At 37.3% G+C, this 40,810-nt stretch carries 34 protein-coding genes and 2 pseudogenes; 16 read left to right on the top strand and 20 right to left on the bottom strand.

What is annotated here, in order from left to right:
• Positions 1-97: 97 nt before the first annotated feature.
• Complete coding sequence (locus tag H5201_RS17445) at positions 98-376, bottom strand: hypothetical protein (protein WP_182785130.1); 279 nt, start codon at positions 374-376, stop codon at positions 98-100.
• A gap of 106 nt (positions 377-482) precedes the next feature.
• Positions 483-1,175, bottom strand: coding sequence for a hypothetical protein (locus H5201_RS17440; protein WP_182768336.1), 693 nt, complete (start codon positions 1,173-1,175; stop codon positions 483-485).
• A gap of 243 nt (positions 1,176-1,418) precedes the next feature.
• On the opposite strand from H5201_RS17440, the gene H5201_RS17435 reads away from it, so the two are divergent.
• The gene (locus H5201_RS17435; RefSeq protein ID WP_138585062.1) at positions 1,419-1,817 is read left to right on the top strand and encodes a hypothetical protein; all 399 of its coding nucleotides are present in this window, start codon (positions 1,419-1,421) and stop codon (positions 1,815-1,817) included.
• 130 nt (positions 1,818-1,947) lie between these two features.
• Positions 1,948-2,937, top strand: coding sequence for a DNA-processing protein DprA (locus H5201_RS17430; protein ID WP_220496094.1), 990 nt, complete (start codon positions 1,948-1,950; stop codon positions 2,935-2,937).
• 73 nt (positions 2,938-3,010) lie between these two features.
• On the opposite strand, the gene H5201_RS17425 is transcribed toward H5201_RS17430, so the two are convergent.
• Positions 3,011-4,021, bottom strand: a complete 1,011-nt coding sequence (locus tag H5201_RS17425; RefSeq protein WP_182785128.1) for an SMI1/KNR4 family protein — start codon at positions 4,019-4,021, stop codon at positions 3,011-3,013.
• A gap of 413 nt (positions 4,022-4,434) precedes the next feature.
• On the opposite strand from H5201_RS17425, the gene H5201_RS17420 reads away from it, so the two are divergent.
• The 3 genes from H5201_RS17420 to H5201_RS17410 are packed head-to-tail and all read left to right on the top strand — an operon-like array spanning position 4,435 to position 8,978.
• Positions 4,435-6,096, top strand: coding sequence for an Hsp70 family protein (locus H5201_RS17420; protein ID WP_182785127.1), 1,662 nt, complete (start codon positions 4,435-4,437; stop codon positions 6,094-6,096).
• Between the two features lie 43 nt (positions 6,097-6,139).
• Positions 6,140-8,242: a tetratricopeptide repeat protein gene (locus H5201_RS17415; RefSeq protein WP_182761920.1), complete on the top strand. Its 2,103-nt coding sequence runs from the start codon at positions 6,140-6,142 to the stop codon at positions 8,240-8,242.
• Entirely contained in the window at positions 8,232-8,978 is a 747-nt protein-coding gene (locus tag H5201_RS17410) for a DUF1266 domain-containing protein (protein ID WP_182719022.1), read from the top strand. Before H5201_RS17415 ends, H5201_RS17410 begins: the two co-directional genes overlap by 11 nt.
• Positions 8,979-9,369: 391 nt before the next feature.
• On the opposite strand, the gene H5201_RS17405 is transcribed toward H5201_RS17410, so the two are convergent.
• On the bottom strand, positions 9,370-10,431 hold the full coding sequence (locus H5201_RS17405) for an SMI1/KNR4 family protein (protein WP_182785126.1): 1,062 nt from the start codon (positions 10,429-10,431) through the stop codon (positions 9,370-9,372).
• A gap of 130 nt (positions 10,432-10,561) precedes the next feature.
• On the opposite strand from H5201_RS17405, the pseudogene H5201_RS17400 reads away from it, so the two are divergent.
• Positions 10,562-10,898 (top strand): annotated as a pseudogene (locus tag H5201_RS17400) (hypothetical protein); the annotation flags it as partial.
• A 91-nt stretch (positions 10,899-10,989) separates the two neighbouring features.
• On the opposite strand, the gene H5201_RS17395 reads toward H5201_RS17400, so the two are convergent.
• The 7 genes from H5201_RS17395 to H5201_RS17365 form a co-directional block, all read right to left on the bottom strand.
• The gene (locus H5201_RS17395; RefSeq protein WP_182740557.1) at positions 10,990-11,493 is read right to left on the bottom strand and encodes an endonuclease V; all 504 of its coding nucleotides are present in this window, start codon (positions 11,491-11,493) and stop codon (positions 10,990-10,992) included.
• Between the two features lie 69 nt (positions 11,494-11,562).
• A complete protein-coding gene (locus H5201_RS17390) occupies positions 11,563-12,126 on the bottom strand; it encodes a hypothetical protein (RefSeq protein WP_182740556.1) in 564 nt (187 codons plus the stop codon).
• A 32-nt stretch (positions 12,127-12,158) separates the two neighbouring features.
• Positions 12,159-12,509 carry a hypothetical protein gene (locus tag H5201_RS17385; RefSeq protein ID WP_182740555.1) on the bottom strand — a complete coding sequence of 117 codons (351 nt, stop codon included), beginning with the start codon at positions 12,507-12,509 and terminating at the stop codon, positions 12,159-12,161.
• 66 nt (positions 12,510-12,575) lie between these two features.
• On the bottom strand, positions 12,576-13,868 hold the full coding sequence (locus H5201_RS17380) for an ankyrin repeat domain-containing protein (protein ID WP_182740554.1): 1,293 nt from the start codon (positions 13,866-13,868) through the stop codon (positions 12,576-12,578).
• 14 nt (positions 13,869-13,882) lie between these two features.
• Complete coding sequence (locus H5201_RS17375) at positions 13,883-14,395, bottom strand: hypothetical protein (protein ID WP_182740553.1); 513 nt, start codon at positions 14,393-14,395, stop codon at positions 13,883-13,885.
• The gene (locus H5201_RS17370; RefSeq protein ID WP_182740552.1) at positions 14,388-15,566 is read right to left on the bottom strand and encodes an ankyrin repeat domain-containing protein; all 1,179 of its coding nucleotides are present in this window, start codon (positions 15,564-15,566) and stop codon (positions 14,388-14,390) included. Before H5201_RS17370 ends, H5201_RS17375 begins: the two co-directional genes overlap by 8 nt.
• A 453-nt stretch (positions 15,567-16,019) precedes the next feature.
• Positions 16,020-16,376: an ankyrin repeat domain-containing protein gene (locus H5201_RS17365; protein ID WP_182719031.1), complete on the bottom strand. Its 357-nt coding sequence runs from the start codon at positions 16,374-16,376 to the stop codon at positions 16,020-16,022.
• A 240-nt stretch (positions 16,377-16,616) separates the two neighbouring features.
• On the opposite strand from H5201_RS17365, the gene H5201_RS17360 reads away from it, so the two are divergent.
• Positions 16,617-18,725: a TonB-dependent siderophore receptor gene (locus H5201_RS17360; RefSeq protein ID WP_182740551.1), complete on the top strand. Its 2,109-nt coding sequence runs from the start codon at positions 16,617-16,619 to the stop codon at positions 18,723-18,725.
• A 387-nt stretch (positions 18,726-19,112) separates the two neighbouring features.
• Here the strand turns inward: H5201_RS17360 and H5201_RS17355 are convergent, their stop codons facing one another.
• The 4 genes from H5201_RS17355 to H5201_RS17340 all read right to left on the bottom strand — a co-directional run bounded on the left by H5201_RS17355 (position 19,113) and on the right by H5201_RS17340 (position 24,497).
• A complete protein-coding gene (locus tag H5201_RS17355) occupies positions 19,113-20,240 on the bottom strand; it encodes a hypothetical protein (protein ID WP_182740550.1) in 1,128 nt (375 codons plus the stop codon).
• 21 nt (positions 20,241-20,261) lie between these two features.
• Positions 20,262-21,836 (bottom strand): DUF6892 domain-containing protein, encoded by a 1,575-nt coding sequence (locus H5201_RS17350; protein WP_182785125.1) that lies wholly within the window; start codon positions 21,834-21,836, stop codon positions 20,262-20,264.
• A 172-nt stretch (positions 21,837-22,008) separates the two neighbouring features.
• Positions 22,009-22,389 carry a hypothetical protein gene (locus H5201_RS17345; protein WP_182761937.1) on the bottom strand — a complete coding sequence of 127 codons (381 nt, stop codon included), beginning with the start codon at positions 22,387-22,389 and terminating at the stop codon, positions 22,009-22,011.
• Between the two features lie 386 nt (positions 22,390-22,775).
• The gene (locus H5201_RS17340) at positions 22,776-24,497 is read right to left on the bottom strand and encodes a DUF885 family protein (protein WP_182761939.1); all 1,722 of its coding nucleotides are present in this window, start codon (positions 24,495-24,497) and stop codon (positions 22,776-22,778) included.
• A gap of 473 nt (positions 24,498-24,970) precedes the next feature.
• On the opposite strand from H5201_RS17340, the gene H5201_RS17335 reads away from it, so the two are divergent.
• Positions 24,971-26,335: a cellulase family glycosylhydrolase gene (locus tag H5201_RS17335; RefSeq protein ID WP_182719039.1), complete on the top strand. Its 1,365-nt coding sequence runs from the start codon at positions 24,971-24,973 to the stop codon at positions 26,333-26,335.
• Between the two features lie 307 nt (positions 26,336-26,642).
• Positions 26,643-27,674 carry a metal-dependent hydrolase gene (locus H5201_RS17330; RefSeq protein WP_182761941.1) on the top strand — a complete coding sequence of 344 codons (1,032 nt, stop codon included), beginning with the start codon at positions 26,643-26,645 and terminating at the stop codon, positions 27,672-27,674.
• 49 nt (positions 27,675-27,723) lie between these two features.
• On the opposite strand, the gene H5201_RS17325 is transcribed toward H5201_RS17330, so the two are convergent.
• Positions 27,724-28,533, bottom strand: a complete 810-nt coding sequence (locus tag H5201_RS17325; protein ID WP_182719041.1) for a DUF2306 domain-containing protein — start codon at positions 28,531-28,533, stop codon at positions 27,724-27,726.
• A 225-nt stretch (positions 28,534-28,758) separates the two neighbouring features.
• On the opposite strand from H5201_RS17325, the gene H5201_RS17320 reads away from it, so the two are divergent.
• A complete protein-coding gene (locus tag H5201_RS17320) occupies positions 28,759-29,898 on the top strand; it encodes an AraC family transcriptional regulator (protein ID WP_259399714.1) in 1,140 nt (379 codons plus the stop codon).
• A 123-nt stretch (positions 29,899-30,021) separates the two neighbouring features.
• On the opposite strand, the gene H5201_RS17315 is transcribed toward H5201_RS17320, so the two are convergent.
• Positions 30,022-31,632, bottom strand: coding sequence for a phosphoethanolamine transferase (locus tag H5201_RS17315; protein ID WP_149982750.1), 1,611 nt, complete (start codon positions 31,630-31,632; stop codon positions 30,022-30,024).
• A 361-nt stretch (positions 31,633-31,993) separates the two neighbouring features.
• Between H5201_RS17315 and H5201_RS17310 the strand changes: the two are divergent.
• Positions 31,994-32,086: pseudogene (locus H5201_RS17310) on the top strand (winged helix-turn-helix transcriptional regulator); the annotation flags it as partial.
• Between the two features lie 39 nt (positions 32,087-32,125).
• A complete protein-coding gene (locus tag H5201_RS17305; protein WP_182719044.1) occupies positions 32,126-32,728 on the top strand; it encodes an ACP phosphodiesterase in 603 nt (200 codons plus the stop codon).
• 133 nt (positions 32,729-32,861) lie between these two features.
• Here H5201_RS17305 and H5201_RS17300 read toward each other — a convergent pair whose 3' ends face one another.
• Together H5201_RS17300 and H5201_RS17295 are read right to left on the bottom strand one after the other, a co-directional pair.
• A complete protein-coding gene (locus H5201_RS17300; protein ID WP_149982748.1) occupies positions 32,862-33,170 on the bottom strand; it encodes a hypothetical protein in 309 nt (102 codons plus the stop codon).
• A gap of 147 nt (positions 33,171-33,317) precedes the next feature.
• Positions 33,318-34,727, bottom strand: a complete 1,410-nt coding sequence (locus H5201_RS17295) for a PLP-dependent aminotransferase family protein (RefSeq protein ID WP_182768152.1) — start codon at positions 34,725-34,727, stop codon at positions 33,318-33,320.
• Positions 34,728-34,859: 132 nt separating this feature from the next.
• On the opposite strand from H5201_RS17295, the gene H5201_RS17290 reads away from it, so the two are divergent.
• The 3 genes from H5201_RS17290 to H5201_RS17280 are packed head-to-tail and all read left to right on the top strand — an operon-like array spanning position 34,860 to position 37,446.
• Positions 34,860-36,260, top strand: coding sequence for a cytochrome ubiquinol oxidase subunit I (locus H5201_RS17290; RefSeq protein WP_182719046.1), 1,401 nt, complete (start codon positions 34,860-34,862; stop codon positions 36,258-36,260).
• A gap of 11 nt (positions 36,261-36,271) precedes the next feature.
• The gene (gene cydB, locus H5201_RS17285; protein WP_182719049.1) at positions 36,272-37,279 is read left to right on the top strand and encodes a cytochrome d ubiquinol oxidase subunit II; all 1,008 of its coding nucleotides are present in this window, start codon (positions 36,272-36,274) and stop codon (positions 37,277-37,279) included.
• A 47-nt stretch (positions 37,280-37,326) separates the two neighbouring features.
• Positions 37,327-37,446: a DUF2474 domain-containing protein gene (locus H5201_RS17280; protein ID WP_149982745.1), complete on the top strand. Its 120-nt coding sequence runs from the start codon at positions 37,327-37,329 to the stop codon at positions 37,444-37,446.
• Positions 37,447-37,518: 72 nt separating this feature from the next.
• On the opposite strand, the gene H5201_RS17275 is transcribed toward H5201_RS17280, so the two are convergent.
• Positions 37,519-39,696 carry a response regulator gene (locus H5201_RS17275; protein WP_182740542.1) on the bottom strand — a complete coding sequence of 726 codons (2,178 nt, stop codon included), beginning with the start codon at positions 39,694-39,696 and terminating at the stop codon, positions 37,519-37,521.
• Positions 39,697-40,003: 307 nt separating this feature from the next.
• Here H5201_RS17275 and H5201_RS17270 point away from each other — a divergent pair, with 307 nt between their 5' ends.
• Positions 40,004-40,591: a hypothetical protein gene (locus H5201_RS17270; protein ID WP_149982743.1), complete on the top strand. Its 588-nt coding sequence runs from the start codon at positions 40,004-40,006 to the stop codon at positions 40,589-40,591.
• The last annotated feature ends 219 nt before the right edge of the window (positions 40,592-40,810 follow it).

Below are 40,810 nucleotides of genomic sequence, written 5' to 3'. Positions count from 1 at the left end.
CGGGGCTGAGACACATCGCATTTAATCAGCTAAAAGCAGAAACAAGCTTTAATAAAGGCATGCCCGCAAAACAGAAAAAAGCTATGCGCAGTACAGATTACCTTGAAAAGGTATTGAAATCATAGGCTTTTTTCATGCTCTTGCCCTGGCGGTAATCCCTTTTACCAAATAATTTTTCGTCAACCACTATGCCGCGTATATCCGCAAATGCAATTGAATCTGCTTTAATAACGTAAATGCTTTTGGCGCGTATAATTATGTTTTTTGTTTCTTTATCAATTTTAATTTTGTAATTAGCAAATGTACAACAAAAGCCAAGTGTGGAAATAGCAGCCCAAGGTACCAAGGGAAATTCGCCATCTATTACACTAAACATACATAAACAACTTATAAATAAAATAAATGCGCCCATAAAGTTAACAGCACTTGTGGCAAATGGCTTGATTTGCGCTTGTTGATTTGTCAGTTTTGTAAATTTCATTTTATAAAGTAGTCACTATTAGTCCGATGATAATAAAACATATGAAGGGGAGGAGAATCATTTTTATCAATGATTTGGTATCCCAGAAAGTTATATCTTTGCCGCTTTTTAGAGCTGGATCATCTGCTGTACTTGCAGGTCTATTATCGAGTGCATTTTGGTCTAAATCGGGTGTGTTACTGCTGACGTTTGTTTTTTCTGTAAACTCATTTACCTTTTCTGTGTGTATACAGCCAAAATGATTAGCTAAAAACGCGGCTGCTGCTTGAGTATCTTGGTAGGTGCCAATTGTGTAGCGTTCATGGCACAGCGCTATTTGATACTTATCTGCAAGGCCTGGAATTTGTTGCACTAAAACTTCAACATCGTTTAAATTTTTTAAAATCTTTTTTGATGTGGCTTTAGCTAGAAATAATTTTTCTTTGTACGCTTTACCAGTTTCAACATCAAGGACTAAATAATGGCTTCTTGAGTAAGCAAAAACGAGTGATAAAAATAAAGGAGCAAAGCAAATACCATAAAATATTGACTCAGTAAAATAGCCAACCACACCACAAAATGGAACGATGAAAGTTAGTATGGCCCTAACTGCAATAATATTGAGGTGGCCTTGAGTCCTTAATTTTACCTTATTTGGCAAATAGGTATTTTTAATGTGAAACTTTACATTCTTAGGTAGATTTGAGTGTTGCAAAAATACATCATCCTTGATTTAGAGTTTTCTAATTTAGCATGATATTTTTTAATAAACCACAATGGGCAGCTATTCGAAAACCTCTAGCAAACAGGCTGCTTTTTGCTTGGTTCTATTTATCATTTAATACCATGTTCTAAGGTTGAGCTTATTTTTGATTGTGTAAGTCGTGAATTAAACCCAAAAATTTGATAATTTAAAGAATAAGATAAGTCGATCATGGCAGTTAAGGTAAATAAATAAATGAATCAACAATTAGTTTTTAAAAATGGTCAAGTTAGTGATAATTACGCCAGTATTTTATTAGGCCATCAAGATGAGTCATACGTTACGCCAATAATGGAATATAAGGAGTATGAACTGATTGTAGAATCGGTTGTTATCATTTTACTTGATGACGACACAGAGCTAATGGGAACAGAGGTGTTAACGTTGGTTGATAGTGGGCACTGTACGTTAGCGCAGTTAATTAACTTTTTAGCCGGTGAAGAGGTGGAGGAAATGCAAGAGTTTGAGTTTATTTCATCTGCTTGGTTTGCATGGCAAAGTAAACACGGCGATTGGTCAAGTGAGCCATTTGATACTGTTTATGAATCGCAAGATAAAAACATAACAACGCTTAATGAGTTATTAAACGAGTAAGTTTGCGTTTTTAACAAGCGCTTTGGCATTTTAGGTGTGCCAACCGAGGCAGTTGGTTTACCTTGCCTTTGATTGATAATACTGTAAAAATCAGCGCGTTTTAAATTAAACAGTTGTATGGAATTTGGCGTTGAGTAAAGAACAGCAAAAAGGCTATTGGCGCAATGAAACTGTGGCTTTTCTCGCGTTGACTTCATTAAGCGGCGTTGGGTATTGGGTATTACACAAAATAGCAGAGTCAGGCTTAGGCTTTAAAAATTTACTTAAAGCGAGTAATGCTGATGAAATTTCTAAACACCTGAATGTGTCATTACCTGATGATATTGAATGGCAAGCATATCAACAACAACTTTGGTCAATTGGCTTAGCGCGCGCACGTTCTCTTCATGCTGATAATGTAAGACTTTTGTTCCGAGAGCAGGAGCTTTTTCCTCAAGAGTTGAAGAAAATTGATGATGCACCTCATTGGATTTTTGTTCAGGGTCCAATTGAAAACTTACATAAAAAATCCGTATCAGTGATAGGTACTCGTAAGCCATCAACAGATGGTGTAATTTTAGCGAAAATAGTCATCGCAGCATTGGCAAATAAAGGGCTTGTTACAGTCAGTGGCTTAGCTTTGGGTATCGATCAAATAGCACATACAGAATCGATAAAATATAACATTCCCACCGTTGCGGTTCTTGGTAATGGTATATACGTTGAGTTTCCTAAAGGCTCTAACACACTTAAAGCGCAAATATTAAATCGTGGTGGCACAGTAGTAACAGAATACCTGCCTGAACAATTATACAGTGCCGAAAACTTTGTTAGACGAAATCGAATACAGGCTGCGCTTTGTAATACGCTGCTACCTATCGAGTGGGAAATTAAAAGTGGCAGTGCTCACACTGTCGCATTTGCACATAAGTACAATAAAAAAATTGCTAATGTGTTCTTACCTGGAACAGCCAATTTAAGGCCTGAATTAAAGTTCTCTGAAATGGAGCGCGGTGCCAGCGCGTGGGAAATGCCAATCTGCGTGAATGGACTGTTAAAGTATATTCAAGACGACATGCAAGCAAACGGTAAAGTCGTTCAACAAAGCTTAAGCTTTCAAGACGATTTTATTTCAACGTAAAAGGTTTTAGTTTATAAAAAAGCCCATCATTACAACTAAACGATGGGCCAAGATACGTCGTTAAAAGTTGCTGTTAATCTTCGTTATGCATAAAACCAGCAATGAGTTCTGCTAAGCTATGCGCTTGCAGATAGCCGCTTTCTTGGTCTGCGCCAAAACTAATTACCTGCCCAGGTTTTCCTTTACTGTTTGGTGCAAGATCTATGGCATAAAAATTACCACAACCTTGGTCGAAAAAGGGGATCCAATAGGGGGTGCAATATAAAGGCAGTACTGTGCCATCGTTACTGCTGTAAGTATCGAGCAAGTCCTCTTGCGTCCATTTTTGATATGGTGTTTGCCAGTCACTCCATTCTTTTAGTATGGTCTGTGCATTCATAAAACCTGTTTTTTCAATGCCATTATGCAGTGTTAAAAAGTCTTTTAAAATAGTGGGAAACTCAAAACCAGCTTGCGTTTTAAATTGTTGATAAATCGCTCTATTATCAATGGGCTCTATTATTTTTAATCCCTCAGACTCAACTAATTGAGTTAAATTTTGTTTTACTAAAGACAAGTCTTCATGGGAATCAAAGTTAATAAATGGGGTGATGTAATCTATTTTTTGTTGCGCTAATTCTTCTGCTTTAAATGCATTAGGAATATTTTCATCAATAAACTCACCAGTATGGGTGAATATTTGCTCAGCAAATGCTCTTGATATTGGGCGACTAGATAGACTATTACTGGCAAGATCATACAGCTTAGATTTAGGTTCTACGCCTTTTCTTCTTTCTCTATCAATTGTTGTTAACCATTGTGAAAATAGTGGGGTGTTGAGCACTTCGGCGGTAAAAATAGTCTTATCTTGTAAGTAGGCAACCATATAAAAATGATTACTCAATTGAGTATCAGGTGTTATTAAGAAAAGCTTGAGAACATCTTGGTCTGTTCGATCTTTTACTGCTTGATGAAGTAAGTCACTAAAGATGTAGCTTTCATCTTGTGAAAAAGACGGCAAATTGGTGATTTCTATTGCTGGAAAATGAAGGTCATGCCATTTTTTGGTTTTTAAAGTATCGTTATACGCACAGATATTTTGCATGAGAATCTTATTAATAAAGTAAAAAATAAACTTAGTATATCACGGTAAGATTAACTCAGTATTAATTTAAAATAGCTTAAAACTTACAATTGATTAATGTTAATATTTGAATATGTTTAAGCTCGTTTTAATTAGTTAATGGAGCTCTTGTTATCTTTAATTTCTTAGATTAATCATTTTATCTGTTATATTTTTGTTCTTATCTCCTTGATTAATAGTGGGTTAATTTGTCATGGCGAACATCTTTTTGGCCTGAATTACACGCAGTGAAAAAATAGGCTTTTTTATTGCACTTTCTTATTTTGATGGGTTTTACATATAACAATCAATGTTAGTATAATAAGTGATTTTTAAATAGTGGTTTTAATATATATAAAACGATTTAAGAATGTTCCGATGAACGGGGGAGTAATATGAAGATAGGGATTGATCTGGGAACGACACACTGTGTTGTTGCTGTATGGCAAGATAGTGGTGTTAAACTTATCGCTGACTCTGAGGGCAATGTTCTAGTGCCTTCTATTGTGAGTTTTTCAGATGACTATGTATTGGTAGGTCAAGCTGCGCGGGATCGTTTAGCGACTCATCCTGAGTTGACGGTGTCTGAATTTAAACGTTTTATGGGCACAGATAAAGTTTATCAATTAGAAGAACAATCTTATACCCCAATAGAGCTGTCGGCTATTTTACTTAAGCACCTTAAAGAGCAAGCTGAAGTATATTTACAACAACCCATTACTGAAGCTGTTATTTCAGTACCAGCCTACTTTAATAATAAACAACGGCAAGCTACACAGCAGGCGGCTTCACTTGCTGGTTTAACGGTTGAGCGCTTAATTAACGAGCCAACCGCCGCAGCCCTTGCATATGGATTAGATAATAAAGATTCAGATAACACTTATTTAGTGCTTGATCTCGGTGGTGGAACATTTGATGTGTCAGTTATTGAAGTGTTTAATGACATTTTTGAGATTCACGCCTCTGGAGGCGATAATTACCTCGGTGGTAATGACTTTACCCAAGCTATTGTCGACGATGTATTTGGCAAAAATGATATCCAACCGTACCGTCTAGCCAAAAGTGAGCGAAGAAATATATGGTCTTTATGTGATCAATTAAAATGTCAGCTAACCATAGACGACTCTGCCAGTTTTGATTTTGAATACAAAGGCGATGTTTTAACTTATACCCTAAGTGAAGACGATTTCGGCCATATTTGTCATGATTTAATTGAGCGTATTAAGTTTCCTATTCATAGAGCGATGTCTGATGCAAAATTATCGATGGATGATATTGCAGGTCTTATCTTTGTCGGCGGTGCGACCCGCATGCCTATTTTTCGTCAACAAATTAATCATGTATTTTCGCGTATTACACAAATCCAATACAACCCAGATCATGCTATTGCTATTGGGGCTGCCATTCAAGCAAGTATGAACGAGCGTAATATTCAGCTCAAAGATGTAATCATGACTGATGTTTGCCCATTTACACTGGGCGTTGAGATATCTAACGAGCATAACCAACCTGAGTTTTTACCCATTATTGAGCGTAACTCTACGATCCCGGTCAGTGAAACGCGCTCTTTATTTTCTAGACATCCAAGTCAAGAAAGTGTTTTGATTAACATTTATCAAGGTGAAAATTACCTACCTAAAGATAATGTATTAATGGGTACATTAGACATTACACTTGAACCTTTGAACAAAATTCAGTCTTTTTATATAACTTACACTTATGATCTCAATGGTGTGATTGAAGTGGAAGTTAAAAACAAGGATTCTGAAAAAACCTATCGTACTTATGTTGGTGAGAACGTGAAAGAGCTTGACCAAAATCAATTGCAAGAGCAATTTTCAAGACTGCAAGCTTTAAAAATACTCCCAAAAAATAAACTTGCCAATACCGCTTTTAAAGCAAAGCTCGATCGCATGTTTCAAGAGAGCTTAGGTGATAAACGTAGAAAGGTTGGTGAAAGCATTGGGCTTTTTGATCGCGCGTTAGAAACCCATGATAATCATAAAATTGACGCTGCCAAAGAGCGTATAAAAATGTTTTTGAATATTTCTTATTAACATGCATTCTATTATTTGTGCCCACAACATAAGAGTAAACTAAATGTACCATTGGATACTATTAGGTATTGAACCAACTAAAGATAAGCGGGCTATAAAATTAGCTTATACGCAGTTACTAAAACAAACTCCGCCAACAGAATTCCCTGAAGAGTTTAAAGCGTTACGTAAAGCGTATGATCAAGCACTAGAAGAAATCTCAAAAAGTGATGATGATGCAAATGATAATTCAGCTAGTTGGCACGATGCATCACTTAAAGCATTTCAGCCGCAACTAGATACTGATATTGAAGACACACAGGATGAAGTTTTTTCGGAGCCACCACCTAGCTCCAATCACGATATTGATGATGACAAACCCGTTGAATTTTCAACTATTAAAACAATATCCCAACTCAACCTTGCCTTAACACAGCTTTATAGTGATATTTCAGTTAGGCACAGTTTAGAACAATGGAAAATGTTGTTCGCGGCGCCGATATTTTGGGATGTTAATCAAAGTAATGCATTGACTGTCAACTTACTCGACTTTTTTTCTAAACACTATTTTTTACCTGAAAATATCTGGACATTTTTAGATACCAGTTTAAGTATTTCTGGCAGCTTATCTATCAGTGGCGATGATACTACGCGTCAAATTGCGGTTGCATTGTCGGGTTATATAAAAACGTTACCAAAGAGAATACATGACGGTTTAGTGGTCGGTATTTCAGAACATGTTGATTTTAAAAATCTTCAACGCCATCTTGAAATACGTAACTATATTGAAGATAAATGTTTATACGACACATTGACTACAGAAGATTTAGAAAATGTTGCTGAACAAATTGGACCTGAGTTTAAAAATGACTTTCCCCTTTATAATTATATAGTTAAGTATTTATGGACGCTTAATAGCTATAGCGCCATTAAACGTATACTTGAACCTCTGACAATTCCACAAACAGAGGAAGATCTGTTAAATTACCAAGCACATGCTGAGTATAAATTAAAAAATTATGAGGCTGCACTCGCACTTTATTTAAAGCAAGAACATAATTACCGCGTACTGTGTACTAAGGTAATGTTCAAATATATTGGTTTATGTTATTTAAAGCTTAATAATTATGAAAAGGCATATCTTTATTTAGATGCAAAACTAGCTGCTATTGGTGATATGGAGCTTGAAGTTGCATTAATTACAGCAAGACGCGGATATATTCGAGAGTTGAGAGCTGATGAAGCTAAAAACGCGATAAAAATTGCGACCTTACTGTATGAAAATGGACGATATCAGGATGCGTTGTCAATCACCGAGCAATACAAACCGATATTTGTAGAACAAGCGAATTATTTACAAGCGCTTTGCTTATGTAAATTACACCGTTTTGAAGAAGCCTACTCTGAGTTTTTAGTGTTTATTGATTTATACAATCAACGCCAGCTGTGGGGATGGCCATTAGTTGTTGATTTATTAAGATATTGCTACGATTTAATCACATATGAAGTTTTAGTTGATACATTACAAGAGCATATTGCTAGTTTTCAGGATTTCTATAAAACGGATTTTTTCCCTGGTTCAACAAAACCACGTTGTTACTCAGAGCAAGAAATGGACATACTTGAGCTAACCCGAGAAGACGATTCAGTGAGGCGCCCAGTAGAATCTCTTGGGCATACTGAATCACTGCAAATTTTTGCACTGGCTATATTATATATTCGTGACACCGAATTAGTTGCTTATGCGGATACAAGTGTTGTTGATGATTTTCAACGTAATGTACTTAATTATATAAAAGAAATTAAACAACTCATGCTTTACAACCCGCGTGATTGTTTAAAGTTTTTGGAGGCCGCGTTTGACCAGCAAGACTTTGACACCTGCATCATGTTAGCTGATATAGCGATTAAAGGTTTACGTGCAGCACCACAAGCATATTATTTTAAAGGGTGCGCACTTTTAGAGTTAAACCAATATGACACGGCTTTAGCTGCATTTCAACAAGCTGCCCACGAATATAATACTCATCCATATGCCGTTCATTCTTTAAATTCAGCTATTAAATGCTGTGAAGCGCTTATCGAACAAGGGTTACCTTATGCACAGCAGTGCAAAGCTTTATGCCAGCAATTGCAAGATACAAAGGAGAGAGTTGATGGACAATAATCAAGAAGACTTAATGTTGCAAAGTCAATCGTTAACCGATGAACAAAAGCAATGGTTAATCAGCTTATCAGGCTACTTATCGATGCAAAATGGCTACTCACTGGATTGCTTATTACATAAGAGTGAAACGTACCCACTACAAGCGATTATTAATGGCAATGTAAAAGTATTAAAAAATAGTTATGGTATACATACTAAAGCTGATTTAGTTGAAACATTAAATATTTTTTTAGATACAGCTCGTAGCAGCGAGTTTATGAGCCGTTTGATTGAAAGTGTGCGTTATGATTTATTTATTGAACACTTTTACTTGAATCGAAACAACGATAAAAACAGTAATGAATATATGGTTAGTGGATGGGCTCAAAAGCATAATGTTTCATTATCTGACTGTGGGATTAAAGGTTTTGATGTGGGTCGTTCTGCATTTCTATGCCGGTGTGCGTATACTACGGGTTTAATTACAGAGCAAGAAACTTGGTATTATTTGCTAGTGCTAGGTAAAATTGCGCAACAATTATTTACTGATTGGCAAGAGTTAGCCATGAGTCACATAGTAGGGCGCTTAACTTGGGTGGGTGTAAAACTCGATAAACCTATGGATGGTCCACCAGAACGCTACCCTGATGCTTTCGAAGTAAAACAAGAGATTAAGCTAGATATCGAAGAATTGACATCAATTTTAGCTGACGATAACCACCCTTGGTGTCAACTCAACTGGCAAATAGACCTGTAGCGCTAACATTGTAATAAAAGCCACTTAACGTGGCTTTTATTACAACATGTAAACCCGTACTAGTAACAAAACCAAAGAGATAAAATCTTGACTTTATACGTTAAAGCCCTAGATCTTATAGTCAATTACTTATTGAGTTAATTAATGCTGAGCAATGTAGAGAGCGCTAAAGTAGCGCGAATTGCATTAAATTTGCTTGTTCTAGATTAACTCAAAAGGTAAATTCCATAATATAAACTGTACCAAACCACACACCGCGAGCTGATAGTGTCTAAGCCTAAAAAGCTTGAGCAGTTAAGAATATATTTAAAAAATGATCATGCTGTATTTAAAAAGCTAGTTATACAAAAAAGTGTTAGAGTCTTTTAAAGTAATAACACTTTTCATGAGGTTAATCTTCATCATATTGTAGTTCACTAATGAACTGCTCAAAAGTTGTAGCAAGTATGGTTATTTTAAAGTCATTTTCTTGATCGACATGTACCACTGTAGGCTCACCTGTAGGCCCGCACTCAGTGTAATCTAAAGCAACCAAGTGGTGCCCTGCCGAAGGGCAATTACAAATATATAGCCCGATATCAGGATAACCCCATTCGTTTCTCATATATTCACTTTCTGCAGCGATAGAATCTAGCCTAATAAACTCGCTGATACTATAGTTAGATGGTTTTTCTTCATTGAGTTGAATGAGCGTGTTTTGTGGATAGCCACCATTTTGTATTTTCATTAACTGTATATAGAGTATGGGTAGCGTATATCCCAAATTATTCACAGTATTTTGAATTTCCTCATCGGTTAATGGCTTATCTATATCCGCGTGGTTTTCTTCGCTTTGTTTTTGCCAAAAGTTAGAGTATTTATTAGCATTAGGGGCCTTAACTTCAACGGTGGATTCTTCAGCTGAAGGACGCGGGGTAAGTTTATCTTGGGTTTGTCGTGCTTTTCGACGCTGTTTATACATCGTTTGCAGTTCACTTTTCTCAATGCCTTTGACATTTGGATCTGCAAGAGAATTATTGTCTGGTAACGGCTCTTTAGGATGAGACAGTAAAGACAGCTCCTCCAGCTTTAGCGTTAGTAATTGTTCTTCATTACAGGTAGAGCGAGCAGTGTCTAACATATCAAAGTTAAGTAGGTCACGCGCGGAAATACTTGGATCAGCTCTTTGCATTAGTTCAATAAATGTTGATAGGGTTGTTTCCTCATTAAGTTCATCGTCGCTAACCAAATCATAGTCAATATCGAACTGCAGCATAACTTCAAATATAAGAGCTGTAGGCCAAATTTCAATTCCATGTTTACGGCTGGATCTACGAAGATCACGAGGTGTCTGCCGTAAAACTTTTTTGCAAGCTGTACAGGCTGCTTTTTCAGCCTTAAGCGGGGTTAACGGATAATAAGCTAAGTGTTGACAAAACTCGCATTTGACTGGAAAAGGGTCTATAAATTGCATCTATATTATCCTCCTTGTAAAGATGCTTGATAGTCTATCTAAAAAAATGATTCGTATATAGCTTTGTATCAAGTCTAAATATGCATCAAAGAAGTTAGGTCGCTTAGAATCAATTGTTGTGTGCAGTTTTTTTAAATCAAAACGTAAACAAAGAAAGAAGAATAACCTTCGAGGAAAAGCTATTCGCAGCAGCGTAAGCTTGAAATATACTAAAGGTGCTTCGCAGTCATGGCTATTATTTACCTCATTGTCGTTGCTATGAAAAAGGCCACTTGAATGTCACGTTATTGATCGCGTTAAAAAATAGAAAAGTGCTGTCTGGCTTTAGTCTGGGGGCGCAATACTTTGAAAAATTTGGCTATAATATAAAACTGAGAATCTTTTCAAAAGCACTTCAGCAATTAAATAAGGTTTGCCGTGAGTGCTTGTCGCTTAGATCAAAACTGTATGGCTCTCTCAGGATCTGATCCTTACTATAATAGAATTTAAGGAGCAATTAGTTCCCTATATCTAACGGGGATTTACACAGTTTTTACATCCACACCTTTGCTATTCGTTTTAGGTAACAATGCCTCTAGCTAGCTGGTCAACGTATTTTAATAAGGTTGGGTGGCGGTTTTTACCATGCATTTGCTGTATATGCGCTTTTGCTTGCTCAAGATCAATGCCTGCACTACTTATATAAAGTGGGTTTTCGCTTTTTCCACGTAAAACTCCAGCCTCTTCTGGCGTATCTACAAATGAACGCTTAGCCACACCAATGACGGGGATTTTTCGGTCAAGGGCTTCGTAAAGATGCATACCTAGACCTGGTTTTTGTTCACGACTTAAAGTGACATACCCATCAACAATGATGATATCAGGTTGAGTCTCTAAAGATTTTAATACCGATAAAATACAAGGAAGCTCTCGTTTGTAAAACTGCCCAGGTTCATAGGGGGCAATATTTTCAATGGTGTTAACTTGCTTTGCTGTTATTTCTTCGTCGTGCCAGTTTTCAAATAAGATACCGGCAGCAATAGCTGTGTCGTCGTAATATTGGCAATCAATGGCAAAAATCAATGTGTACTCCTGTTAAATTATATGTGTCGTAGTGCTTTATTAATAATCACGGCTTTAATTTAAGGCGGCTTAACAGCCGCTTATATCAAGCTTAGATAATGCAGCGACTCGCTTATCTGTTATAGCTGCTATGGTGTTAATGGTTGCGGTGTAGGTGCGGCTGTCGCATTCTACCGATACGCTAAAATCATTAAATGTGACTTCTACGGGTTGCTTTATAAGTCTTTCTGTACCATGGCTTAAACGTTGCCAGTTTTCTTTACCTGCAAATAGTTCGTCTAATTGGGGAGCTGATAAACGTATAAAAATAGCCTCAATCGCCGATGTATAACGGCCATTAATAACTGCGGGCAACTTATTGCGTGCTAATCGGGTTGGAATGATACGTATGTCGATAATATCGCCGCTTGCTTGAGCTGGGCTTGCCATATCAAGCTGAATTACGAGTAGTCCACGTATTGTAATTGGCCCGTTGAAACGATACCGATATAGCTCAGGATTTTGATCAACTAAGGTTAACGCTTTGCTGTATTTTGAAAAAATAGCAGGCTCAGAGGCATGGCTTTGAAAAGCAAATATATTAAATAGCACAATTAAGTACAGACTCAGGTGTTTTAAATTGGTCAATCTCATTCGTTATCTCTAAATTAGTGGCTAGGGTTAATTTACTTGTCTGTTTCTTGTTGTGCACTTAAGCGTTGATAGTGCTGTTTAGTTTGACCATCACTAAACACTGCTTTATTGGCTGTTAATGCAATTAAGGTGAGCTTGATTGGGTGTGTTAAGTGCTCACTGCGTATTACCAATATACAATTTTTATCAAGTTGCCACTTTGCCGTTATTGCAGGCCTTTGGTGTAACCACGAATGAAATATACCTTCTCTCTCTAGTGCAAAGGTATCAAAATAGGAGTGCCCCAAACTTCGGTAGCTTCCTATTAAGTCATCAGGTTGCCATTGACAAGCAATTAAAGGTAAGGGGCATAAAACAAGTAAGCTTAGAAAACGCTTTATCATCTTTTTATCCTTAATGATCAGCTTCGGATACGAATATTACTATTATTTAGTTATAGATCTCGTATTTCACTTTGCTTGGTGTTCTTTTGCTAATAAAAATGCCAGTATATCGGCCTTTTTATCATCATCACTGGCACAAGCTGCAGGTGTTTGTTCCTTGTTGTTTAGTGTGTTGACATCAGCCCCATACGCTATAAGTATTTTTATTCGTTCTAAATTAACAACCGCTCGGGCTGCTTCATGTACATAATTAGATGCAGCAAGGTGTAAAGGTGTGTTACCTTCCTCATCGGTTTGGTTGATGTCTGGTCGAAGCATAGCTAACGCCAGTTTTAATGCGTCTGGGTGTGCTTCTGTTACTAAATTTTCCATTGGGGTAGAGTAATGCTTTTCACATCTACTGTCGTGATTAATCTGATAAAGATCAGGCTGTCCCTGTAGTAATAAAGAAAATAGCGTTAATTGATCTTTTCTAACCCCATGGTCTGTAAAGCGAAATAATACACTATGGCCTTCTCTATCTTGTTTTTCATAATCAAAAGCGAGTCCATGCTTAAGTAAAGCACTCACAAAATCGGGAGTGTAACTTGTAACTGCTATTTCTAATAAATCAAAGCCATCAATATCCGTTTTTTGAATATGTATATCAGCGCCTAACTCGATCATAACGTCTATACGCTGTGTTGCTTCACCTGATTTAATTAAAGCAATGATAGGGGTTTCGTCTATTACATCACGGTGATTAATATCTAATCCTTGGTCTATAAAATAGGTTAGATATTTTTTAAACGTATCTATGTCTACTTGTTTACGCCATTTCACTATATTAAAAAGAAAGTTTTGTTGAGCGTTATTCTCGTACATAGGGTCACACCCCTTTTCAATTAAGGCATCGAGAATCGACAGTGGTGTGTTAGGTGAAAGCGCTTGTGTTAATAATTTTCCCCCTTTGGCATTTAAATTTCTACAAGCGTTTATAAATTTAACTAATATGGCACATTCTTCTTCGCTTTTATGTTCAAAGTACCTTAATTCATTTTCTAATATTAGCAGTGGAAATGATTTTTTTTGATCGACTTTCAGTTTTGGTTTTTCGGTTGTTGAATTGATGAGACTTTCAATATCAATGTTATTAAAATCGACTTCCTCCTCGTCCCCCATATTTTTTAGCAAATCGAGCGACACGATATTTTTTTCATCTAATAGCAGCCAAAAATCCAAGGCAAGCCAATAGGCATGTAGATTTTGTAAAACAAACGTCTCATTCAATACTTGTATAATTTCGCTATCGCTGAGGATTTTTGCTATTTGTGTGGCGAGATTAAAATCCTTCGACTCGAGTGCTTGCTGCAATGTCATTAATCATCCTTGCTTTAAATTATATCAGGCGCGAGTTTTAATAGGGCACCCATTATATATTCAGTCACTACGGCTTCAGCACTGGAATCGGTGCTAAATTCATCGGTTTGTTGAGGATAAATACGTTGATACAAATCACTTAAATCTGCGGTTATAGTAACGCTGCTTTTTTGTGATGCAAAGTTTGTCGCTAGTAGCATCATAATAATATCGCGAAAGTGGCTACTGTCTTTGTCTTGGTCGGTTGCAGGCATTAGCCGATCACGTTTGTTATTAAGCAGTGTTTCAAACTCTTTAAGGAAATCTTTACTGCTACGCTCTTTTATCACGAGTGCTTGAAGGGCTTTAAGTTGCTCTGCGCGAGATTGTTGCAGAGCAATCGCAGCAACCGCTTTACGAACATGGTCACTGGGTTCTACTTGAGGAAATAGCATGGGTGCGTAGCGTGCAGCATCGGCGGCTTTCCAATAACCTTTTTTCATATCGCGTGCGATTATTTCAAGTAATGGGCGTTCTTTTCTATCCATTTTGTTGCGCCTGTTTTGCTATTAATAACATTTCGGTGATTTCGTTAAACCCTTTTTGATTACTATAATCAATAGCTTGTTGTTCAGCTTTGTTATAAATCAATGTATCGCAACCGTGTTTTATTAATTCTTTCACTATATCTTTTTTACCGCCTACCGCAGCATAATGTAATGCGCTACTACCTGCGGCATCAAGTGCATCAATATCAGCCTCTTTCTCAAGTAATAGCTTAATCATACTTAAGTGACCTTGTTTAGCTGCAACATGTATTAGGCTTTCGCCTTCACAGCTAATTGCATGATAGTTATCATTACTATAATTTAGTTGTTCGATAACTAAGTCTAAATATGAATTGAGTACAAACTCTTTATTGGTATTTTTACTGTAATTTACATCGACGCCTGCATTTAAAAATGCCGAGACGATATCTTTTTGGTTATTAGCACACGCAAGCCAAATAGACGATACGCCTTCATTAGATTCGATAAGCGGATCAGCACCTTGCTCTAGCAGGTATTTAACAAGCATATTGTTGTGTTTAGTGCAGGCAATGAATAACGGTGTATAGCCATCGTCATTAGCGATATTTATATCGCTACCATGTTCTAGTAGCAAAGTGACTAAGGGTTTATTGATTAATGCTGTTGCTATCAATAACGCGTTATTACCATTTTTGTCACTGTGGTCAATATCGGCGCCTTGATCTAATAAATTGCTTACAACATCACGTTTTCGATTACTAACCGCCAGTAATAATGGACTGTCTGAATTTGTATTGGTTAAATTGATATCTAATCCGGCATCAATTAAAGGGCTTAATAACGCATTTTGGCCTGTTATGGCGATTAGGTGAAGTAGACTATTACCTTGGTAATCACTAATGTCAGGACGGGCTCCGAGTTCAAGTAGCAATTCTGCTGCCGGCTTTTGTCGAGCCTTTATAGCCATAAATAAAGCGGTCCTACCTTGATGATCTTCATAGTCAATTTTTGCTCCACTTTCCAATAGCTCGGACATTATATCAACGTATCCGTTAGCCGATGCATAGTGCAATGCTGTACAGCCGTGCGAATTAGTATAATTAGGATCAAGGTCTTTTTCTTGTGATAAGAGCAACTGAGCAATACGGCGATTACCGTCAGCGCATGCTTTAATAAATGATTCTGACATATCTTTCCTTGTCGATTATGAGTGTAGCGTATAACGTGTTATTAATATTTTTATACTAGCAAGAAATAGCATGATGAGAAAGCGAGTAAGCCGCGCAGGAGCTGAAGTTGCCATCTCCATGAATTTATATATTACAAATATTTTCAATTGGTTACACTACATTTTTGTGTGCAATTCAATACTACACAAGCAGTTTATGAACTTAATCTTATTATGAGTTAAGAATGAACGGTTCGTGGTGTTGTCAATTATTTTGGTGTGCTGTTCAGCCTGCTTTGGTATTTTATTTCGCGGTTTATTTTTATTGGGATTATAAAAACGTCTTGGTTTAAGATGTTGTGGGGAAGTGAAAATTAAGTAAAACTACTGCGTTTTTTACAACCCCTTACCTATACTCATTTAAGTAACAAAGAGTTAGTCGCCCAAGGCATTTTGATAACGCGTGTCTGAAATTTATTCGAAAAACTCGATCCTCATTCTTTCAGAACAAAGTAACTTATATATTTTATCGTTTCCATTTACTTGAGCAAACTCCTCTGGGGTCAATCCTTGGTTATCTTTTGATTCTAATAGTTGCCCACGTTTACAAAAAATACCGGTTCCGGGTAGAAGTGATAATAAAAACCAAATGATATCTTCATCTCCTCGCAGAGCAGCATAATATATAGCGGAGCGCCCGGTACTGTCTTTTTTAAACATTTCATCATCTATAGCAAGACTTTTATATTCGGAGTATATGAACTGCTTAATTTTGTCTAGGTTTAAATTCTCAATACTTAACATTAATTCTGTTTTGCCTGAAATATTCATATAATTTATTTTATTCCATAATTTGGCTGAAGTTAGTATTTTCGTTTTTCTTTAAATTGTATTTTAATAACTTTGTAATATTTATTTCAAGTAGGGTAGCGTTTTTTGCCTTGTTTGTATAGAATTCTAAATGATAACTATTATTGCCTACATCTTCAGCTAATTGCCTAGTAGGTTACATTTAAAATTTTTTTGAGTGTAAACTTAATTGATTAAGCTGTGTTATATCTAAGAGATAGAATGAATACAATTAAACGAATCCAAATATCAGCGCTTTCAATTGCGATAAGTGCAATTTTATCACCTTCAGTATACGCAACTACGGCGTCATCAAGCATTGAGAAAATAGCTGTTTCGGGTGTTAGGCAAGCTTTTCGCGGCGATGTGCCTTTAAGTGAACAACCACAAAGTATTGAATTTATATCTGCAGAAAACCTTGATGATGCAGGGGTGACCACACTCACAGATATATTTGATTTAACGCCGAGTATTTCTGAACAAAATGATTTTGGTGGATTGTGGGAAAGCTTTGCAATACGTGGTTTAGTAGGTGATGAGAATATTCCTTCAGGCTTTTTAATTAATGGCTTTTCATCTGGTCGAAGTTTTAGCGGCACCCGTGATACCAGTAATATTGATTATGTAGAAGTGATGAAAGGCCCAGGCTCTGCACTTTATGGCCGCTCTGAGCCTGGTGGTACTATTAACATTATTACTAAAAAGCCACAATTTGAAGAACAAGGCTCTGTAAAAATAAGCGCAGGTAGTTGGCAAAGTTATCGCGGTGAAGGCGACTACACTAATGCAATTACCGAACAACTCGCCTTTAGAGTAAACGGCGCGATTGAAGAAAGTGAAAGCTTTAGAGACTACCACGAAAATAAAAAAACGGTGATAACGCCTTCAATATTATGGTTAATTTCCGACACAACAAAGTTAAATTATGAACTAGAATATGTCGACCAAAGTGTGACGTTTGACCGTGGTATTGTTGCCGTAGACGGAAAGGTAGATGCATTACCCATTGATACTTTTTTAGGTGAACCAAGTGATAAACCAACAGAGGTTGATGCGATTTCTCATCAACTTACCTTTGAGCACCAAATAGGGCAATGGTCGCTTTTAAATGGGTTTAGCTATAGCGACTCTAAATTTATAAGCGAATCGAGCGATGCAGAACTGGCACCAGGGCGGCAGGTTTATTTTACTGATGGCGAAACCTTAAGTAGACAACATAACGAGCGTGACTTTCAAACTAAAAATATTTCTGCGCGTACCGAGCTTAGTGGCAGTGTAACAGCGGCTGGGTTTACCCACCATTTATTAATAGGTGCCGACGCCAGCAAGTTTGATTTTGATAAACTCTGGTACAGATACCGCCCTACGCTTGAAGATACGCGCTATGCAATCAATATGTATAACCCTGTGTATGGGCAAACAGCACCCGAAGGCTCACTTTTATATAACAGCACTGAAGTACAGCACAGTTACGGGGTTTATATTCAAGATCAAATCGACATCACTGAGCAATGGAAAGTGCAAGTGGGTGGCCGTTATGATTGGTTTGATCAGCAAATAGATAACCATATCAATCAAAGTCAGTCTAAGAGTGACCAAAGTACATTTAGTCCACGGGTTGGTTTAGTGTACGCCTACTCAGACGATATACAATATTACACCAGCTACTCTGAAGGTTTTAGGCCAAACAGCGGTTACGACATAAACGGTGATGCATTTAAGCCGGAATCCACAACCTCTATTGAGGCGGGTATTAAATTTAGCACCGATACCCTAAATGGTAGCTTTACCGTATTTAGCGCCGAAAAAAGCAATATGCTAACTACAGATCTGCAAGCGGGTGTGTCGACAGCATTAGGAGAGGTAACTAGCGAAGGGGCTGAGTTTGATTTGCACGGTTATATTACAGAGCGCACCTCATTTGATTTTGCCTATACTTACATCGATGCAAAAACAGCAAACGATACGGTTAATACAGATTGGTGGGTAAAACTGCCAAAAGGCAGCCCATTACTGAATATCCCTAAACATAGTGCAAATGTGCGCCTTAAAAGAGATTTAAATGACTTAATCGATTTAAATGCGACTATTGGTATAGCTGTTCAGTATGAAGGTGAACGTTTAGGTGAAACGATTGATCCTACATATTATTTACCTTCGTATACGCTAGTGAACCTGTTTGCAACTTATAACGTTAATGATGATGTGAGTTTACAGTTAAACGTGAATAACGTTCTGGATAAAGAATATTACTCAAACTCTTACTCTGCAATTTGGACTCAACCCGGTGAGCCGGTAAATTATAAGCTGAGCTTAGAATATAGCTTTTAATTTATAGTAAAAAACCATTTAGCCGCAGTACTACTGCGGCTAAATGGTCTCGTGTGTATTGTCAGTTGGGCTTTACTAACTTGTAGCTAACTGCGTGACTTATATTACAAAACCGCATAAAACAATACTTTGTGTAACACGGCAGCAATAAATTCATTGAATAAGGGTTCTAAACATCAAGTTGACTGGGAAAAGCCAATTTTATCATCACTTTAAGCTTAATTTAGACAATACAGGTTACTACAGGTTTCCAAGTGACAGAGTTATTTTTAATTTAAAACTATTTAAAAATAAATAGTCCAACAGATTAAAGGCAGGTTTTGTTTATGTGTAACAATTAAATTATTACACATAAACACCGTATCGGAAGCAGACCATTACATCAGATTAGTTATTTTGTAAAACACTGGCTCTATCTAAACAAGAAAGTGTTGCTTGGCCTTGCTGCTTATAAAGTTCTGCTATTTCCTCTCTGCCTTGTGCTGCTTTATCTAAACAATACAATAACTCGTCTGGGCGCATTAATTTTATATTTATAGGTAAAAAGTTAAGATGATCATGATTTATATGCGCATTATCTAAACCAATAAACATACCTATATTACCGTCAGGGTGATCTACTGACCATTCTTCAGGTGCGCCATCCATGTCTAATTGTAATGTAAGAAAACGGTGTTTTTTGAGGCGCTCTTTAAAGTTATCGATATTGGGTATTATACCGCCAATGGTTTGAATTAGGTTCATCTGCCAAGAGCTGTTGAATCTTTGAATGGGTTCATTGGTCTCTAGATATACCTCAAATGCTGCTTCAGGACTTGATAAGCCACTTGTAGCAACGATTTGATTTTCCCATTCTGGTGGTGTAACCAAAACAATATCTCGCGTGCTGCCATGCCAGTGAGGGTAATCTGCTAAATAAGGATTTAAAAAGCTCAGCTCTAATGTTTCGTTTATTTCACCGGCTTGTTGCCAATAAGATGATAATATTGCTTGCTCTGATTCAGTTTGTTGCTGATCATCTGAATTGCCTTGCAAAAATATGCTCTTATCATAACTGCCCCTTTTCCATGGGCATGGCATATCATCTGGCAAGCCTTCCCAAGATTCTATGGCTAAATGAAAGTCGCGACTCAATGAGTCAAACTCAGCAGCATCAGCATCTAATCCAGTGTAGATTATATAATCTTCATCAAACTTAGTTTTAACGTCGTAACTACCATCACTTTCTAATTCAAAACGAGCTTTGTTCCAAGGTATATCTGATTCGTCTTTTTTCATCATTTTATAAAGTGCATAAAATGCTTCATCACACTGAGAATATTTCAACACTCCATCGATTATATCTACACTATAAAATTTTTCTTCACCGCCTGTATAGTAAGTCCCTGCCATAAAACCACAGGTATTTTCTCGACTCAGGCCGATATCACAATAAGCTTTATCCCACTGTTCGGGTAATGCGTCGAACATTGATTGGCCAATATGCTGGTGAATTTCTTCTGCTGAATTAAACATTATTACTCCTAGAGATTAAAATTAAACATCCTGTTCAGTTAATTGGATCTGGCGTTCTTTAAAGCTGCTAATTAATTTTTTTGATGGATTACTGTGCTCTAAACCGATGACTTGTTGTAAGTTAGGCAGCAGTGGCAAGTCTTTTGATGCTTTATTGCTTACCTTTAACACCTCATCTCCACAGCCTGGATCCCAAAAAGGCCATATCTGAGCATAAACATCTGCGCCGCCATCGACACCGCAATCTTGTGTCAACGAAGTGACTTTCGCTAACAATTCCTCAGAGATATCAAGCCCTTTAAAATAAGCCAGTGCCTCAGGTATAACTTCATACCCTTCTTGCTCTTTATCAATTTCTCGCAGGTGGTATTGGGCTATAAACTGGGTAAGGTCAAACTTAGGGGTTAATAAATTTTTTTTATACATCAGCTCTTCGATAACAAGTAACTTAAAATGCAGGTCGCTAAATTTGATCTTAGGCGTTTTATTAATAGGAAATACTTTGGGTGTGTTTTTAAGGGCTAAAGTCTGTGCGATAAGTTGATCAAGATGTACTTTTGTTTTACTGTCTGGAGTAAGTTTTGAAAGATTCTCTAAAAATGTAATGGTATTATTTTTCACCATTAAAATTTTAGCAGCCTTGTTATAGCCCGCATTTATAAAGGCAATAGGGTCATTTTCAATATTTGCTATTTCTTGGTTATATTCTTTAACTCGTTTTTTGATAACCTGAGCCTTGTAGTTACCTTCATTTAATTTTTTTATATAACCCTTTATTTCGGCAATCTTAGTTTTTGGAGTTGGATATATGCTATAGCCATTCAAGACGCCTTGAGTTATAAAGTAATCAATTTGGTCATCACTCCAATGTGAAATATGAGTTGAAAGTAACTTTAAGACCTCTTTTGATTTTTTATAGAAAAAGTCGCTTTTTTCGGTATAAAAACCAATCATTTCGCTAACTAAAATATAGAGTAGTAAATCACGATTTTCATCGTTTTGTTTGCTACATACAATGTCATTAATTAATTGTGTATATTGCTCTAATGGGTCTGAAGCTGATGGTAATAAACTGATTAGAAGGTTACTGGTATCTTGGTAAGGATAAGTGCGTAAAAACTTAAATGCTAAGTTGCCACCAATACGCTTTAAGTCGTCATATCCTTCACTGTGATAAGAAGGATGACAAAAATATAAAGAAATTAAATCACTCACCATTTCCCTTAAATCACCTTGCTCTGCAGGCGTTGGGTTTTGGATCAGTTGAGTGTTGGTCTCAAGTAACAGCTGCTCTATCTCACTCTCTAATAACTCTGTGTGCATTAGCAAAGCATGATGAGATTTTTTGTCAAAAATAACTTTATAATCTGATGAACTAAATAGCTGTAAAAAATAATATAATTTCGCAGGTTGGCTTTGACCTTCACGAAATAATCTTAATTCTTTAATTAGTGATGAATAAAGTTGTAAAAGCGTTGTTTGATCAAAGACGTCTTTCCATTGACGGTTTATCTTATCTTTTAATGACTTGTTTAATTTTTGTGTATTTAAATCCAGTTCATCCAAGGCAGGAATAAACGTTTTAAAAAATGACATATAGATACTCATTAATAAAAATAAAAAGGCTGTTTTTAATTTCACAGAAAAATAGTTTAGATATTAAATAATCATAACTTATCTCGGGAGTAAAAGTAATTGTTAGTTATTTTAGTAATAGGTGGCAATATAGAAATTAAAATATGTATTTTTCTGTATTGATATAGAAACTTTATTCAGCCTGCACCTCCGTACCTATTAAGTAGTCAATATAAGCGAGTTCTTCGCTAAAAATACCATTAATAAATGCACTTTGTTCACTCATTACAGCGTCATTAGGTTGGGCTTGGAAGTCTTGTTGGCATCTGACAAGTTCGTTGACTAACCATGGGCATTTGTCGGTTGCCGTGGTTATTGCTGTTTTTAAAAAAGAGGGCCATTTTATTTTTTGTAAATTAAAGCGGTAAAGCGTGACGGCGATATGACTATACGCTTGTTGCTCAAGAGATGGTGGGTTATCACTATTTGCAGTATCACTATTTAGCAGCTTACTACTGATAAGTGCTTGTTGCAGAGCGACTTGTTGTGATTTACTTAAAAAAATCGTTGTCATAATGCGTCGGAGGCCTTGGTTGCAATTAAAGATGGCATTTAATAGGAAGGTTAAGCAAGGCGTTTCATGACTCATGCAGCACCTAAAATGCAGCGACAGTGATAGCAAAATTGGGCTGACTCTTTACTGAATTAAGTAAATACAATTGTAATCGGGTGGATGATTTTAAACCGTAATGCCATAAATAGGCGGCTTACATACAGGCCGTGTTATGTTTTTGATTAACTTTATAAAAGCAATAACTTACTAAACCCATATACAACTATATGGATGCATAAATTAGAACTGTGCATGGGGGAGGTAACAAGCACACTTGCAGACTATAATAAGCTATTGTTTAACTAATATCAGTTCAGCAATAGCTTATTAATTTAATGTAATGGGTGTTATTTTTGCTGTTGCGTTATCCAGTCATTTATTACTTCTTCAAGTACTGCAATTGGCAGCGATCCTTGGCCTATAACTGTGTCGTGAAAGCTGCGAATGTCAAAATCAGCGCCAAGTTCTTTTTCAGCTTTTGCACGTAGTTCACGTATTTTTAGCTCGCCCATTTTGTAAGAAAGCGCTTGTGCGGGCCAAGAGATATAACGATCTATTTGATCTTCTACGGCACTTTGTGGCAATGCAGTATGTTCGCTCAGGTAGTTAATTGCGCGCTCTCGACTCCAGCCGAATGCGTGAATACCGGTATCAACAACCAGCCTAACTGCGCGCCACATTTCATATCCTAATCGGCCAAAATCACTGTATGGATCTTGATAAAAGCCGGCTTCTTTACCTAAACGCTCTGCGTAAAGACCCCAACCTTCACCAAATGCTGAATGGCTTAAGGTACGCCGAAATGGTGGTACATCCAGTTCCATTGCAATTGCATTTTGTAAGTGATGTCCTGGAATCGCTTCGTGTAGGCTCAAGGCTTCTAAATTATATAAAGGTTGCAACGAAGGGGTTGAAGCTAAAAAGTAAGTGCCGGCAGAGCGGTTATCTGCTGGTGGCATATAAAAAGCGCCGCGACTGGCAGAGTCTTTAATAGTAAACGTATTACGTGGTAAATGACCAAAATAGGTCGGTAATTTGCCATACATTTTTTGCGTAATGAAAGCCGCTTTTTCTAATAAATCTTGTTTGTCTTTTGCATAAAACTGTGGAGCAGTTGCTAGAAACTGCAGAAAATCAGCATACGAACCCTTAAAGTTTAGTGAATCAATAATAGCCTGCATTTCAGCTTTAATACGCGCCACTTCTTGTAGACCAAGCTCATGAATTTCTTCTGGCGTAGCTTGTGTGGTGGTGTAATAACTTACTGCATACTTATAATATTCAAGCCCGCCTTTAACGCTTGAAATACCGGGATCTGTTCTGCAATTTGGCATGTAATCATCAACAAAAAAATCATAAAAATGCTGATAAGCAGGAACCACTTTATTGCTAATTAGGGCTTTCGCTTTTTCTTGATAGGCTGCTTTTTGTTGTTGGCTAAAGGTGTTGGGCATACGTGTAAACGGTTCATACAAGGCAATGTTTTGTGGCTCTTTTTCGATATGTTTACTGATGCTTTTATGATAATTTTTAAAGCTCTCGCAATAGTGTGTGTAGCCTTGTTGTATGCCTTCTTTCATGAGGTTGATGTTTTCTTGGTTAAAGCGTGGGTAGTCGCTCAAACTAACCAAAAAATTGTCGTAATCGGTGGTAGTTAAAAACGCCATATTAGCAGGGGCCTCGGCAAAATATGTATGCCAGCCGCTTAAAAAGTTAATAGGAAAGTACTTATCAAGTGACTGGTAACTTTGTTGCTCTGTTTCGCGCTCGTATTTAAAAAGCCGATAATTCATCAGTTGTTCTTTATTGAGTGATTTTGGGTTAATGGCAGCTAATTTGTGCAGCACTTGGTCGTTATAAGTTTGGCGCTTACTTATGGCTTGCTCACTCCAGCGAGCCAGATTTCCATTGGGTTTCCATCCATCGGGGTCGGTGCGAAAAAATACTTTTTCGCTTTTTGCATGTTGCCAGTGTTGGTCAATAATATTTTTTAAATCGGTATTGTCATCAGCCAGACTTGGCAATGACACCATAGTTAAAGAAAGAGCCAAGAGATTTGTTTTATACATGTTGTTTCTCATAATTAGCGAGTTAGTTTTTTATAAAGGGTAGGCAGTGATTTTTTGAGTGCGTACCAAGCTATATAAAATTTATTGTTTTATAGGTTAAGCGTATCAAATTAACGATATGAATGCGCTGACCTTGAACAGCAATACAGAGAAAATTGGCAAGTATGTTGTAAACAGAGCAACTCATTGATATTTAAAACATTAATGGAACGCTTTCGGTTAAGGTATTTAGCGACAACTAAAGTGTATATCGTTCACGCTTTTTATTGAATTTATCCCCCACCCTGAAGATGACAGCCTATGAGTGGTCATTTTTAGTTACTTTTACGCTAGTATTATTTTATAAAGTAAATCATTCTTTATTATTGTATTATAATTGCAGTGTACTACCTTTGTGTTGTTAGTTTTTTGCTAATGACATTATTGATGTATCAGTTTACATCTGATGGGTAACCTAATTTAAGGACGATTTTATGACGATTGGAAGTACACCTAAAAAAACACTATATAAAGCCAAGCGCCTTTCACTGGCATTATTGCTCGCTTGTTCCACTACAAGTTATGCAGCGGTTGAAAAGTTAACCGTCAGTGGTAATCAAATATTAGCTGGTGATGAGGCAAAGAGCTTTGCTGGTTCAAGCTTATTTTGGAGTAATACAGGTTGGGGCGGCGAAAAGTTTTATACCGCGCAAACGGTTGCCAATGCGAAACAGGAATTTGGCGCTAATATCATTCGTGCTGCGATCGGTCACGGACAAAATACCTCAGGCAGTTTGAATGACGATTGGGACGGTAATATTACTCGTCTTGATACAGTTGTTGATGCAGCAATCGCAGAAGATATGTATGTCATTATTGATTTTCATAGTCACGAAGCGCATACCGACACTGATATGGCGATCCGGTTTTTTGAACGAGCAGCCACTAAATATGGCGACTACGACAACGTTATTTATGAAATTTATAACGAGCCACTACAGATATCGTGGGCTAACGATATAAAACCTTACGCCAACACCGTTATTGATAAGATCAGAGCTATAGATCCTGATAATTTAATTATTGTTGGTACGCCTACTTGGTCACAAGATGTTGATATTGCCTCACAAGACCCGATAGATCGCTACAATATTGCTTATACCTTACATTTTTATGCAGGTACGCATGGTGAGTCACTTAGAAATAAGGCGCAGACGGCTTTAAATAATGGGATTGCTTTATTTGCAACTGAATGGGGCGCAGTCAATGCTGATGGTAATGGTGGTGTAAATAGCAACGAAACTGACGCGTGGATGGCTTTTCTTAAATCAAATACTATTAGCCACGCTAATTGGGCCTTAAATGACAAAGATGAAGGTGCATCAACCTTTCTTCCTGGTGGTAGCTGGGATTCACTAAGTGCATCGGGGCAGAAGATAAAAGATATTCTACTAAATTGGGATATGAATAATGCACCGCTTGACTCAGATGAAGATGGTGTAATTGATTCACAAGATCAATGCCCTAACACACTGCCGAATACACCCGTAGATTCTATTGGGTGTGCGGCTACAGACTCAGATGGCGATGGCGTAATTGACGTACAAGATCAATGCCCCAATACACCAGAAGGTACTGATGTCGACTCCTCGGGTTGTGCTGTTACAACAGGAACAAGTTGTACTGAGGTAAAAACGTATCCAAATTGGGTTAGAAAGCATTATCCTGCAGGCCCTTACACACATAACGAAGCTGGCGACCAAATTCAGTATCAGGGCAATGTTTATAAGGCGAACTGGTATACAAATAGCCTGCCTGGTAGTGATAGTTCATGGACATTTGTTAAAAGTTGCAGCTAAGTCATACTTGTTTTTAAATAAATAGGTAGAGCGCAGTCGCTTTACCTATTTTATTGATTTTTATAGAAATAGGATTATAGACAATCTTCGAATTCATGACGTCAGGCTTGACTCTTTACTAAAATACAATCGTAATTGGATTGGCGGTTTTAAAAATTTAGCTGATAAGCTGGGGTGGATTTTTCTTTTGCGGATCCACATAACTTATAGCTTCTCCAGAAAACTAATCACTCATTGAGATCGACACAAGACCTACAACAGTACAATATAAGTCTATGCTTTAATTGATTTTGAAAAGAGGCTTTCATTGGATTCACTCACACAGGTTGTGCTTGGTAGTGCAGTTGCTTATACAGTATTAGGTAATAAGCTGGGCCGTAAGTCGTTATTAGTTGGGGCGGCGTTTGGCACGTTACCTGATTTAGATGTGCTCATTAATTTTGGTGGTAATGTCGAAAACTTTGTCTATCACCGCAGTTTTAGTCATTCTTTGCTTATACAGCTGTTAGTAAGCCCCTTGTTTGCATGGCTTTTACTTAAAATGAACTGGGCCAAAGGTGTATCGCTGAGGCGCTGGTCTGTCGCTCTATTTTTAATTTTAAGTACTCACTCATTGCTTGATAGTTTTACCGTTTATGGAACACAATTGCTGTGGCCACTGACGACTTACCCCTTTGGTATATCGAGCATATTTATTATTGATCCTGCGTATACTTTGCCATTGTTACTCTCTTGTATAGCGCTTTGCTTGGCGCGGATGTGGCCTTACGCACAGCGTATAAATACTGCTGCGTTAATCGTCAGTTCGCTTTATTTAGCTTGGGGGTTGGCGGCTAAATGGCATATCGAAGATAAAATTCATCAGGCACTAAATACCCAAAATATCATATTTAAGCACTTTGAAAGTACACCAACGCCATTTAATACCTTGTTGTGGCGGGCTGTGGCCGTTACCGAGTTTGGGCATTATGAGATTTATGCCTCTGTGTTTGATGACGCAGACAACGTTGATATGCAATTTTACCCTAGCGAAAATACGCTACTAGCAAAGCTTGATGATGCAAGGCAGATCAAGCTACTGCAAGCATTTACTAAAGGCCTTTATGGGGTGTATCAACAAGATGAGCAAGTCATTATGAGTGATTTAAGAATGGGCCTTGAAGGTTATTATGTATTCTCATTTGTGGTTGCACAGCAAAAAGATCAGCAGTTGATCCCAGGTTCTTATCAACAACTCAGCAACCGATTTCCACTTGATAAGCTCGGGCTTATTTTTGCGCGTATTACTGACCCAAATATCGATTTAGCAACTACCGTAAAAGAGCCCACATCTCCCTGAAATAGATTGCTGGGTTAGGCCTTCTATTTTGTTAATAATTATGTGGCTATTAGCCAACTATCGCTGGGTACCAATTTGCTAACACTACACCAAATAAGCCCACTAAAAATACAATGGATATCAACATCATTAAAGCTGCGGTGGCGATTGTTATCATTTTATTAGATGTTTTCCCCGCATACCTAACCAGTTCAGCAATGAGCAATGGCATCACATAAGAACATACGCTAACAGCTAACACGGTTGGGCCTGTGAACGTTGTAGTATCAATCCCGAGTGAGCCAAACGTTAAAAACCAGGCAAAAATCATTAACCTAAAAAATAGCACGCCGTTTGCTGCAAGGTATAAACGAATTGCCCATATTTGATGTGAATTTATATTACGCCCTCTAGCAGCCAGCACTGCAAATATGCTCGATAAAATAACCATACCACCACTAAACATTGTCAGGCTATGCATTAGCAGGTTGCCTACTGTGCCTCTAACAATCATAAGGTACATTCCTGCGATTGAAATGGTACAAGCTAACAGTACGAATACGCGCCCGTTATAGCGATGAAACTTAGTATATTTTGCTCTTATTGCGGGGATTAATTGCAAACTCCCGCCGATTATCATTACTACGGCAAGTAGCACATGCGTGGCATAGATTAAATTACCGATGGGGTCGCTCGCAACATAGGCGGTATTGTTAAGGCGGACCCAGCCAGATAAACCTGTAGTAACGCTAGTCAGGGCATACCCCAAAATAAGGTAAATTACAAAGCAACCTTGTGCCATTAGTAAGCAAATAAACCATATTTTTTTACTGTTTTCGAGCAGCCTATTTGGGGTTGTTTTCATTTTTTGCATTAACATGTACTTTTCCATTAAATCGTTTCAATAGCCAAATATAAAGACTTTCAGGGCGAATACTTCTCAAATTCGAAACTTGAGCAACGATATATGGATAATTTTTACGGTTAGTTAATTAGTTACTGACACATTCACTAACAAAGTCTTTTTGCCATCGCTAGAGTTACTTTGTATTATCCAAGTTAAAGCAACGTTGTTTATACAACGTCATTTTAAGAGCGACCTGTTATGCAAAATAATTCTCCTTATTACCTTCTCGTCTTTGTGTGCATGGGGTTGATGTTATTTAATGCACTGAAAAAAGATAAGCAGCTAGTTCACTATTTGTTTGCACTATTTTGTGGCTCGCTCTGTATGGTTGGGGCGCAAAAACTCAGTGCGTCAAGTGTCGGAGGGTATCAATACCTAATAGGGCTATTTACTTGCGCTACATGTAATGTTTCATGGTTGATTGCTAGAGCGTTATTTCGTGAAAAAAAGCCAATTTCTCGCAGGCATATCGTTTTTGCTGCAACTATTGCAGGCTTGATAATGTTTAACCAAACATGGCATTACTTAGTGAGTTTTGATCCTCAGCCATTACCTACCAGTGATATAATGTGGCGCTTAAAGCAAGGGGTGAATGAAGTAACCATATTGCTTTCATCAAGCATACTTGTGCTCTCTTTTTGGGAGGCAATAAGAGGCTACAGTGAAAAAACAGTGTCGCAAAAAATGCAATCAGTGCTCTTTGCCAGCGCTTGGTTTTTAGCTGTGTTTAATGCAAGTGTATTACCTAAGCTAATGTTTAGTAAGACTGAAATTGAGCTATATAATCCCATTATTATTACCTCATCTGCACTACTAATTGTGCTTGCGATGCAAACATTAATGTTTCTTCAAGCGAGAGATAAAAATAGCCAAGGTATTAAAAATGAGGGCGATACAGTTAGTATTTTTAATGACATTGAGATAACTGAAAACACCAATAAACATGAACAAATCGATGTTGCCCCTGAATTAATCGATGGCATTGATCAACTTATCAATAAGCAACAGCTATTCTTGCAAACAAATCTTAAAATTTCAGATTTTGCTCAAGTATTACAAGTACCTGAATATAAAATCAGCCGAGCTATTCGCTATCACTACAAAGTAGCCAACTTTAATCTGTTTATTAATCAATATCGTGTTAAATATGCGCAAGTTTTATTGGCAAGTGAGGATGCTAAAGGTTGGAGCATTTTAAGCATCGCGCTTGAAAGCGGCTTTTCTTCTTTAGCGACTTTTAACCGGGTGTTTAAAAGTATTGTGGGTGAAATTCCTAATGAATACCGAAAACAAAGCAGCAATCATCCTAATATAAGGGGTAGGGAACTTGTTGATTAGTGAGTTGTAGGTTTGTTTTTATAGTTAATCAAGAATATTAGATGTGAATCAACCACACTAAATTGAAAGTATAAGGTGCTATAAACATAAAAGCCGCTCATAGAGCGGCTGAATACTGAGGAGCTACTTTGAAAATTCTGGACAAGTTTTATCTTGTATTTGCTTTAAATCGTACTGCATAAAGCCTGCCTCGCCAAATACATCGGTGCCGTTCAAGTAATACTTACCTTGCTCTTCATTCGGGTTTTTAATGTCATAACCCAATACTTTAGCCACTTGCAGACTAATTAAATAATGGTTAGGCATACAACCTAATTCTTTTTTAATTCGAGTTATTTCATTTTTTGGAATATCAACACCGTAAAACATAAATGGTACCCGGGCGATATCCATATCGACAGCGTTATGTCCAAAACGACCATCTTGCCCTGTCAGTTCACCATGATCTGGCGTGAAGAATATATATGTTGGTTTACCTGAATCTTTAAAGAATTCATAAATGTTAGCTATCACCTTTTGTGTGTAAAGTACTGAGTTATCGTAGCTATTCAGCATGTACTTTTCATAGGGTTGCTCATCAACAGGATACACTTCTTGAGTTTTAGGGTAATTAGCTACATAAGGTGCATGAGCGCTGCGCATATGTAACGTAATAAATTGGGGCTTATTGTAATCCAGATTCATGGAATTAAGTTCGAGCAATAAACGATCATCATAATCTCCATCGAACTGATCTAGATGCTTATCTTCTTTCCAGGTATCAATATCCCCAAGTGAAAATGCATAGGTTAAACCTCCTGCATTTTTTTGTGTAGTAATGTAATGGGTTTCAAACCCTTGACGCTTAGCTAACCGAAACAAAGCAGTGTCCATTTTACTTATATGGACTGCATTATTAGGCTCATATACGGTGTTAAAAAATAAGCTAAGAGATACTCGTGTTGAAACAGCGCTTGAGATCGCAGGCAAATAAAAGAAATTAGGGTCTTGTTTATACGGCATTAAATCTGGCGTTGTATCTCTTTGATAACCATATAAACCCATATTGTAATAACTCAGGCTTTCACCCATTAAAATTACAATATTTGCATCCGCAGGTTCGCCTTTGCTCAATTGATAAGGTTGATAGCTAGGCATTTCTTTACGTAATCCCAGAATCATTTTTAACTGGCGAGCGCTAAAGAATGACACACTGTATAAGCCATTTTTCATAGCTGAGTGCGCAATATTAGGCTGGTATTTTTGAGAGCTCTTAGAACCTAAAGACTGTAAAAAGGGTAACGTGAGCAATAATACAAACAACACCGAGATATAAGGTACGGTAAAACTGGTTTTATGGTATTTGTTATAGGTGAAATACGCTAAGCCATAAAATGCCATGGATAAAAAGAACGCTGGTAGCATAAATTTCAAACCATCAGCAAAGCCAATTAGTGCATCATGCATTTCACCCATCATTAGCACCATATCAAAAGCACTGTAAAAGCCGCCAAAGTATTGGAAGTACATCAGTTCAGAGGCCTGCATTAGAGCCATTATCAGTAAAACAATATTGTTAAGTTTAGGGGTGCGGCTTAACAGCATGAAGACCATTAACAGTAAGGTAATGATAATGCTTTTGAAGTTATAACCGGCCAAGTAGTTATGATTAAACAAGCCATAAATGACATCCGGCATCAGTGCGAATGCCCATAGGGCCAAAAGCGTTAAGAGGGTATGTTTAAATTGTTGCACGTGCAGTTCCACTATTCAGGTTTGCAGGCATTGTAATAAAAATCACATGCAAAGGCATGAGTATTTGAAATAATGTATGAATTTTAACTATTAGGTTTTATACCTCTTTGGTCTGATGCCTTTTATTGCTTCTTTATGATGTGCTCACTCTCAGTAAATAAAGATATTTATGAAAAAGATCTTTATTTTTTTACACCTGCAAGATCAGTACACTAGCATTCGGCTGTCGTGCATTTGTGCGTTCAGTGTTGATTGTATTTTCCTTAAAAATGCTTGTTAATATGTGGTATATATTAGTTACCTGTAAGGTAATATCAATTAGTATACTTTTAGTAACCTAGTTACATTTTTAGGAGAGTTAATGGGCGGCAAGTGGAAAGGCTCGAGTATTTATCATCTAAAAGGTGGGCTTGTTCGCTTTAATGATTTAACTCGCCTGTTAGGAGAAGTGAGTGAAAGCTCTTAATGTAATGAAATATAAAGAGATATTACTTTGAACTACTTAGCTCATCTTTATTTAGCGCAGCCTACAGCAGACTCGCACTTTGGCAACTTGCTTGGTGATTTTGGCGGCAATAGGCATGTAAAGCAATTGCCAATCACGGTAAAAAATGCACTAGATAACCACTATCTAGTCGACAAGTTTACAGATACTCACCCTTTAGTGAAAGAAGCTAAACAGTATTTTTCGCCTCAGCGTAAACGCTTTGCGGGTGTCGCTATTGATGTGGTGTTCGATCATTTTTTAATTCAGCATTGGCAACGGTTTAACGATCAACCGCTAAGTGACTTTAAGCAAATCAGTTATAGGCTTTTGGGTAAGCGTACACCCGTTATGCCGCCAAGAATGCAAAGTGTTGTAAAACATATGACGCAGAATGATTGGTTTAAAGAATACGAAACCGTCGAAGGGGTCGGGGTTGCACTTGATAATATTGCCAAGCGCATTCGCTTTACTAATACGTTTTCTGGCGCTGCTGCTGATATAGCCCGACACTACACTGAATTAGATGCTATGTTTTTAGCGTTTTTCCCTGAATTGATTAAACATGTTAAGCAACGAGGTCTTGAAGGAGCTCAAGATGCTAGTGTGTAAACTTTTTAAATGTAAGTCAGGTTCTAGCCTAAAATGATGCAATATTGATAATTAGCTTTTGATGGAATAAATTCTGACCAACAAAAAGCTCGCATCATACTAAAAACGGCTTGATTGATGGCTACTATCTGACTTAATCATCAGGCCCCTTTAGGGTGAAAACTAAATGCTTGCGCATGTCTTTTAAAATAACGCCTTTTTTAAGCATTGCACCACTTAAACGTTTTTGCCACTTTAATAAGTCAGGCTCTGCCGCTGTTAACGCCTGCTGATTCTCAAACTGAAAACACATTAGTAAAGAGCCTGGAAATAAGTGATATTCCACGTCAAACCAGCATTGCAGCATGCCAGTGAGTTCATTACGGCCTTGCTCTTCAATTGCATCAGCAACTTTAAGTACCAGTGCTTGTTGTTTTATTTGCACCGCAGAGAGTTTTTTCATCGTTTTAATCCAGTTAGAGGCCAAAGATATAGCCAGATGAGCGGATTATAACCGAGCTTGTCGACTGGCAACAACTTTGATAGTCGTTTTAGCCGAAACCACCTTATTATTTGATGTTAAAGCGGCTTATCGTAGGCATAAAGCGTGTTATTTTTTTACCAAGAGGGTGCTGAATAGTTTTTTGATCGCAACTTCCCTTGCTTTAGTGAGGGGGTGAATATAACTCAATCGTAAAAAGTTTTTATATTGCCCTGATGCTGAGAAAAGTGAGCCCGGGGTCATGACGATACCTTGTTGTAGTATTTCATTGTAACTTTTTTGGGTATCTATTGACTCATCTAACTCGACCCACATAGATATGCCGCCATTAGCTTGTGTAAAGCGTATATCCTCAGGCCAATGGGTTTGTAAAAAATTAATCAGCTCTGCTTGTTGTTGTTTAATTGCATATACGTGCTTATTTAGGTAGCGACGATAGTGACCATCTTCTATAAAAGTGGCTAATCCTTGTTGAATCGACCCACATGAAGAAAGTTGCGTAACGAGTTTAAGTTGAGTGATTTTATCATGCCACTTTCCTCCAAAAACCCATCCGATACGTAAATCTCTTGATAAGCTTTTTGAGAATGAACTACACAAAATTACTTGTCCTTGGGTGTCGAGACTTTTTAAAGACTCACTAACAAAAGGAGGAAAAGCCAGATCGCCGTAAATGTCGTCTTCGATAATACAAAAATCACTTTTCACTGCCAATTTAAGTAGCTCTTCTCTTGCTCTATGAGGCATACATGCACCTGTTGGCGTTGAGTAATTAGGTGAGACGACACATGCTTTTATGGGCCACTTGGCTATTTTTTTTGTCAGATCGTCAATGCTTACGCCGTGCTCGGGATCGCATGCTACCTCTATTATTTTTAGGTTAAGTTGTTCTAATATTTGCAATACCCCGTAAAAAGTTGGCGATTCAACAGCGACAGTGTCGCCTGGCGAACACGTGGCCATAAGAGAAATAAATAAACTGTGCTGACACCCATTGGTAATGCAAAGCTCATCAGGTTTTTGGTTTAAACCGCCATAGTGGTTAATTATTGCGTGCTTCAAACGCAAATCACCATCAGAATTATTATAGTAAAATGCTTTTTGACTTTGAGAAGAACGAAATGCTTTGTTTAAATGTCGATTAAGAACGGTTAAGTGAGTAGCATCTCCCTGCGCGCCAGCACTTGGTAAAATATCAAAGGCAGCACTGCGCGTCATAATGTCTTTTAAAATCGCAGGTACTGACACATTGCGTGGAGTAGATGATGTTTTGATTTGTTTTGGTAGCACTCGTTTAGGCGGCTTTATTTGCGTTACAAAGTAACCTGATTTAGGTTTTGCATAAATAAGTCCTTGTGATTCCAAGCGATGTAACGAATGTAATACGGTTGCTTTTGAAAGGCCTTGTAGTTTGCAAAGCTCTCTCACTGAGGGCAACTTGCCTGTTGGAGTAAAGCTGTTAGCGTCAATTTTCTTTTTTAAGATAGCCTCAAGCTCTGTATATTTGAACTGTTTCATGCTCTCGCTCGTAGTGACAATCTGTACTCATTGTAAATTATTTTTCTGTGCCTGTACTGTAAAAAAAAGATATATACCATAGGTGATAAGTTTAATGTTTGCTCTGTAATTAACTAGGAGTAGGTTGGCGTTATGATAGATTTTACTGCTATTGATTTAGCTCGTATACAGTTTGCATTTACAGTCTCTTTTCATATTATTTTTCCTGCAATAACAATTGGCTTGGCAAGTTACCTTGCGGTACTTGAAGGGCTTTGGTTATACACCCGAAAACCGATATACATGACGCTTTGTCGTTTTTGGATGAAAGTGTTTGCGGTAAATTTTGCTATGGGAGTGGTATCCGGCATCGTAATGGCTTATCAGTTTGGTACTAACTGGAGTCAGTTTTCTAATTTTGCTGGAGCTATTACGGGGCCATTACTCAGTTATGAGGTGATGACTGCGTTTTTTTTAGAAGCTGGCTTTCTTGGCGTTATGCTTTTTGGTTGGAATAAAGTTGGCGAAAAGCTTCACTTTACATCCACCTGTTTAGTGGCAATCGGTACGTTGATTTCAATGACTTGGATTTTGGCTTCTAACAGCTGGATGCAAACACCTCAAGGCTATGAAATTATTGATGGCCGAGCGGTTCCGGTTGACTGGTTTGAGATAATATTTAATCCTTCATTTCCTTATCGTTTAGTCCATATGGGCTTAGCCGCTTTTTTAGCGACAGCCTTGTTGGTAGGCGGATCTGGTGCATGGCATTTATTAAAAGGCTCGCACACTCAAGCGGCAAAAAAAATGTTGTCGATGGCAATGTGGATGTTGTTAATTATCGCACCATTGCAAGCTTTTGTAGGAGACGAACATGGCCTAAATACACTTGAGCATCAACCAATGAAAGTGGCAGCAATGGAAGGGCATTGGCATGAATCAGAACCTGGCGAAGGTGTCCCCTTAGTTTTATTCGGTTGGCCAAATATGGAAGAAGAGCGCAATGATTACGCTATAGAAATACCTCATCTTGCTAGCTTAATTTTAACGCATAGTCTTGATGGCACCATTGCACCATTAACATCTGTACCTCCTGAAGATCGCCCTTATGTACCTATTGTATTTTTTAGTTTTAGAATTATGGTCGCCTTAGGGTTATTGATGATTTTATTAGGCATAACAGGGTTAGTGTTACGTAAAAAAGGCCGATTATACGAGAAAAAATGGTTCTTAAGGTTTTGTGTTGCAATGGGCCCCGCCGGATTGATTGCGATGCTAACTGGCTGGTTTGTCACAGAGGCGGGACGACAACCTTGGGTTGTATATGGGTTACAAAGAACGGTTGATGCAAGCTCTGCTCATTCGATGACGGCAATGAGTTATTCATTACTTACTTTTGTTGTTTTATATGTCTGTGTGTTTGGGGTCGGTGTGCGTTATATGTTAGCACTTATCAAAAAGGGCCCTGAACAAGTGTATGACAACGATAATAAAGATGACTTAAACAAACGTCCGGCTCGTCCGCTATCAGCGGCCGATGGTGTTGAGCTTTAGGAGATTACATGATGGATTTTGATTTACCGAGTATCTGGGCACTCATTATTGGCTTTGGTTTAATGATGTATGTGTTTTTAGATGGTTTTGACTTAGGGATTGGCCTACTTTTTCCGCTGGTTAAAAATAAATATGAAAGAGATATCATGGTTAACTCCGTTGCCCCAGTTTGGGATGGTAATGAAACGTGGTTAGTGCTTGGCGGGGCAGGCTTGTTAGCTGCGTTTCCTATGGCTTACTCAGTCATATTATCAGCCTTATATGGGCCTATTTTAGTGATGTTATTTGGCTTAATATTACGAGGTGTTGCGTTTGAATTTCGCTTTAAAGCGACTGAGTCTCACCGTCCATTATGGGATAAGTTATTTTTTGTAGGCTCGTTTATGGCAACCTTTGCTCAAGGTGTAGCAATGGGCGCTGTTATTATTGGTTTTCCTGTTGAAAATGGTGAGTTTGCTGGTGGATCTTTAGACTGGTTAACACCATTTAGCTTATTTACAGGGTGTAGTTTACTGTTTGCTTATGGCTTATTAGGTGCCACTTGGTTAGTGGTTAAAACAGAGCATAATTTGTATAAACAAATGCGTAAACTTATTAAGCCATTAACTATTTTATTAGCCTTGTGCATGTTAGGTATCAGCATTTATACACCACTGATCAACGCTGATGTAAAAGCAATGTGGTTTAATTGGTCAAATATTGTATATCTTGCTCCTTTGCCAATTATTACTGGTATTTTTGTTTTATTATTACTGGGCTCAGTAAACTCAAGTAAACACTATCGGCCATTTATTTATGCGCTGTGTATGTTGTTTATGGGATATTTAGGCTTATGTATTAGCCTTTGGCCAAACATTATTCCACCAAGTGTGTCTATTTATGAAGCTGCAGCGCCTGAATCAAGTTTAAAATTCACCTTGGTTGGTGTTGTTATCATCGTGCCGTTTATATTGGCTTATACGTTTTGGTCTTATTATGTATTTCGTGGCAAAGTTGTTGATACCGAGGGGTATCATTAGTTATTCAATGCTATTGCACTATTTAGCGAAGGCTTTGTGGAGGGTATATGAAAAAGCATCTTCATCAATTTAAATGGTTAATTATCATTTGGGTCTTGAGTGTTGCTTCATTATTTTTAGTGTCTCTTTTGATCCGCTTTTTGATGACTCTTGCAGGAATGAAGTAATAACGTTAGTTAAATTACAGGGGACTATTTTATCAAATAATAGTCCCCTTTTTTATATTCTCATTACTTTTATTAAGACTTGAGTTGCTTGGATAAAAAAAGAGTTGTTACATCCGCTATCTTTATCAGTGCTTCTTTGTCTGCATAGTCCCATGACACTTTTGAGTCAACACTTTCACAACAAATTACGCCTAACGGTTTGTCATCTATAAAATAGATATAATCAAGTAAGGAATACACATTGAATGGTTCAAAATAGGATTTATTTAAGTCCTTTGTTACTTCGTTGTTCCTTGCATCCGATGCATCAAGTACTTGGTTACCTAAAATATAATTAAAGTATGCAGGAAAATCCTGAGCTTTTAAAACCATGTCATTTGTTACTACCTCATTTTCATCAAGGCATATTAAACAATTTATCGCAGTATATTCGTGGTTTAGTAACCAAAGGCTAACTCTATTTGCATTTGGAATTAGCTTTTTTAACTCTTGGCATGTCTGATTTAGTTTATATTTGCTTGAAATATTAGGATCACTAATTTTAACCGCTAGCTTTTTTAGATTGAGGTTATTAGGGTTGTAAATATTAAGTAAGCTATTTAATTTATCTTTATCAAATGGTTTAGCTAAATAACCATCCATACCAATGTCTAAATAATGTTCAATGTTTTGTTTCAAGGTGTTAGCTGTCAAGGCTATAATTGGGGTTGTTTTATCTCCTTGTTGTGCCCGAATTGCTTTTGTGGCTTGTACTCCATCCATTACTGGCATTTGGATATCCATAAAAATCAAATCTACAGGGTTTGTATTAAAGTAATCAACACACTCTTTACCGTTTTCTGTGATTACTACATTGGCGTTATGCGCTTGTAGCATTTTACTTACGATGAGTTGATTTATTTTATTATCTTCGGCGATTAGAATGGTGCACCCTTGTAAATTAGTTATTTCTTTCTTTTGTTTTAATGAATCATACAATAGATGTGTTTCAAAGCTCTGTTGATACGTAAATATAGAGCCTTCGCCTTCTTTACTTGTAAAGCCGATTTTACCTTTCATTAGTTGACTTAACTTGGCACAGATTGATAAGCCAAGCCCTGTGCCCCCATAACATCTTGATATAGATGCATCTGCTTGATGAAAATCTTGAAATAAGTTTTGTTGTGCTGCTTCGCTGATACCAATACCTGTATCAATAATTTCAAATAAAATATCCTGTTCAATTAACGAACTACTTTGAACGCTGACTTTGAGATTTACTTGCCCTTGGTTTGTAAATTTAATCGCGTTTGAACACAAGTTATTTAGAATTTGTGAGATCCTTACAGGATCACCTTTTAAAGTTGCTGCCACCTTCTCATCAATATATAAAGTAAGTTTAATGCCTTTAGCTGATGCTTGTTTAATGAGAGGCTTGAAGAGATCGTTAACAACCTCTTTAAGATTAAAATTGATATTTTCGATATCTAGTTTGCCAGCTTCAATTTTTGAAAAATCTAGAATGTCATTCACAATACTTGAGAGTATATTGGCTGAGTTTAAAATACTTTTCAAAGCGTTATCTTTTTCTAAACTCGTTTCTTCAGCTAGGCCAAATTCAGCTAAATTTAAAATACCGTGTAGTGGTGTTCTAAGTTCATGGGTCATATTTGCTAGAAATTGGCCCTTTAAGGTGTTGGCACTATCAGCTTCTTTTTTTAGTACTTCAAGTTCTTCATTATGTATTTTTTGTTGTTCTAGAGCTGATGTTAATCTTCTGTTGTTTAATCTAAGTTCAAGTTGAGTGATAACTTCTCGACCTAGTATCGTCAGAGCGTTAATTTGGTTTTGATTTAGCTTTTTGGGCTTATCGCTAATAACACAGAGTGTGCCTATAGTATTTCCTTTTGGGGTTACTAACGGGGCGCCTGCATAAAATCGTATGTTTGGATTATTAACAACTAGCGGGTTATCATGAAAGCGCTCATCGAGTAATGCGTTCGGTATTTCAAAAATGTGGTCTTGCAGTATTGCATGGGAGCAAAATGCAATCTCTCTCTCAGTTTCATCAACATCAATACCGTACTTTGACTTAAACCACTGTCTTTGCGGATCTACTAAGCTAATGAGTGAAATAGGCGTTTCACAAATTTCAGAAGCAAGTTGAGTTAAATCATCAAATACTTGTTCGGCTTTGGTATCTAATATTTCATACTCATACAAGGCTTTTAGTCTAGACTCTTCGTCTGCTGGGATTTGCGCTGTTTTCATTGCATTGCTCAATATTTATGTCCACTAAATATAGGATTAATTTCAGGGTAATAGCAACTTTCAGATTAAAATCGCATGAAAAAGGTAATATCTGTGCATTTCTTCAATAGAGCTTTATAGGCCTAGCTCTTTTAGCTGTAGAATTAATCTATTCAGTGACTCGAAATAAAACCTATTGAGTGCAATTAAAGCCTTGTTGTTTTACTAGAATAAATAACTCGAATATAAAACATTCAATGTGAGTTGTTTATTTTATATTGCGTGATATTATCCATCTTATTAGGGACAAAAATATAAGGATATGAATATGTTAAAAATTAAGAATATTGCTTTAGCGACTGCTTTAGCGTCTATATCGTCACTTACACAAGCTGCTGTATTTGATGGTGCCTCTCATTGCTCTGAAGATACAGTTTATAAGTCACAAGCCGTTAATAATCTAGCTGCTTCAATAGGTGATCTAGCTGCACTAAAAGAAGTAACTCTAGAAAAAACTGGTACTACAGAAAATGGCTACTTTACTTTTGATCCTCAATTTTCACGCTCTGAGCGTTATTTCAACTGTAGCATTCCTTTAAATGACACGATTGGTAATTTTGAGCTTAAAGTTCATGGCATTACTGAAGGTTTAAATAGCTCAAACGGCGGCTGCTTAATTTCACGTGTTCGTAAAGTAAGTGATGGCGGGCAAGAGAAGTGGTTTAAGTATGCTACAGGAAAGGGTTTTGACTGGATTGATATTGCTGACACTGCAAATAGCTCAAAGCAGTTTGTATCGTATGTAACAGCTCTTGATAATAATTTTGAAAGTGATGCTGTTCTTAGTTTGAAATGCCGCACTACATGGCAGCACGGCTCTGTTGCTATTGGGCAAATAGAAATCAATAATCAATAATATAATTAAAACTTAGTCCCTAATAATAAGGCTTAGAATCACTTCTAAGCCTTTTTTGTATTTGTTGCTGTTAGGTTAAACTTAGCAACTTAATTAATACCAATCGACTTAAATATTTAACCATTCTAGCGAGCTAAATAAAGCGCTAACTGCGTTATAATTTTTTCAAGTAGAACAACTACATGTCAAAATTTACGCCTTGTTATCACTGTATTTATC

The organism is Pseudoalteromonas sp. SG43-6, assembly GCF_014164365.1.
In the GTDB taxonomy this organism is placed as follows: domain Bacteria; phylum Pseudomonadota; class Gammaproteobacteria; order Enterobacterales; family Alteromonadaceae; genus Pseudoalteromonas; species Pseudoalteromonas rhizosphaerae.
This window is presented reverse-complemented; position numbering and strand designations above follow the sequence as displayed.

Excerpts from the sequence above, each read along its gene's own strand:
- H5201_RS17445 (WP_182785130.1), bottom strand. The coding sequence starts at position 376 with ATGTTTAGTGTAATAGATGGCGAATTTCCCTTGGTACCTTGGGCTGCT.
- H5201_RS17435 (WP_138585062.1), top strand. The coding sequence starts at position 1,419 with ATGAATCAACAATTAGTTTTTAAAAATGGTCAAGTTAGTGATAATTAC.
- H5201_RS17425 (WP_182785128.1), bottom strand. The coding sequence starts at position 4,021 with ATGCAAAATATCTGTGCGTATAACGATACTTTAAAAACCAAAAAATGG.
- H5201_RS17420 (WP_182785127.1), top strand. The coding sequence starts at position 4,435 with ATGAAGATAGGGATTGATCTGGGAACGACACACTGTGTTGTTGCTGTA.
- H5201_RS17415 (WP_182761920.1), top strand. The coding sequence starts at position 6,140 with ATGTACCATTGGATACTATTAGGTATTGAACCAACTAAAGATAAGCGG.
- H5201_RS17410 (WP_182719022.1), top strand. The coding sequence starts at position 8,232 with ATGGACAATAATCAAGAAGACTTAATGTTGCAAAGTCAATCGTTAACC.
- H5201_RS17405 (WP_182785126.1), bottom strand. The coding sequence starts at position 10,431 with ATGCAATTTATAGACCCTTTTCCAGTCAAATGCGAGTTTTGTCAACAC.
- H5201_RS17390 (WP_182740556.1), bottom strand. The coding sequence starts at position 12,126 with ATGAGATTGACCAATTTAAAACACCTGAGTCTGTACTTAATTGTGCTA.
- H5201_RS17385 (WP_182740555.1), bottom strand. The coding sequence starts at position 12,509 with ATGATAAAGCGTTTTCTAAGCTTACTTGTTTTATGCCCCTTACCTTTA.
- H5201_RS17380 (WP_182740554.1), bottom strand. The coding sequence starts at position 13,868 with ATGACATTGCAGCAAGCACTCGAGTCGAAGGATTTTAATCTCGCCACA.
- H5201_RS17375 (WP_182740553.1), bottom strand. The coding sequence starts at position 14,395 with ATGGATAGAAAAGAACGCCCATTACTTGAAATAATCGCACGCGATATG.
- H5201_RS17370 (WP_182740552.1), bottom strand. The coding sequence starts at position 15,566 with ATGTCAGAATCATTTATTAAAGCATGCGCTGACGGTAATCGCCGTATT.
- H5201_RS17365 (WP_182719031.1), bottom strand. The coding sequence starts at position 16,376 with ATGAATATTTCAGGCAAAACAGAATTAATGTTAAGTATTGAGAATTTA.
- H5201_RS17360 (WP_182740551.1), top strand. The coding sequence starts at position 16,617 with ATGAATACAATTAAACGAATCCAAATATCAGCGCTTTCAATTGCGATA.
- H5201_RS17355 (WP_182740550.1), bottom strand. The coding sequence starts at position 20,240 with ATGTTTAATTCAGCAGAAGAAATTCACCAGCATATTGGCCAATCAATG.
- H5201_RS17350 (WP_182785125.1), bottom strand. The coding sequence starts at position 21,836 with ATGTCATTTTTTAAAACGTTTATTCCTGCCTTGGATGAACTGGATTTA.
- H5201_RS17345 (WP_182761937.1), bottom strand. The coding sequence starts at position 22,389 with ATGACAACGATTTTTTTAAGTAAATCACAACAAGTCGCTCTGCAACAA.
- H5201_RS17340 (WP_182761939.1), bottom strand. The coding sequence starts at position 24,497 with ATGTATAAAACAAATCTCTTGGCTCTTTCTTTAACTATGGTGTCATTG.
- H5201_RS17335 (WP_182719039.1), top strand. The coding sequence starts at position 24,971 with ATGACGATTGGAAGTACACCTAAAAAAACACTATATAAAGCCAAGCGC.
- H5201_RS17325 (WP_182719041.1), bottom strand. The coding sequence starts at position 28,533 with ATGTTAATGCAAAAAATGAAAACAACCCCAAATAGGCTGCTCGAAAAC.
- H5201_RS17320 (WP_259399714.1), top strand. The coding sequence starts at position 28,759 with ATGCAAAATAATTCTCCTTATTACCTTCTCGTCTTTGTGTGCATGGGG.
- H5201_RS17300 (WP_149982748.1), bottom strand. The coding sequence starts at position 33,170 with ATGAAAAAACTCTCTGCGGTGCAAATAAAACAACAAGCACTGGTACTT.
- H5201_RS17295 (WP_182768152.1), bottom strand. The coding sequence starts at position 34,727 with ATGAAACAGTTCAAATATACAGAGCTTGAGGCTATCTTAAAAAAGAAA.
- H5201_RS17290 (WP_182719046.1), top strand. The coding sequence starts at position 34,860 with ATGATAGATTTTACTGCTATTGATTTAGCTCGTATACAGTTTGCATTT.
- cydB (WP_182719049.1), top strand. The coding sequence starts at position 36,272 with ATGGATTTTGATTTACCGAGTATCTGGGCACTCATTATTGGCTTTGGT.
- H5201_RS17280 (WP_149982745.1), top strand. The coding sequence starts at position 37,327 with ATGAAAAAGCATCTTCATCAATTTAAATGGTTAATTATCATTTGGGTC.
- H5201_RS17275 (WP_182740542.1), bottom strand. The coding sequence starts at position 39,696 with ATGAAAACAGCGCAAATCCCAGCAGACGAAGAGTCTAGACTAAAAGCC.
- H5201_RS17270 (WP_149982743.1), top strand. The coding sequence starts at position 40,004 with ATGTTAAAAATTAAGAATATTGCTTTAGCGACTGCTTTAGCGTCTATA.